Genomic DNA, 56,793 nt, shown 5'->3' with positions numbered 1-56,793 from the left:
GCTTGAACGCACCGTTCCACCGGGTATCGCCGAAGTTGGCGCCGCACAGATTCACCACCGCGTCCGCGTCGGTGAAGGCGCGCTCGTCCAGCTCGCCGCGCTCGGGGACCCACCGGTACTCGTCCGGACCCGCGGCAGGCCGCCGCACCAGCCGCCGGATCTCGTGGCCGTCCGCCCGCAGCGAAGCCACAAGGGATGACCCGATCAAGCCGGACGAGCCGGCGATTGTCACTCGCATCGTGCTGCCTCCTGACGCCGTCGGGGGCACCACCGGTGATCCGGTGGTGCCCCCGACGGGCGTGTCCGTGCTGCCGATCTACAGGTCGAGCTAGAGCCCCAGGTCCGCCTCGAACGAGGCTTCCTCGAGCCGCTGCTTGATCGTGGTGAGGAACCGACCCGCGTCGGCGCCGTCGATCAGGCGGTGATCGTAGGTGAGCGGCAGGTAGCACATCGATCGGACGCCGATGGACTCGTTGCCGTTCTCGTCGGTGATCACCATCGGGCGCTTGACGATCGCGCCCGTGCCGAGCATGGCGGCCTGCGGCGGCACCAGGATCGGGGTGTCGAACAGGGCGCCCTGGCTGCCGATGTTGGTGACCGTGAAGGTGCCACCGGCCAGCTCGTCCGGCTTGAGGCCGCCGGAGCGGGCCCGCTTGGCGATGTCCGCGATCGCGCGGGCCAGGCCGGCCAGCGACAGGTCGCCCGCGTTGTGGATCACCGGGGAGAGCAGGCCCTGCTCGGTGTCCACGGCGATGCCCAGGTGCTCGGCCGCGTGGTAGGTGATCTCCTTGGCGTCCTCGTTGTAGCTGGCGTTGACGTTCGGGTGTGCCCCGAGCGCCTCGACGACGGCCTTCGCGAAGAACGGCAGGAAGGTCAGGTTCACGCCCTCACGCTCGGCGAACCCGGCCTTGGCCTGGGCCCGCAGGGCGACGATCTTGGTGACGTCGACCTCGAAGGTCTGGGTCAGCTGCGCGGTGGTCTGCAGCGACTCCCGGGTCTTGACCGCGGTGATCTGGCGGATCCGGTTGACCTTCTGGGTGGTGCCGCGCAGGTGCGCGAGCTCGGGCCGGACACCCGCGGCCGGTGCGGCCGGGGCCGCGGCGGCGGGAGCAGCGGTTGCCGGGGCTGCGGCCGGGGCCTTCTTCGCCTCGGCTGCGGCCAGCACGTCCTGCTTGCGGATCCGTCCACCGACGCCGGTGCCGGTGACCGTCGACAGGTCGACGTTGTTGTCCGTGGCCAGCTTTCGGACCAGGGGGGTCACGTACGGGCTGCCGTCACCGGAGGGTGCGGCCGCCGGAGCGGGCGCGGCCGGAGCTGCGGGAGCCGGAGCTGCGGGAGCGGGTGCCGGTGCCGGGGGAGCTGGAGGTGCGACCGGGGGAGCCGGCGGTGCCGGGGGAGCCGGGGGAGCCGGCGGCGCGGCGGCCGGTGCCGGAGGAGCCGGCGGCGCGGCGGGCGCGGCGGCGGGGGCGCCCGAACCGATGACGGCGAGCTGGCCGCCGACCGGGACGGTGTCGTCCTCCTGGGCGCTGATCTCGAGCAGCGTGCCCGCGACGGGCGAGGGGATCTCGGTGTCCACCTTGTCGGTCGAGACCTCGAGCAGAGGCTCGTCGACGGCGACCGAATCGCCGACCGCCTTGAGCCAGCGGGTGACGGTGCCCTCGGTCACGGACTCGCCGAGTTCCGGCATGGTGATCGGGGTTCCGGACGCCGCCTCGGCGGGCGCGGGTGCGGCGGGTGCCTCTGCGGCCGGGGCGGGTGCGGCGGGTGCCTCTGCTGCGGGCGCAGGCGGTGCGGCCGGTGCGGGTGCGGCGGCGGGCTCCGGGGCGGCTGCGGGCGCGGGTGCGGCGGCTTCTCCAGCCGCGCCGATCACGGCGAGCTCTCCGCCGATCTCGACGGTCTCATCCTCGTGCGCGACGATCTTGGTCAGCACGCCTGCCACCGGGGAAGGGATCTCGGTGTCGACCTTGTCAGTGGAGACCTCGAGCAAGGGCTCGTCGACTTCGACCGTATCTCCTTCCTGCTTGAGCCACCTCGTGACAGTCCCCTCGGTAACGCTCTCACCAAGAGCTGGCATCTGGACGGAGAAGGCCATGCTTTTGACTCCTCGACAGTTGTGTTCGGGTTGTTGAGTTTTGCCGACTTGTGGTCGAAATCCATTGTGCGTGTCGTACTGGGTCCACGGGGCGTGTTGCGAACCGTGGACCTCGCGGACCCATCCTGTCATTGATCGGATTCGCCCGTCCTATGAGGGCCTGGTCACATGTTCCACATTCAGTTCTCAGCAAGCGCTGGCAAACTTGAAACTGGTCAGAACGGGCGGTCGCGCCACGGTGGGAGGAGGTAGGACGTGGGTCTTTTCAGCAGGCTCTCGAGGGGACGGGCGGGTTCCGGCCGACACGGCACGCGCGGACCCGACGCCAAGTACCTGGCGAACTGGGTGCACACGCACACCGGGGTCGAGGCCTTCGTCGAGCCGCAGACCACCGTCACGCCGGTCACGGTCGTGCTGGTCGCGAACGACGGGGAATGGACGCGACGCCCGGTGGGCGGGGTGCACGGAGCCCGCCGCCTCGGCGAGGATCTGCACATCCCCGTGTACGACGTCCACAAGACCGGGTACCCGCAGCGGATGCGCGACTACGACGCCCGGCAGAAGATCCTGCGCAACCGCGCCCGCGAGGCGTAGGCGGCCGCGCCGCCCGTGAGTCCTTCCGGCCCGCGGCGGGGCCGGAAGGACTCACAGGGTGTCAGCCCTGCTGGTCGATGTCCTCGAGGACGCTGATCATGGTTCGCACCGGGACCCCGGTGCCGCCCTTGCCGGTGAAGCCGAACGGCCCGCCGGTGTTGTAGGCCGGACCTGCCACGTCGATGTGCGCCCACTGCACGCCCTCGGCGACGAACTCCTTGAGGTAGATCGCGGCGGCGAGCATGCCGCCCCAGCGATGGTTGGTGACGTTGGCCAGGTCGGCGACCTTCGAGTTGAGGTCCGCGCGCAGCTCGCCGGGCAGCGGCATCGCCCACGCGTTCTCGCCGATCTGCTGCGAGATGCGGGCGACGCGGTCGCGGAACTCGTCGGTGCCCATCACGCCGGGCGTGCGGTTGCCAAGCGCCACCATCTGCGCCCCGGTCAGGGTGGCGGTGTCGATCAGGTAGTCGGGCTTCTCCTCGCAGGCCCGCACGATCGCGTCGGCCAGGATCAGCCGTCCCTCGGCGTCGGTGTTGATGACCTCGACCGTGGTGCCGCCGTACTGGGTGAGCACGTCGCCGGGGCGCTGCGCGGTGCTGGACGGCATGTTCTCGGCCATCGGCACCCAGGCGTCGACGCCGACCCTCAGGCCGAGCTTCGCGGCCAGCACCACCGTCGCGACGACCGCCGCGGCGCCGCCCATGTCGGAGGTCATGTTCTCCATGCCCGCGGCAGGCTTGATCGAGATGCCGCCGGTGTCGAAGGTGATGCCCTTCCCGACCAGGGCCACGGACCTGCCGCCGGACCCCTTGTGGGTGAGCCGGACCAGTCGCGGCTGACGCGAGGAGCCCTTGCCGACGCCGAGGATGCCGCCGAAGCCGCCCTTCTCGAGCGCCTTCTCGTCGAGGATCTCGACCTCGAGTCCGGCCGCGGTGCCGAGCGCCTCGGCGCGGGCGGCGAACTCCTCCGGGAAGAGGTGGCTCGGCGGGGTGTTCACGAATTCACGCGCGGTGGCGACGGCCTCGGCGATCGCGGCGGACCGGGCGAGGGTGCTCGCGGACTCCTGGTCGCCGGGCTCCTCGACGAGCAGCTCCACGCGGGCGAGCGGCTTCCCGTTGTCCTTCGGCGCCGACTTGGCCGACTTGAACCGGGTGAAGGTGTAGGCGCCGAGGTAGAAGCCCTCCGCGGCCGCGCCGAGGTCGAGCGAGGACAGCGTGGTCGCCGCGACGGTGGTCCCGGCCAGTGCGCGGGCCGCGACGCCCGCGCCCTCGCGGATCCGCTGGGCGTCCACGTCGTCGGGGTCGCCGAGCCCAACCGCGAGGATGCTGGCGACGCCCGAGCCCGCGGGCGCCGGGATCCGGGTCAGTTCCTCCGCCTTGCCGGTGGCCCCGACCGCGACCAGCCCGGCCAGCACCGCCTCGGCGGTCGCGTCGTCGAGCGCATCGCCGACCGAGGCCTCCGGGCCTTCGGCGCCCTTGGTGAGGCCGATGACGAGGACCTCCACCGACTCGGCGACGGATCCGGCCAGCGCGAGCTCGGGGCCGAGGGGCGCGGTGGGGGTCTTGGCGGCACTCACTTCGATCTCCTGATCTGTTGGTGAACAACTGCGGGCCAACTCTAGTGCGGGGGCGATGCCCCGGTCGGCTAGCGTGTTCGCCCATGAGCGACGCTGAACTCTTGCAGGGCCCCCTCCGCGCGGTGCACGCCGAACTGGGTGCCACCTTCGCCCCGTTCGGCGGCTGGGAGATGCCGGTTTCCTACGCGGGTGTGGTGGCCGAGCACACCGCGGTCCGCGAGACCGTCGGCGTCTTCGACGTCAGCCACCTGGGCAAGGCGCTGGTCGCGGGACCGGGTGCGGCCGAGTTCGTGAACGCCTCTCTGACCAACGATCTGGGCAAGATCGGGCCCGGCCAGGCGCAGTACACCCTGTGCGCCACCGAGACCGGCGGCGTCACCGACGACCTGATCGTCTACTACGTCAGCGACGAGGAGGTCTTCCTCGTCCCGAACGCGGCCAACACCGCGGCCGTCGTCGCCGAGCTGGCCGCCAAGGCTCCCGCCGGGATCACGGTGACCGACCAGCATCGCGAGTTCGGCGTGCTCGCCGTGCAGGGCCCGAAGTCCGCGGAAATCCTTGCCGCGCTTGGGCTTCCGTCCGACATGGAGTACATGTCCTTCGCCGACGCCACCTTCGGGGGAGTCACCGTCCGGGTGTGCCGCACCGGGTACACCGGTGAGCACGGCTACGAGCTGCTCCCCGCGTGGGACGACTGCGAGAAGGTGTTCCGCGCGCTCGTCGCCGAGGTCCGTGCCGCCGGCGGTGAGGTCGCCGGGCTCGGTGCCCGCGACACCCTGCGCACCGAGGCGGGCTACCCGCTGCACGGTCACGAGCTGTCGACGGAGATCTCGCCGCTGCAGGCGCGCTGCGGCTGGGCGATCGGGTGGAAGAAGCCGGAGTTCTGGGGCCGCGCCGCGCTGGTTGCCGAGAAGGAGGCCGGACCGGCCCGCAAGATGTGGGGCATCAAGGCGCTCGACCGTGGCGTGCTGCGTCAGGGCCAGACCGTCATGCGTGACGGCGCCCCGATCGGGGAGACCACGTCGGGCACCTTCTCGCCGACCCTGAAGGTCGGGATCGCGCTGGCGCTCATCGATACCGATTCGGGTGTCGGGGCGGGGGATCAGATCGAGGTCGACGTGCGCGGCAGGGCGTTGCGCTGCGAGGTCGTCAACCCGCCGTTCGTCCCCGTCCACACCAAGTAAACGTCCTCACCCGGTTCGATAGGATTCCCGCCATGACTGGTGTTCTCGACTTCACGCGCATCCCGCACCCCTCGCCCGCCACAGCCGCGGAGCGCGATCGGGTGCTGGCTGCTCCCGGGTTCGGGAAGTACTTCACCGATCACATGGTGACGATCGACTACACCGAGGGACGCGGGTGGCACAGCCCGACCGTGCAGCCGTACGCCCCGCTCCAGCTCGACCCGGCGGCCATGGTGCTGCACTACGGCCAGGCGATCTTCGAGGGGCTCAAGGCCTACCGCCAGCAGGACGGGTCCATCGCCTCGTTCCGGGTGACCGCGAACGCGGACCGTTTGCGTGCCTCGGCCCGCCGCATCGCGATGCCCGAGCTGCCCGACGACCTGTTCCTCGCCTCGATCACGGAGCTGCTCGCGGTGGACCGGGACTGGGTGCCCGCCGCGGGCGGCGAGGACTCGCTGTACATGCGCCCGTTCATGATCTCGACCGAGGTCGGGCTCGGGGTGCGTCCGTCCACCGAGTACCGGTACCTGCTGATCGCCTCGCCCGCCAGTGCCTACTTCCCGCGCGGGGTGAAGCCGGTGAGCGTGTGGCTGTCCACCGAGTACGTGCGTGCGGCTCCCGGCGGCACCGGAGCGGCCAAGTTCGCAGGCAACTACGCGGCCTCGCTGGTCGCGCAGGCGCAGGCGGCCGACGAGGGCTGCGACCAGGTGGTGTGGCTCGACGCGAAGGAGCGCTGCTACGTCGAGGAGATGGGCGGGATGAACCTGTTCTTCGTCTTCGGGTCCGGCTCGTCCGCCCGACTGGTGACCCCGGAGCTGTCCGGTGCGCTGCTGCCCGGCATCACCCGCGACTCGCTGCTGACGCTGGCCGCCGATGCGGGGTTCGCGGTCGAGGAGCGCAAGATCAGCACCGACGAGTGGCGCGAGAAGGCCGCCTCCGGCGAGATCACCGAGGTGTTCGCCTGTGGCACGGCCGCGGTGATCACCCCGGTCGGCACGGTGAAGTCGGCCGCGGGTGAGTTCACCATCGGCGACGGCGGATCGGGCGAGGTGACGATGGCCCTGCGCGACACCCTCACCGGGATCCAGCGCGGCACCTTCGCGGACACCCACGGCTGGATGTCCACGCTGGCCTGAGTCCGGCAGCGGGAGGGCGCCGCAGGCGCACCTACCGGGTGCGTCAGTCGACGTCCTCGACGGCGATCCGGCCGAGCCGCCGACGGTCGGAGAGGATGTCGATCTCGGCGATCCGCCCGCGCCTGATCGTCACACCGACGACCGCGAGCACCCGGCCCCGCGCGATGGTGACCACCCCCGCGGTCCCGTTGACCAGCACCGGACGGGCGAACCGGGCCAGTCGCGAGAAGGTGATCGTTCGAGCCGCCACCGCAGGCGCCCCGGTGACCACAGCGGGTACTCCCGCCTGGGCCGCTCCTGCGTCGGTCCGCAGGACCACGTCCGGATCGAGCAGCGCCACCAGCCGGTCGAGGTCGCCGCCGCGCGCGGCGGCCAGGAAGGCGTCCACGACCTCGCGTTGGCGTGGCCGATCGGTGTCGGGAACCGGGGCGCTCCGCACGCGTCGTCGCGCGCGACTGGCGAGCTGCCGGGCGGCCTCGGGCGACCGATCCACTATGGGGGCGATGTCGTCGAACGGCACGGCGAACATGTCGTGCAACACGAACGCTAGCCGCTCCGCCGGCGGCAGCGTGTCGAGCACCACGAGCAACGCCAGCCCCACCGAATCTGCAAGGAGCGCTTCGTGTTCGGGCCCTGTGTCGTCTGGCCCGCCGACGATCGGGTCGGGTAGATGAACGCCGAGGAGGGTCTCGCGGCGCGCACCGCGGGCCCGCAGCAGGTTGAGGCACACGCGGGCGAGCACGGTGGTGAGCCACCCGCCCAGATTCCGCACGTCGTCCGTGTCGGCGCGGCTGAACCGCAACCACGTCTCCTGGACGGCGTCCTCGGCCTCGCCGACAGACCCGAGCATGCGGTAGGCCACCGCCCGCAGGTGTGCGCTGTGCGCCTCGAACTCTTCCGCCAAGAAGTCGTCGCCGTCCATCGGTCACATTCCTTTGTCGCCGTCTGTCAATTAGATGACGGACAGAACCCGGCCGGTGTGACAACGGTGAGCCGGGTGATCAGACAGGAGACCCGACATCATGAACGCAGTCACGAACACCTCCCCGATCACCGCGCGGCGATTGCGCCCCGGCGACCCGATCGAGCACCGGACCCTGACCACCATCGGAGGGGACCGGATCGCCCTGCCCGATCCCTCCGGGCTGGCCCATCTGCAGTTCCGACGCTTTGCGGGGTGTCCGATCTGCAACGTGCACCTGGCGTCGATCGCCCGGCGGCACGACGAAATCCGCGCCGCCGGGATCCGCGAGGTCGTGGTGTTCCATTCCCCGGCCGAGCACATGCGGCCGCACCAGGGCCGGCTGCCGTTCGCGGCGATCGCGGACCCCGACAAGGTCCTGTACGCCGCCTTCGGCGTCGGATCCGCGGCCAGGGCGGTGCTGCACCCGAGTGCCTGGAGCGCCCCGCTGCGCCCGCGGACCTGGGCCGTCGTCGCGAAGGGTGTTCGGGCGGGCGGGCTGCCGACCCCACACGGCCAGAGCGTCCTCGGGCTGCCTGCGGACTTCCTGATCGGCCAGGAGGGCACGGTGCGGGCCGTCAGGTACGGCAGGCACGCGGCCGATCACTGGTCGGTCGACGAGATCCTGAGCGAGGCCGCCGCCGCGTCGTCCCGGAGGTGACGCCCGCCCGCGGCCTCACCCGGCCAGAAGCGCACCGACGGCGACGACGGTGACCGTCACCTCGACCGCCGCGCCGAGCACGTCCCCGGTGACGCCGCCGAACCGGCGGACGCAGTGCCGGGTCAGCAGCGCGGTCGCGGCCAGCGCCGCGAGCACCACGACCGGTCCCTGCCACCAGCGGCCGGGTACCGCGAACAGGGCAGCCGCGGTCAGCGCCAGCGACCACAGCGCGCACGACCACCGGCCCTGGCTGTCGGCGACCAGCGCGCCGAACCCGGTCGGGCCCGCCGCGGGAACACCGCGCCTGCAGGCGAGCACGACCGCCACCCGGCCCGCCGCCACGGCGACACCGATCGCGATCCACTGCCCGGACTGGGCCAGCGAGCCGAACGAGAGGGCCTGCGCGCCGATGCAGACGATGAGGGCGACCACGCCGAAGGGGCCGATACCCCCGCCGCGCATCACCTCGAGGGCGCGCGCGGGCGGGCCGTAGCAGCCGAGCCCGTCGACGGTGTCCGCCAGCCCGTCGACGTGCATGCCGCGGGTGAGCAACGCCAGTGCCGTCACCGCGATCAGCCCGGCCAGGGCCGGATCGAGCGAGGCCGCGAGCAGCAACCAGAGTAGGCAGGCACAGGCGGCGCCGAGCAGCATCCCGACCACCGGGGTCGCGGCGATCGCCCGACGGCCGGCCGTCCGGTCGATCGCCGGGGCGTCGGGATCGTGGCGTGCGGGCAGCACCGTCAGCCAGGACAGTGCGAGCCGGATCCCGCCGAGCGCGTCGGTCACCGTCAGCGCGCCTCGGCCTCGGTCTCGTCGTCGGCCTCGGAATCGGTTGCCTGCTCATCGGATTCGGTGCTCACACCCGCGTCGGCGAAGGTTGCCATGTCGGCCAGGGTGGCGACCGCGGACTGCAGCACGGGCAGCGCCACCAGCGCACCGGACCCCTCGCCGAGTCGCATGCCCAGTTCGAGGATCGGGTCGAGCCGCAGGTGCTTGAGCGCGATCGTGTGCGCCGGCTCGGTGGAACGGTGGCCTGCGACCCACCACTCGCGGGCGCCGGGCGCCAGGTCCTCCGCGACCATGGCGGCGGCCGTCACCACGACGCCGTCGAGGATGACGGGGGTGCGGCGCAGCGCGGCCTGGGCCAGGAACCCGGCCATCGCCGCCAGGTCCGCTCCCGCGCCCACCCGCAGTAGCGCCACCGGGTCGGCGGTGACGGGCCGGACCCGGCGCATCGCGTCGCGGATGGCCGCGGTCTTGCGGCTCCAACCGGCGTCGTCGACGCCGGTGCCACGCCCGACCGCGGCGACCGGCTCGGTGTTGGTCAGCGCGGCGATCAGCACCGTCGCGGGCGTGGTGTTGCCGATGCCCATCTCGCCCGCGATGAGCAGATCGGCGCCGCTGTCGATCTCCTCATCGGCGATGGCGCGCCCCGCCGCGATGGCCTGCAGCGTCTCCGACTCGCTGAGCGCGTCCTCGCGGTCGATGGATCCGCTCGAGCGCCGGACCTTGTGCGTGGAGACGGAGGGCTCGGTGTCGGTCGCGACGGCGATGTCGACCACCCGTACCCCCGCCCCCGTGGTGGCGGCGAGCGCGTTCACGGCCGCGCCGCCCGCCTGGAAGTTGGCGACCATCTGCGCGGTCACCTCGGCGGGGTACGCGGACACGCCGTGCGCGGTCACGCCGTGGTCGCCCGCGAAGACGACGACCCGGGGGCGCGCGAACACCCGTGGCGGGCACTGGCCCTGGCAGGCCGCCGCCCATCCGCCGAGCGCCTCGAGCCGGCCGAGCGAGCCCGCGGGCTTGGTCAGCTGCTGCTGGCGGGCGTCGGCCTCGGCCGCGACGGCCGGGTCCGGGGGCGTGACGGCCTCGAAGGCCGCCTCGGAGGGGATGCCCGATTCGGTTGTCACAGTTGACCTCTCACTTCAGCGTGGTACCGCTTGAACGTGTCACTTGAAATAGGCGTCACTTGAGTCTGGTCGCCAGCCCGGCAACGACGAGGAGCACCTCGTCGCAGACCTGGGCCATCCTCGCGTTGAGGGAGCCGATCTCGTCTCGGAAGAGTCGACCGGACCGGGTCTCGGGGATCACGCCGAGGCCCACCTCCGGGCTGACCAGGACGAGTCTGCCGCGATGGTCGGCGACGGCGTCGACCAGGTCGTCGATCCGGGGGGCGAGGGTGCCTCGTGGGAGTTCCCAGGCCTGCGCCGCGTCCATCTCCGCGGTCAGCCAGGTGCCGAGATCGTCGACCATGGTCGGGGCGGCGTCGGTGCGCAGCAGCTCGGCGAGCCCGGCGCCGGTCGCGCTCTCGACGGTGGTCCACTCCCGCGGTCGGCGGCTGCGGTGCGCCTCGATCCGCTGCTCCCAGTCGGCGTCGTCGGCGTCGAGGCGGGCCGTGGCGATGTAGCGGACGGCGGTCGGCGCGGATCCGTCCATCAGTGCCTCGGCGTGGCCGGACTTGCCGGATCGTGCCCCGCCGAGCACGAGGGTGCGTAGCGGCGGCTGCGGGGCGGGGGACGGCACGGGCTAGACGGTACCAACGGCAGGGGCGCGGTCGCCGAACCGTCGGCGGTAGTCGGCGGGAGCCAGCCCGACCTGCCGGTGGAAGTGGTGGCGCAGGAGCGCGCCGGACCCGAACCCGCAGCGGCCCGCGATCTCCTCGAGCCCGTAGCCGGTCTCCTCGAGGAGCTGCTGGGCCAGCAACACCCGTTGCGTCGTCAGCCATTTGACCGGCGTGGTCCCGGTCTCGGCCGCGAACTTCCGCGCGAAGGTGCGGGTCGACATCGTCGACCGCGCCGCCAGGCTCTCGATGCTGTGGGCGGCGTCGAGGTGCTCGCTCATCCATCGCAGGGTGTCGGTGATGCTGTCGTCGGCGCAGTCGACCACGGCCCGCTCGATGAACTGGCGCTGGCCGCCGTCCCGTTGCGGCGGCACCACCATGCGACGCGCGATGGTGTTCGCGACGGCGCTGCCGAGTTCGCGCCGGACCAGGTGCAGGCAGGCGTCGATCCCGGCGGCGGTGCCCGCGCTGGTGATGAGGTTGCCCTCGTCGACGAAGAGGACGTCCGGATCGACGGTGGTGGTGGGAAAGGCGCGGGCCAGCTCGTCCGCGTGAACCCAGTGGGTGGTGCACTTGCGTCCGTCGAGCAGCCCCGCGGCGCCTGCCAGGAACGCGCCCGAGCAGACCGTGAGCACGGTGGCGCCCGCGTCGGCGGCCTCCCGCAGCGCCGCGACGACGGCGGGCGGGAAGTCGGTGCGGGTCGCGGAGGCCGGGATCGCGACCAGGTCCGCCCCGCGCAGTCCGTCGAGTCCGCGCTCGGGGGTGATGGAGATGCCGGGGGTGACGGACGTCAGGGGTACGCCCGCCTCCGGGCCGCAGACCCGGAAGTCGAAGGCGGGCAGGCCCGCCGCGGTGCGGTCGACGCCGAACACCTCGCAGACCACGCCGAACTCGAACATGGCGGCGTGGTCGACGAGGAGTACCGCGACCGAGGACAGCATGAGCACAGTATATGGCGCGATATTGACGAACTATGTCATTGCTGCCACTGTTGGCGGCAAATCCATGGCCGCAAAATTACAGCCATGACCACATTCATTGCGCTCGTCCTGCTGATGATCGCCCTACAGGGAGTCTTCCTGGCGGTCGCCCGCCGCGACCGGGACCGGGAACCCGCCGGCATCCGGCGATACCGGTTCAACCACTTTCGGTCCGATGACGCCTCGGGTTCGGTGAACGTCGTCGATCGGGACGCCGAACGGATGTTCGCCGACCTCCAGGCCGTGCGGCACCGGGCGCCGCACAGCTGAGGGGTACCGACTAGACGGCGTCGCCAGGGGAGACCCGGGGCTGCGGCGCCCGCATCTTCCGGATCTGCGAGGCCCGGACGAACGCGTACCAGCCCAGCTTCAGGCCGCCGTCCATGGTGTCGGGGAACCTCTCGCGGACCTGCCGATTGATGGTGCGGCCCATGATGTACCCCTCGGCCAGCATGAACAACATCAGCACCAACATGCCCAGCGTCACGATCGACTGGATCGCGGGGCTCAGGAACATCGCCATGATCAGCAGCAGCGCCAGCGGCATGAACAGCCCCACCAGGTGCCTGCGGGAGTCCACGAGGTCGCGGACGTAGGCGCGCACGGGGCCCTTGTCGCGCGGCAGCAGGTACTTGTCCTCACCCGCGAGCATTCGGGCGCGTCGATCGGCGGCGGTCGCCCGGCGCTCCGCGGAGGCCTGCTTGCGCTCCTCCTTGCTGCCCTGGGTCTGCTTGCGTCGAGCCCGCGCTTCCTTTGCGGTCAGCGGTGCGGGTGCGACCGGGCCGCGTCGCTTGCTCTCGGCCTCGCGGCGCTTCGGGGTCGGCCTGCCCTTGCCCTCGGTCTCAGACGTGGGGGAGGTCAGTTCGACCGCGGTCGACTCGACGACCTCATGGTCGCCGTTGTCGGGGGTGTCGGAGTTTCCTCGGCGCAGCAGCTTCACCCCTTCAGGTTACTTGCCGTGCGCGTGCATCGATTCGCACCCGTCCCGTCGGGATGGACACGGGGTCACCCCGCGCCGCGCTGCCGGGCGGCGCCGCCGGTCCTACACTCGGCCGATGCGAGTGCTGATCGCGCCGGATTCGTTCGGGGACACCCTCACCGCGGTCCAGGCCGCCGCGGCGATGGCGGCCGGCTGGTCCGCGGGCAGGCCCGACGACGAGCCGATCGAGGCGCCGCAGTCGGACGGCGGACCCGGTTTCGTCGACGTGCTGGCGGCCCGGATCGGTGAGCCGATCGCCGTGGCCGTCGACGGCCCGCTCGACGCGCCCGTGCGGGCCCACTGGCTGGCCGCCGGGGACACCGCCTACCTCGAATCGGCACAGGCGTGCGGCCTGGCGTTGCTCGGCGGGCCGCCGGATCCGCGCACCGCGGTCGCCGCGCACAGCCGCGGCGTCGGGCAGCTGATCGCCGCGGCTGTGGACGCGGGCGCCACCACGGTGGTGGTCGGGCTCGGCGGCAGCGGCTGCACCGACGGCGGCAGGGGACTGGTCGAGGCTCTCGGCGGCGGGACCGACCGCGCGGCCGTCGCCTCCGCGCGGGAGCGGCTGGCGGGGATCCGGCTGATCGCCGCCACCGACGTGCGGAACCCGCTGCTCGGCGAGCACGGCGCCGCCGTGGTGTTCGGGCCGCAGAAGGGTGCGGACGCTGCGGCGGTCGAGGTGCTGGAGCGGCGCAACGCCGAGTGGGCGCGGGTGCTGGAGTCGGCCGCTGGTAAACGGGTGGCCGACGTCGAGGGGGCGGGCGCGGCGGGCGGGATCGGGGCGGCGCTGCTGGCGCTCGGCGCGACGAGGGAATCGGGTGCCGCGGTGGTCGCGAGCCACACCGGGCAGGAGTCGCTGCTGGCGTCCGCCGACCTGGTGCTGACCGGGGAGGGGCGGTTCGACCACCAGTCGCTGCGCGGCAAGGTGGTGATCGCCCTCGCCGAGGCGGCGGCCGGGCACGGGGTGCCGACCGTGGTGATCGCGGGTCAGGTGCAGCTGGATGCGGGCGAGGCCGAGGCCGCGGGCCTGCGCGCGGTGTACTCGGTGACAGATCACGCCGGCTCGGTGCGCCTGGCGATGTCCGATGCGGCTGGTCAGCTGCGCGCGCTCACCGAGAAGGTGGCCCGGCAGTGGCCGCAGGAGGGGCGATGACACGGCCGCTGGTGGCGCGGTAGGGGCGCGGCGCGGCACACTGGAGGCAGTCCGACCCGGAACATTGTCGACGGCGCCGTCACCGTCGTCGGCCCCGTCAGGAATACTGCACGGCAGAGTACCGTTGAAGCGTTCACGGGTTTGGTACGAGCGAACAGGGAGAGCCCATGACTGTGCAGAACGAGACGACAGCTCCGGTCGAGACGGAGGCGCACAAGGTCACCATGACCGACGCCGCCGCGTCGAAGGCCAAGGCGCTGCTCGACCAGGAAGGTCGCGACGACCTCGCGCTGCGCATCGCCGTGCAGCCGGGCGGCTGCGCCGGACTGCGTTACCAGCTCTTCTTCGACGACCGGAACCTCGACGGTGACCTGGTCGTCGACTTCGGTGGCGTCAGCCTCGCGGTCGATCGGATGAGCGCGCCGTACGTCGAGGGCGCCTCGATCGACTTCGTCGACACCATCGAGAAGCAGGGCTTCACGATCGACAACCCGAACGCCACCGGCTCCTGCGCCTGTGGAGACTCGTTCAACTGATCCGCCCCCGCGACGTCCGCGTCGCGTGAGTCCGTCGACACCTCTGACGCGGTGCCCCACGTGGGCCCGCGTCAGAGTCGTATTCGGGGTACCGCCAGGGTGCTCTGGTCGCCGCGGCGCCGACGTGCCGGTACCGTGGCAGTTTTGCGGCACATCAGCGCCGCGGCCGACGGACATGGCCGCGGTATCGACGAACTACTGAGAGGTCTCTGCGCGTGACAATTGCGGTCACCGGCTCCATCGCCACCGATCATCTGATGCGGTTCCCCGGGCGCTTCGCCGACCAGCTCCTCGCCGACCAGCTCAGCCACATCTCGCTGAGCTTCCTGGTCGACGACCTGGTGGTGCGTCGCGGCGGCGTCGGCGGCAACATCGCGTACGCCATGGGCGTGCTCGGTGGCACCCCGCTGCTCGTCGGCGCGGTCGGTGCCGACTTCGCCGAGTACCGCGCCTGGCTCGAGTCCGCCGGTGTCGACTGCGACTCGGTGCACGTCTCCGAGACCGCCCACACCGCGCGCTTCGTGTGCACCACCGACGAGGACATGGCGCAGATCGCGTCGTTCTACCCCGGCGCCATGAGCGAGGCGAGGGAGATCTCCCTCGAGCGCCTGGCCGAGGGCGTCGATCTGGTCCTGATCGGCGCGAACGACCCCGCGGCGATGATCCGGCACACCGAGCAGTGCCGCGAGCTGGGGCTGCCGTTCGCGGCCGACCCCTCGCAGCAGCTCGCACGGCTGTCCGGCGCGGAGGCGAAGGAACTGATCGGCGGCGCGAAGTACCTGTTCACGAACGAGTACGAGTGGGGCCTGCTGCTGCAGAAGACCGAGCTCACCGAGTCCGAGGTCGCGGAGCAGGTGGGACTGCGGGTCACCACGCTCGGCGCCAAGGGAGTCGAGATGGTGGACCGCGAGGGCAACTTCGTCCGCGTCGGCGTCGTGCCAGAGAAGGCGAAGGTGGATCCCACCGGCGTCGGCGACGCCTTCCGCGCCGGATTCCTGGTCGGACAGAGCGCCGGCCTCGGCCTGGAGCGGTCCGCTCAGCTCGGCTCGCTGGTGGCGGTGTTGGTGCTCGAGACCACCGGCACCCAGGAATGGACCCTGGACCGAGACGACGCCGTCAAGCGCCTGGCCGAGGCCTACGGCACCGACGCCGCGGACGAGATCGGCGCCCTGCTGAAGTAACTGGCGGCTACGCCGCCTGTGCGCGGTTGACGAGTCCTGAGACTCGTCAACCGCGCACAGGCGCGAAGCGCCTAGACGTGGACCGGGTAGACCGGTTCCTGGATCTGCGGCACGATCCGCTTCTCCACGAAGATGCCGTGCCACACCATGAAGCACAGCACCGTCCACAGTCGGCGGCTGTGATCCGACGCGCCGTCGCGATGCTCGTTCAGCATCGCCGTGACCGCCGCCTTGTCGAAGATGTGGTCGGTCTGCGAGTCCGCGATCTGCTGGTGTGCCCAGTCGAACAGCTCGGTGCCGCGCAGCCAGTGCCGCAGCGGAACGGGGAACCCGAGCTTGGCGCGGTGCAGCACGTGCGGCGGGACGATGCCCTCCAGTGCCTGGCGCAGCGCGTACTTGGTGGTGTGCGGCGCAGATGCGGCTCTCTTCGTTCGCCTGGTGGTGATCTTCTGCTCCAGCGGCACCCGCGAGGCCACCTCGAAGACCTCGGTGTCGAGGAAGGGCACCCGCAGCTCGAGCGAGTTCGCCATCGTCATCTTGTCGGCCTTGACCAGGATGTCGCCGCGCATCCAGGTGAACAGGTCCAGGTGCTGCATCCGGGCCACCGGGTCCCAGTCCCGCGACTGCGCGTAGATCGGCGCCGTCACGTCCTGGTGCGTCCACTCCGGTCGGAAGTCGCGCAGCACGGCCCGCAGCTGGGCGTCGCTGAAGCTGCGCGCGTTGCCGTAGTAGCGATCCTCCAGCGTCATCGAGCCGCGGTGCAGCAGGCTCTTGCCTCGGGTGCCCTCCGGGATCCGGTCGGAGAGCTTGCCCGCGGCCCGGCGCAGCGGGGCGGGCAGGTATTCGAACGGCTTGAGCGAGAGCGGCTCGCGGTAGATGGTGTAGCCGCCGAACAGCTCGTCCGCGCCCTCGCCCGAGAGCACCACCTTGACGTGCTTGCGGGCCTCCTTCGCGACGAACCACAGCGGCACAAGGGCCGGGTCGGCGACCGGGTCGTCGAGGTACCAGATGATCTCCGGGATCGAGGCCGCGAACTCGGCCGGGCTGACGACCTTGACCACGTGCTTCGCACCGATCGCGGCGGCCGACTCGGCGGCGACGTCGACCTCGGAGTAGCCCTCGCGCTCGAACCCGGTGGTGAAGGTGATCAGGTTCGGGTTGTGCCGGATGGCCAGGGCCGCGATCGCGGTGGAGTCGATGCCGCCCGACAGGAACGACCCGACGGTCACGTCCGCCCGCATGTGCTTGGCGACGGAGTCCTCGAGGGCCTCGGCGATCTCCTGGTAGCGGGCCTGCTCGGAACCAGGGGTGAACGGCTTGGCCGGGAACTTCGGGGTGAAGTAGCGGGTGATCCGCGGCGCCTCGCCTGCCCGCACCCAGGCATAGGAGCCGGACTCGAGGCGGCGGATGTCGGCGTGCAGCGTCTCCGGTTCGGGCACGTACTGCAGCACCGTGTAGTGCTCGGTGGCGCGGGGATCGAGGTCCGTGCCGATGCCGATCAGCTCGGTCAGCTCCAGCAGGCTCTTCTTCTCGCTGCCGAAGGCGGTGCCCCCGGTGCCCGTCGCCAGGAACAGCGGCTTGATCCCGAACGGGTCCCTGGCCAGGAACAGGTCCTTGGTCTCGGTGTCCCAGATCGCGAACGCGAACATGCCGCGCAACCGGCGCACCGCGTCGGCTCCCCAGTGGTGGTACGCCGCGACGATGGCCTCGCTGTCGCCCTCGGTGCTGAACTCGGCACCGTGATCCCGGGCCAGCTCGGCCCGCAGTTCGAGGTAGTTGTAGATCTCACCGTTGAAGGTCAGCGCGTATCGGGTCGGGTTCTCCGGCGGGCCCCAGCGCAGCGGCTGATGCGAGTGTTCGATGTCGATGATCGAGAGCCGGTTGAAGCCGAAGATCAGGTCGTCGTCGTTCCAGGTTCCGTGCTCGTCCGGCCCGCGGTGCCGCAGGCAGTGCATCGCCGAGTCGACGCGCGAAACCGCGTCTTCGGTGGTGCCGGAGGAGGTCAGTAGCCCGAGCAGTCCGCACACGGCGTCCAATACCTCTATTCGCTCTTGGGGAAGGCTCCACACTGGTATGCAGCGGATTGCCGAATAACTCTGCCGAGTATGCCGCAGACTCGCGGAACTGATGTTGTGACCCGACGGTGGAGAGGCGCCAGCTTTGGTCTACGCTGCGTAGTATTCGGGCGTCCGGCTGGGGCTGCCCTTATTCATTGCGGCGATCAGGAAGGCGTGAACGTGGCGCAGAGTCGGATCCTTCGACGAGCAGGGCTCGCAGCATCTTTGGGCCTTGCTGCCATGCTGCTGTCGGGATGTTCGATCGACAATTCGGTGCTTCGGTTCGGATGGCCGTCGGGCATTACCCCGCAGGCTGAGCGGATGCGTGAACTGTGGACCTGGTCGGTCATCGCCGCCCTGTTCATGGGCGTGATTGTGTGGGGCCTGACCTTCTGGGTGGTCATCTTCCACCGGAAGAAGAAGGACTCTCCGGAGTTCCCCAGGCAGACGGCCTACAACGTCCCGCTGGAGCTCTTTTACACAGCGGTGCCGTTCGTCATCATCGCCGTGCTGTTCTACTTCACCGTGGTCGTGCAGAACTACGTCCACGAGAAGAAGGACGACCCGAACGTGGTGGTCGACGTGACCGCGTACCAGTGGAACTGGAAGTTCGGTTACCGCAGCATCGACCTGCGTGAGGGCGGTGCCAAGTACGACGGCGTCGACGTCGCAGCGCAGGCGTACGCCGAGGAGCCGGCAGGCGAGCAGGTGCTCCGCGGCGAAGAGGTTCCGCCGCCGAACGCGGGCAAGTCCGCGAACGACATCTCCTACCTGCGATTCGACAAGATCGAGACCGTCGGATCCAGCCAGGAGATCCCGATCCTCGTGCTGCCCACCGGCAAGCGCATCGAGTTCGTGCTCAACGCCGCGGACGTCATCCACGCGTTCTGGGTGCCGGAGTTCCTGTTCAAGCGCGACGTCATGCCGAACCCGGAGCAGAACCACTCCGACAACGTCTTCCAGATCAGCGAGATCACCAAGGAAGGCGCGTTCGTCGGCCGCTGCGCCGAGATGTGCGGCACGTACCACGCGATGATGAACTTCGAGGTCCGCGCGGTCAGCCCGGAGAAGTTCGCCGAGTACATCGAGCTGCGCAAGCCGCTCGACGAGGGTGGGCAGGCGCTGACCACCGCCGAGGCGCTCGCGAAGATCGGCGAGTCTCCGGTCGCCACGTCCACGCAGCCGTTCAACACGGAGCGGACGTACCGGCAGGCCACCACCGTCCTCGAGGGCGAATACCAGTAGCAGTGCCGACGGCACCCAGACCCATCAACCGCTGAAGGACTTGCTGAAATGAAGATCGAAGCCAAGCTCTTTGAGATCTTGACGGTGTTTTTCATCCTCGTCGCGATCGTCTACGGCGTCTTCACCGCCGCATCGCGTACCGGAGTCGAGTGGGCCGGCCTGACCGCGATCGTGCTGTCCGCCGGACTTACCCTGATCGTGGGCACGTACTTCCGGTTCGTGGCACGGCGACTCGACACCCGCCCCGAGGACTACGACGACGCCGAGATCTCGGACGGCGCGGGCGACCTGGGCTTCTTCAGCCCGGGCAGCTACTGGCCCGTCCTGCTCGCCTTCGCGGCGGCATTCACCGCGGTCGCGCTGGCCTTCTTCCAGCCGTGGCTGATCGCGGTCGGCGTGGCGCTGATCCTGGCCACCGCCGTGGGTCTGGTCTTCGAGTACCACGTCGGACCCGAGAAGCACTGAGCCGCATCACACCTGAGCACGGCGAGGGCGCCGAATCCCACACGGGGTTCGGCGCCCTCGCCGTTTAGGCTCGGCGATCCGCCCATTCGATTCGTCGTCGGGTTCCGTGTTGCCCGGGCTATGGTCGGACGGCAAGGCGCTGTCGGCGGTTCCGACGTGGGGCCGGCGGGCGTTCCGATGGGTGACGACGGAATGTGAGTGGCCATGGTGGATCGAGCGGGCGAGTACCGAGGGGTTCTTCCGATTCCGGACCGGCAGCACATCGGTCTGACGACCTACGACGCGAAGGATCCGGACACCGCGTTCCCGCCGATCGAGCCGCTGCTTCCGCCGGAGGGCGCACCGAACGTTCTCGTGATCCTGCTCGACGACGTGGGATACGGTGCCAGCAGCGCCTTCGGGGGACCGGCGCACACGCCGACCGCCGAACGCCTGCAGCGCGGCGGACTCACCTACACCCGGTTCCACACGACCGCGCTGTGCGCGCCGACCCGCGCCGCGCTGCTCAGCGGCCGTAACCACCATTCGGTCGGGATGGGCATGATCACCGAGACCGCGACCTCGGCGCCCGGCTCGTCCGGGCTCCGCCCCAACACCAAGGCCGCACTGCCGATGACCTTGAAACTCAACGGCTATTCCACCGCACAGTTCGGCAAGTGCCACGAGGTACCACCGTGGCAGACCTCGCCCGTCGGCCCGTTCGACGCCTGGCCGACCGGCGGTGGCGGATTCGAGCACTTCTACGGGTTCATCGGCGGCGAGAACAACCAGTACTACCCGGCGCTGTACGAGGGCGTCGCCCCTGTCGAGCCGGACAAGTCGCCCGAGGAGGGCTACCACCTCACCGAGGACCTGGCCGACCGGGCCATCGACTGGGTGCGCACCCAGAAGGCGCTCGCGCCCGACAAGCCGTTCTTCGTCTACTTCGCCCCCGGCGCCACTCACGCCCCGCATCACGTGCCCGCCGAGTGGGCCGACAAGTACGCGGGCCGGTTCGCGGGCGGCTGGGACGCCCAGCGTGAATCGATCCTCGATCGGCAGAAACAGCGCCAGGTCGTGCCCGATGACGCCGAACTGACCGCCCGTCCCGACGCGATCCCGACATGGGACGACATGGACGAGGCACTCAAGCCGGTGCTGGAACGCCAGATGGAGGTGTATGCGGGCTTCCTCGAGCACACCGACTTCCACGTCGGCCGCGTCGTCGACGCGATCGACGCGATGGGGGCGCTCGAGAACACCCTGATCTACTACATCGTCGGCGACAACGGGGCCTCCGCCGAGGGAACGCTGAACGGGGCCTTCAACGAGATGGCGAACTTCAACGGCCTCGCCGCGATCGAGACCCCGGAGTTCATGGCGGAGGTCAAGGACAAGCTCGGCACCGTGGAGGCCTACAACCACTATTCGGTTGGCTGGGCCTGGGCGATGTGCTCACCCTTCCAGTGGACCAAGCAGGTCGCCTCGCACTGGGGCGGTACCCGCAACGGGACGATCGTGCACTGGCCGAACGGCATCACCGCCAAGGGCGAGATCCGTTCGCAGTTCACCCACGTCATCGACGTCGCGGCCACCGTGCTCGAGGCCGCCGGGCTGCCCGAGCCCACATTCGTCAACGGAGTGCAGCAGGCGCCGATCGAGGGCACCAGCATGCTGTACAGCTTCGACGACGCTTCCGCGCCGGAGCGGCACGACCTGCAGTACTTCGAGATGGCAGGCAATCGGGGCATCTACCACAAGGGCTGGAGCGCGGTCACCCGGCACAGCACCCCCTGGCTGCCGAACGAGGTACTGCCGGCGCTCGACGACGACGTGTGGGAACTCTACGACGGCACCACCGACTGGACCCAGGCCCACGACCTGGCCGCCGAGATGCCCGAGAAGCTCGCCGAGTTGCAGCGCCTGTGGCTGATCGAGGCCGTGAAGTACAACGTGCTGCCGATCGACGATCGCCGGTTCGAACGAATCAACCCGACCATCGCCGGTCGCCCCCAACTGATCTCGGGCAACACGCAGCTGCTGTTCCCGGGGATGAAGCGGCTCAGCGAGCACAGCGTCATCGACATCAAGAACCGATCCTTCTCGGTGACCGCCGCGGTCGAGACGCCGACGAACGTCGCCACCAACGGCGTGGTCATCGCGCAGGGCGGTCGCTTCGGCGGATGGGCGCTCTACGTGAAGAAGGGGCGAACCGCGTTCGTCTACAACCTGCTCGGCATGAGGGAGTTCACGATCGAGGCGACCGAGGACATCCCCGCGGGCAGTCACCAGATCCGCGCCGAGTTCGCATACGACGGGGGCGGCCTCGCGAAGGGCGGCGATGTCACCCTGTTTCACGATGGCCGCCCCGTCGGTACCGGGCGGGTGGAGCAGACGCAGCCGATGATCTTCTCCGCGGACGAGACGACGGACATCGGCGACGACTACGGGATGCCGGTCAGCGTCGGGTATCTGGGAGAGACCAGGTTCAACGGCCGCATCGACGTCGTGCAGATCGAGGTCGGCGACGACGACCACTCCCATCTCATCGACCCGGAGGAGGCCATCCGGGTCGCTACCTCCCGTCAGTGACGGAGGGCAGGCTCCGGTTTCCGCCGTTGCCGTTGCCGATCTGTTCGGCCGGGTACATCCACGTGGGACGAACCTCGGGGGCGGCAGCTGCGGGGGCCGCAGCCGCGGCGGTCGGTTGCGCCTGCGGTGCCGTCTCCCGCCCGTGCACCACCAGGGCGTAGGCGAGTGCCGCGAAGGCGGCGGTACTGACGACCGCCCGCACGATGTTCCAGGTGACCCAACGGGATTCGAACTGTTCGCGTACCACGTCGGGGTTCGCGATGACGTCGCCCGCCCGTGCGAGTTCGTCGTTGAGTGGCACGTTGACGGCAGCGGTGATGACGAGCATCGCGACATAGAAGACCAGCGCGGCGATGATCCAGGGGAGCGCGCCGCGTGCCGAACGCAGGTGCAGGAGCAGCGTCACGACGGTGAGGACGAGCCCACCGAGGAAGCAGATCATGAACCAGCCGTTGAGGATTGCGACGTTGATCTTCTGCATCGCCGAGATGAAGGTCTGGTCGTCGGTGCGGCCCAGACCCGGCATCACCGCGTAGGCGAACGCGGCGAACAGTCCCGCCATCAGTCCGGCGGTGACACCGGCGCCGAGCAACGTGATCGTCTGGAGGAGTTTGGTGTTCATCACGGTCACCCCACGTTCCAGATGCCGGTGGCGGCAGCGGCGGAGGCGTACTCGGCGAAGTCGCGCGGCGCGCGGCCCAGTGCTCGCCGGACCCCGTCGCCCGGCTCCGCGTTCCGTCCGTCGAGGACGGTGGTGAACAGATACATCAGCAACTCGACGACGTCGGCGGGTACCTGCTCGGCGGCGAGTCCCTCGGCGAAGTCCTCGGCGGGCACCTGCACGTAGTCGATGGTCCGACCGGCGGCGGTGGCGATCGTGCCGACGGCCTCCGCGAAGGTGATCGCGCGGGGCCCGGTGAGCTCGTAGATCTCTCCGGTGTGCCCGTGCTGGGTGAGCGCGGCGAGGGCGACGTCCGCGATGTCCTCGACGTCGACGAACGGTTCGGGGATGTCCCCGGCCGGCAGGTACACCTGGCCGGCGAGGATCGGATCGAGCAGGTAGCCCTCGCTGAAGTTCTGGGCGAACCAGCTCGCCCGCAGGATCGTGGTGTCCGCGCCCGAATCCGTCAGTGCCTTCTCGCAGGCCTGCGCCTCGACCTCGCCCCGGCCCGACAGCAACACCAGGCGCTGCACACCGCGGTCCACCGCCAACTCGGAGAACGAGGCGATGGCCTCCACCGCGCCGGGGGCCGCCAGGTCCGGGTAGTAGGAGATGTACGCCGCCGTCATGCCCTCCAGTGCCGGCTCCCAGGTCGCGGTGTCCTCCCAGTCGAACGGGACCCCACCCGAGCGGGTGCCGATACGTACCGGCAGGTCGAGACCGGTCAACCGCTGCGCGACGCGGCGGCCGGTCTTGCCGGTGCCGCCGAGGACGAGGGTTGCGGGGTTCGGTGTGTGGCCGTTCATGGGGATCTCCTTGCCGCTCGAATGTTGTTGTCCCCATTACGATCGCTCAGGGGAAGGTCGCCAACAACGGCAGTTTGCGCAAGAATCGTTAACCTGTGGCTAAACAAAGGGGGTTGCCGCATGGAGCGGCGCGACATCGAGATCTTCCTGACCCTGGCCGAGGAGCTGCACTTCGGCCGCACGGCGGAGCGACTGCACGTCTCCACCGCCCGGGTCAGTCAGACCATCAAGGCGCTCGAGCGCCGCGTCGGCGCCCCGCTGTTCGAGCGGACCAGCCGCCGGGTGACACCCACCCCGATCGGCCGACGGCTCGAGGAGGACCTCAGGCCCGCGGACGAGCAGATCCGGGCGGCCATCGCCAGGGCGATCGCCGCCGGGCGGGGGCTCGACGGTGTGCTGCGGGTGGGATTCGTCGGGACCGCGCTCGGACAGTTCGTACTCGAGGTCGCGACCACCTTCCAGGAGCGGCACCCCGGGTGTCGGGTCCAGATCCGGGAGAGTCACTACAGCGACGGGGTCGGGCTGCTGTTGAGCGACGAGATCGACGGCCTGGTCGCGGCGGCCGATGTCGGGCACGTCCGGGAGCTCGAACAGAGCCCGGTGCTGCTGCGCGAGCAGACGTCACTCGCGGTCTCGGCCCGGCACCCGTTCGCGCGCCTGGAATCGGTGACGATCGAGGACCTCGCCCGGGCGAAGGTGTTGCGGCCCCGCGGAATTCCGGACGATCTCGACGAGGCCACGGTGCCGCGGAGCACGCCGAGCGGCAGGGTCATCGAACGCGGACCCGACTTCGGGACGGTTCAGGAGATGCTGGCGCTGGTCGGGGCCGGGCAGGGGGTGTTCCCGGTGCCCACCCACGCCAGTCGATACGACGCGCGCCCGGATGTGACGTACGTGCCGGTGGTCGACGGCACCGCCCTCGAGTGGCGACTGATCTGGCGGGCGGCGGGTCAGACGAGCCGGATCCGCGCCTTCGCGGAGGCGGCACAGGATTTCGTGGCGGCCAGGGGAAACCCACTGCTGGAGGGGTGAGCGGCGGCGTCGGCCGTGCCTTGGGGGAGGGGAGCGGTGCGAGCGCCGGGCCACCGGAACGACGAAGGCCCCGAACCCAATGGGTTCGGGGCCTTCGCCTGGTTCTAACCGGGTCAGTGGCCGCCGTCCGTGGACGGCTTCTCGCCGTCCGTGAGCGGCTTCTGGCCGTCGGCGTACGCGCCGTGACCGTGGGCCTTGTCCTGGTAATCCTTGAGGATCGCCATCTGGTCGTGCTCGTTCTTGTGCTCGGCCGCGAGCAGTGCCGCGGCCTCGTCGGCCGGATCCGCGACGAGCAGCGATCCGGAGCCGGGCTTGCCGGCCGAACCGAGCTTGTTCATCTTCTTCGGGATCGCGGCGCCCTGGTACTCCAGCGGGATCGGGTGGCCGTGGTCGTCCACGGGTCCGAGCGGCTGGTGGACCTCGACGTACTCACCGTGCGGCAGACGCTTGATCACGCCCGTCTCGATGCCGTGCTCGAGCACCTGGCGGTCGCTGCGCTGGAGGCCGAGGCAGAACCGGTAGGTGAAGAAGTACGCCAGCGGCGGCAGCACGATGATGCCGATGCGGCCCATCCACGTCGTCGCGTTGATCGAGATGTCGAACTTGTACGCGATGATGTCGTTGATGCACATGATCGTCAGGATGGCGTAGAACATCAGGGCCATCGCGCCGAGCGAGGTGCGAACCGGAACGTCACGCGGACGCTGCAGCAGGTTGTGGTGAGCGTCGTCCTTGGTGAACTTCTTCTCGATCCACGGGTATGCGATCAGCACCGTGAACACCAGGCCCATGATGAGCGCGACCGCGAACACCGCCGGGATCGTGTAGGTGCCCCACAGGTAGATCTCCCACGCCGGCCACAGACGCGCCATGCCGTCGGTCCACATCATGTAGATGTCGGGCTGGACGCCCGCGGACACCTGGGACGGGTTGTACGGGCCGAGGTTCCAGATCGGGTTGATCTGCAGCAGGCCACCCATCAGCGCGAGGATGCCGAAGGTGAAGGCGAAGAACGCGCCGCCCTTCATCGCGAAGACGGGGAGGATGCGGACGCCGACGACGTTCTGCTCCGTGCGGCCGGGGCCGGGGAACTGCGTGTGCTTCTGGTACCAGACCAGCGCCAGGTGCGCGCCGATCAGCGCCAGGATGATGCCCGGCAGCAGCAGCACGTGTGCCACGTACAGACGCGGGATGATCAGCTGACCGGGGAAGTCGCCGTCGAAGATCAGCCACTGCAGCCAGGTACCGACGACCGGGACACTCAGCGTGATGCCGGACAGGGCGGCGCGGAGGCCGGTGCCGGACAGCAGGTCGTCGGGGAGCGAGTAGCCGAAGAAGCCCTCGAACATCGCCAGGATCAGCAGCAGGCAGCCGATGACCCAGTTCGCCTCACGCGGGCGACGGAACGCGCCGGTGAAGAAGATGCGCAGCAGGTGCACGATGATCGACGCGGCGAACATCAGCGCGGCCCAGTGGTGGATCTGCCGGACGAACAGGCCGCCGCGAACCTCGAACGAGATGTCGAGTGTCGTGGCGTACGCCCGCGACATCTCGACGCCGCGCAGCGGCTGGTAGGCGCCGTCGTAGACGACCTCCGCCATCGACGGATCGAAGAACAGCGTCAGGTAGACACCCGAGATCAGCAGGATCACGAAGCTGTAGAGCGCGATCTCGCCGAGCATGAAGGACCAATGGGTCGGGAAGACCTTGTTGATCTGCCTGCGCATGCCCGCGGCCAGGTGGTACCGAGAGTCCATGCCCTCGGCCGCCTTGGCGGCGTGAGCGGAGACCTTGGACTGGTTGTCTGTCACTGTCATGAAGGACGCTCCCAAAATCCCGGGCCGAGAGCTTCGACGAAGTCGCCGTTGGCGACCAGGAAGCCCTCTTCATTCACTGTAATCGGCAGCTGCGGCAGTGCGCGAGCAGCGGGACCGAAAATCGGCTTTCCGTACTGGAGAGCGTCGAACTGCGACTGGTGGCACGGGCACAGGATCCGGTTGGTCTGCTGCTCGTAGAGCGACGTCGGGCAGCCGAGGTGCGTGCACAGCTTGGAGTACGCGAAGTAGTCGCCGAAGTTGAAGCTCTCCTGGCCCTTGCGCTTGACGGCCTTGTTGGCATCCTCGGTCCGCAGGCGGATGAGCATGACCGGGTTGTCGGCGCGCTTGAGGGCGTGTGCCAGGGCGCGCTCGCTGCCGCGCTCGGACTCACGGAACGGGAAGACCGTCTCCATGGCGCCCGCGTCGAGATCCTCCGGGCGGACAAGGACGACGTCGTCGGTGCGACCAGTGTAGCGACGCAGGTAGATGGTCTCGCCGGGGAACGTCGGGGTCCAGCCCGAGGTCCACAGGTCGGACTTGTCGCCCTTCGCCCACGGGTTCTTGATCAGACCGCCGAGGGGCATGATCGCCATGATGCCGAGGGCGCCCGCACCGAAGCCGAGGCTGCGGGTGATCAGCTTGCGACGACCGATGGTCGAGGTGTCGAGCGTGTCGCTCAGCTCCGCGACGATCGTCCTGCGGTCCTGCTCCGGCGAGCCGCCGTCGTGGCGGTCCTGGATGGAGACCTCTTCGGGGATGAACTTCTTCGTGAACTGCACCGCGCCGATACCGACACCGAGGATCGCGAGACCCATGGTGAGGCCGATCAGCGGCGTGTACAGGTTGTACGCGTTGTAGCCCTCCTCGCCCATGCCCTTGTACTCCCAGGGCCAGAAGAGGTAGATCCCGATGAACGCGAGGGCAGAGATGCCGGCGATCGTGAACCAGATGGCCACGCTCCGCTCGGCACGCTTCTCCGCCTTGGTGTCCTTGACGGGCCACCGCTCGCGGCGGAATGCGATGTCGACGCCATCGAGGTTGGTACCGAGTTCGACGAGCTCGTCGCGACTCATCGCGGCGAGTTCTTCCTCGGTGTGCTTCTTAGGCGTATCGCCGTGACCGGCGTCGCTCATGACTTTGCTCCGATCCAGAGTGCTGCGCCAACAACCGCAACGATTCCGATGGCCCACATGGCCATGCCCTCGGGGCCGGTGCCGAACCCGCCGAGGCCGTAGCCGCCGGGGTTCTTGGACTCGGTCGCGGACTTGACGTAGGCGATGATGTCCCGCTTCTCGTCCGGGCTCAGCTGCCGGTCGGAGAACTTGGGCATGTTCTGCGGACCGGTGGCCATCGCCTGCCAGATCTGCTGCTCGCTCGCCGGCTCCAGCGGCGGGGCGAACTTGCCGGAGGACAGCGCGCCGCCCTTACCGGTGAAGTTGTGGCACGAGGCGCAGTTCAGGCGGAACAGCTCGCTGCCGCGGGCCACATCGTCGCCGCGCAGCGACGACTGGGCGATCTCGCCGTTCTCGTCCCGGACCACGGTCGGACCGCCGCCGTTGGCCTGGATGTAGGCGCCGAGGGCGTCGGTCTGCTTGGTGTCGAACTTCGGCGGCTTGCGAAGGGCCTGGGCCTCGTTGCGCACCGCAGGCATGCGGCCGGAGGACACCTGGAAGTAGACGGCGGCCTCGCCGACGCCGATGAGGCTCGGTCCACGGTCCTGGACACCCTGCAGGTTCGCACCATGGCAGGTGATGCAGGACGTGTCGTAGAGCTGCTTACCCTCGCGGATCAGCGCTGCCGAATCGTCGGACGCGGTGGCCACCTGCGGAGTCGGCGTCAGCGCCGCGGCGAGGAAACCGGCACCGACAAGGCCCATCATCAGGACCATGGCGCCGGTGACGCGCCGCCGGAACTTTCGCTGCCGACGGGCTTTCGTGGCAGACGCGCTACCGGCGGCTGCTGAAGGGGGGGATGAACTCATCTGTATCCCTTTGGTCTCGCGGGACGGACTGAACGGGCTTGGGCTGTGAACTGCGTTCAGCTTCTTAACGGATGAAATAGATGGTGGCGAACAGGCCGATCCACACGATGTCGACGAAGTGCCAGTAGTACGAGACAACGATCGCAGCCGTTGCCTGTGCCGGGGTGAACTTGCTGACCTTGGTACGCGCGATCAGGAAGACGAAGGCGACCAGACCACCGATCACGTGCAGGCCGTGGAAGCCGGTCGTCATGTAGAAGACCGAGCCGTACGCGCTGCTCGAGAGCGTGGTGCCCTCGTGAACCAGGTGGTAGTACTCGTACGCCTGGCCGAGCACGAAGATCGTGCCCATGATGAGGGTGATCGTGTACCAGCGGCGCAGCCCGAAGACGTCACCACGCTCAGCGGCGAAGACGCCCATCTGGCAGGTGAAGGAAGAAGCCACCAGCACCGCGGTGACGGGCACCGCGAGGCCGAGGTTCAGCTCGGTGGGCTCCGGCGGCCAGTGTCCGTCCGCCTGCGCGCGCGCGACAAAGTACATCGCGAACAGGCCGGCGAAGAACATCAGCTCGCTGGACAGCCAGACAATGGTGCCGACGCTGACCATGTTCGGCCGGTTCAGCGAGTGCACGCGCTGGGTGATTGCGGATCCTTGGGTCCCTACTGCGCTCGTCACAGACAGAAGTATGACGCTTCGTCGTAAGCGAGTACTACCCGGGTCCGTTCTTGGCGCGTCGCGGCCTACGACCAGTATGCCGTGGTCTGTGATTGTGCAGGTAGTCGGGCATGCGAGGCTGGCGTCATGGAACGAGTGCGGTGGTGGCGCAAGCGGTTCGGGCGGCGTAAGGCGGTGCCGCTCGACGCGACGCGGACCGATCTTGTGGTGGTGGCGTCGAGCTTCGACGACGCGGAGGCATGCAGCCGGGCGCTGGAGCGGGCTGCGGGGTCGGAGCCTGGGTGGATCGAGGAGGCGGACGCCGTCCTGCGGCACCACCTGTGGGTGCCTGCGGATCAGGTGCACGGGGCGGTCGAGCTCGCGGGTCAGGACCGCTACACCGTCGCGGCGCCGGACGCGCCCGCGCCGCAGGAGGTCGACCCGGCGGGGGCGGAACCGGGGGCCGAGGAACTGGTGGCGTTGGTGCTGCAGCGGGTGCAGGTCCTCGACGCGCTGCACTGTTCGCAGGAGCGCTCCCGGATGGCGGGGTTGGCGCAGCGCGCGGGTGGTCGTGTCCTCGGATGGGATGCGCTGCAGCCGCCGCGGAATCCGGTTGCCCGTACTGACTAAGCTTCGTCTTCGATTGTGCTGACGGCGACGGGAAGAGGCGGTTGCGATGGGGAGTTGGCCAGAGGTGCTCGGTGCGCTGACGGACGGACGCGATCTCGATCCGGGGACCGCATCGTGGGCGATGGACGAGATCATGTCGGACAACGCCACCTCCGCGCAGATCGCGGCGTTCGGCATCGCACTGAAGATGAAGGGCCCGACCCCGTCCGAGGTGAGCGGCATCGCCGACGCGATGCTCGCGCATGCGCGCACGATCGATGTCGACGGTGACGCGGTGGATGTCGTCGGCACCGGCGGTGACCGGCAGCAGACCGTCAACATCTCCACGATGGCCTCGGTCGTGGTCGCCGCCGCGGGCATCCGGGTGGTCAAGCACGGAAACCGGGCCGCGTCCTCGAAGAGCGGCGGCGCCGACGTGCTCGAGGCGCTCGGAGTCCGGATCAACCTGAGCCCGGACGCCGTCGCGCGGTGCGTGCGCGAGGTGGGGATCGGGTTCTGCTTCGCGCCGACCTTTCATCCCGCGTTCCGGTTCACCGCTGGTCCGCGCAAGGAGATCGGCATCCCGACGGTGTTCAACGTGCTTGGGCCGCTGACCAACCCCGCGCGGCCGCGAGCCGGCCTGATCGGTTGTGCCTTCGCGGACCTGCAGCCCGTGGTGGCGGGGGTCCTGGCGCGCAGGGGCAGCAGCGCACTGGTGGTGCGTGGCGACGACGGACTCGACGAGATCACCACGTCGACCACGAGCACGGCGTATGTCGTGTCCGGTGGGCAGGTGCGCGAGGACAGCATCGACCCGACGGCGCTGGGGATCGAGCGGGTGCCGCTGTCGGCCCTGCGTGGCGGGGACGCCGAGGCGAACGCGGTGATCGCGCGGGCGGTGCTCGGCGGCGAGCGGGGTGCCGTGCACGACGCGGTGGTCCTGAACGCGGCGGGCGCGATCGCCGCCCACAGCGGTCTCTCGGGCGATCTCGACAGCGCCCTGCGTGCGGGCCTCGAGCGGGCCGTACGCGCGATCGACAGTGGCGACGCGGCTGCGCTGCTCGACCGCTGGGTCGCGGTCTCCACCGAACTGGCGGACTGACGCCCACCGGGTGCGGGAACCGCCGTCGGTCGAACCGAACGGCGGTGCCCGCCCCGGATCACTCGCCGATGGAGAAGGCGGCCTCGACGTCTGCGCTGGCGTAGGAGCGGAAGGCGATGTGGGTCGTCGTCTGCTCGACGCCGTCCACCTTGTTGATCGCGCCGGTGACCACCTCGGCGATCTGGGCGTGGTCTCGGACCTTCACGATGGCGATCAGGTCGACGTCGCCCGCGCACGAATAGACCTCGGACACCCCGGCGATGTCGGCCACCGCTTGCGCGGTCTCCGGGATCCGGTTCGCTTTGGCGTGAATGAGGACGATGGCGTTGATCATCTCGCTCCTTGGCTGCGGTGGCGTCCTATCTATAGGAAGGGCCGTGTGGGTCCTTGTCCATAGACGGGCGTCCGACTCTGTTCTTTCCTCTGTCACCCTAGGCGGTGCCTGCCGCCGCGGCGGCTCCCCGCGCCACCGCGCACCATTGCAGCCAGCCGCCACCGCCGCGCGCGGGTTCGGCGTATCCGTGGCTCGCGCGCACGATCCGGACCCCCGGCGTCTCGAGCCAGCCGGCGATGAGCCCGGCCTCGCCCGCCATCGCGCCCCGCAGCGGTGACGGCTCCTCGATCACGGTCTCGGCCGACAGGGTCAGTGCTTCGACGACCGGCATCGGAGGCACGCCGCGTTCGGCCACCCCTGCGGAGGCGAGCCTGCCTGCCCGGATCACCGCCAGCTCCCAGCCGCCGGAGGGCGAGGGGCGCGCGGCGACCAGTTCGTCGACGGCGGCGAGGCTCGCGAGGCGCTGAGCCCGGCGGAGCGCGAGCGCCAGGGCCGTGGTGCGGTCACGGAGCCGCGCGGCACTCTCGAACAGCTCGGCCGCGGCGAGTTCTTCGATCCGGGCACGGAGCCCGTGCAGCGGCGCATCGTCGGTTCCCCGGAAGAGCGCGTGCGCGGTGTCCGGTGCACGGCTGTACTCGGCCGCGCTCTGTGGCGTGCCCCCGGCGGGGCAACCGCCGACCGCACTGTCCGGACAGTCGGGCCCATGGGGCTGGTCATCGCGAATTCTCTTGGTGCACGTCCTGATTCGGCAGATGTCGGCGATCGTCGCGGCGACCTCCGCCGCGTCCGTGCGGGAACCGAACGGGCCGAGGGCGTCGGAGGTCGCGCTACGCGAGATCGCGAGCCGGGGGAACGGCTCGGCGGTCCGGGTGATCCACCACGCCCGGCGGGGGAACTTCGAGCGCCGGTTATAGGGAGGGGCGTGCGCGCCCAGCAGCCGGAGTTCGCGCACCGACGCCTCGAGGGCGTGCGCGCACTCGACGTGGTCCACCCTGGTGGCCAGCGCCACCATCTCCTTCATCCGTGCGCGGGTCTCTGATCCCGTGAAGTAGCCGCGCACCCGGCGCTGCAGGTTGACCGCGGTGCCGACGTAGAGCACTTCGTCGGACGGGCCGCGGAACAGGTAGACGCCCGGGGTGCGGGGGAGGTGCGCGGCGAGCCCGCGCTTGCCCCGCTGCGCGGCGGAGACGTTGGGGAGGTAGTCGACCAGTTCCGGGTAACTGTGTACGCCCAGGTTGCCGACCCGTTCGATGAGCCCGTGCAGCACCTCCACCGTCGCCCTGGCGTCGTCGAGGGCCCGGTGGGTGGGCTTGGTGCTGACGTCGAAGAGGGCGGCGAGGGCCGAGAGCTTCACCGAGGGCGCCTCGTCCCGACCGAGCACCCGGCGGGCCAGCTTGACGGTGCACAGCACCTGGAACGGTGGCCAGGGCAGCTCGCAGCGGGCAGTGGCGGCCTTGAGGAAGCCGATGTCGAAGGGCGCGTTGTGGGCCACCAGGACGGCGCCGCGTGCGAACTCGAGGAAGCTCGGGAGCACCCGCTCGATTCGCGGCGCCCCGATCAGCATGGCGGAGGTGATACCGGTCAGCTCGACGATGTACGGGGGCATCGAGCGGCCGGGATCGACGAGGGTGGACAGCTCGCCGATGATCTCGCCGCCACGGATCTTGACCGCACCGATCTCGGTGATCGCGTCCTCGCCGGGCGCGCTGCCGGTGGTCTCGAGGTCAACGACGACGAAGGTGGTGTCCCGCAGTGGGGTGTCGAGCTCGTCGAAGCTCAGCTGGGCGTTTGGCGGACTCTGCGGACTCACCCGGCTGAGGCTAGGGGCGGCCACCGACAGGGCCCACCTGTCGCGGCCGTCGCGCGGTCCGTGTCGGACCGCGCCGCTAGTTTCCGTCGCAGAGGCCTGCGAAACGCCGCGAGGCCACCGGCAGAGACGAGGATCACAGTGATTGTCGATTGCAACGACTGCGAGGTTCGCAATACCGCGTGCGGCGACTGTGTGGTGACGGTGCTGCTCGGTCCGCCCGGTGTCCGGCCGGGGGTGCGGGCCGTGGACTCTGCGGGGTCGGCCCGTATCAGTATTGAGCAGGACGAACGGGTCGCTCTTGACGTGCTCGCCGATGTCGGGCTGGTGCCGAGGCTTCGGTTGGTGCGCGCTGCGGATACCACGCAGACCGGTCGGTCGTTATCTGTCCGTGACCCGGGAGTGGCCTAGCGCCCATTTATGGGCGATATGTCCGAATCGGCCGATTGGTCGGGCGTGTTGGGTCGACAGGGGCTCGACGCTTTCGTAATCTTCCTGAGACCTAGCGGAGTCTTGCCACACCATCCGGTGCGGCATCGCCAGGTACCGCCTAATCGATCACTCGTGAGAGCGATCGTGCCGGGAACCCAAGTTTCTCTGGGGTGAATCCCGTCGGAGCGCGAATGCGTGCCGCCGGGTAGGGCTGATCTTCCCAGCCCGAACCCGTCAGCTAACTCGGTCGGCGGATGAACGGAAGAAACGGAGTACCCCTTCTCGTGGCTTCATCCACTACCCAGCGTTCGGTGCGACGCATTGCCGTTGCCAGCGCGCTGACCTTCGGTGCCATCGCAGTCTCTGCCGGCCCGGCCCTCGCCGAGCCCGTCACGATCTCTGGCATCGGAACCTTCGACATCCCGGGTGTGCCTGCCCAGACCATCCAGGTCCCCGGCCTCCCGGCCTTGCCCGGCGCGCCGGCCCCCGCGCCGCTGGTCTCCGCAGGTGACAAGGCCGTTCAGGCCGCCGCGAGCAAGATCGGTTCGCCCTACGTGTACGGCGCCTCGGGCCCGGACTCCTTCGACTGCTCGGGCCTCGTGCAGTGGGCCTTCAAGCAGGCGGGCATCAACCTGCCGCGCACCAGCTACGACCAGGCTTCGGCTGGTACGCCGGTCTCCACCTCCGCCCTCAAGCCGGGCGACGTGGTCTCCTTCTACGGTGGCTCGCACTCGGGCATCTACGCGGGCAACGGCGAGGTCATCCACGCCGCGACCTCCGGTACCCCCGTCAAGCGCGCACCGCTGTCGTCCATGCCGATGGACGGCGCCCGCCGCTACTGAGCGCCGCGCACGAACCCTCGTGGTGGGCCCGAACCGTCTCTGACGGTTCGGGCCCACCACGTTTTCGTCGGCGGGTCTGCGCCTGTCGCACGGCCCTCGGGGTGAGCGGAAAATGTCTCGGCAGTTTGGGTGGACATCGTCGTATGCCATTCCGTAACCTGTCTGAGACCTTCCGAAATCTTGCCGCGTCACCCGGCGTGGCATCGGGGGTCACCACCACACAGGATCCGGGCGCCGCAGGCGCAGGTCCGGTACCGGGGACGGAGTCGCCGGGGTGAATCTCCCGCTCGGACCTCGGTTCGTGGGGCAGGGCTGATCTTCCCAGCCCGACCCGTCCGCCAATCCGGCCGACGGGAAGTGGAAGAACGGAGTACCAGCTTTCGTGGCGTCACAGAGACTGAAGCGATCTACCAGCGCAGTGCTGGCAACGGGCCTGCTGTCCCTCGGAGCAGTCGTGGTCCCCGCGGGCACCGCAGCCGCGGATCCCGCGCTGGAGAATCCGACAGCCGCGCTCGAGAAGCTCTCCGAACTCTCCCGGACGTCCGAGCAGACCAGCGAGGCGTTGCACAACGCCCAGATCGACCTCGAGTCCAAGACCGCCGTCCAGCGCGACGCCGAGTCCAGGCACGCCGCCGACGAGAACCTGTTGACCGAGGCGAAGACCAGGATCGCGCAGTTCCAGCCCGCGGTCGACAAGCTCACGACGGCCAGCTACCAGGGCGCTCGCGTCAATCGACTGTTCGCGGTGATGGTCTCGGATTCCCCGCAGCAACTCCTCGACCAGATGTCCACGCTCAGCGTGCTCTCCGAGGACACCGCGGCCCAGGTCGGCCACTTCAAGCAGGCCACCGACGAGGCCGCCACCGCGGCCGAGGCCTCGCGCCAGTCCGCCGACGCGGCGCGCACCGCCACCGAGCAGGCCAGGTCGATCAGCGACGACCTGCAGAACAAGCAGAGCGACCTGCAGGCCCAGATCGCGCAGGTCACCCAGGCGTTCGGCGCGCTCAGCGGTTCGGAGCGGGCCGCCCTCGCCGGTAGCCCGTTCCCTCCCGGATTCGATCCGCAGACCCTGCTCAAGGGGCTCGTGCCCGGGTCGAACTCCGGCGCGCTGCAGGCAGGCCTGACGAAGGTCGGCAAGCCGTATGTCTGGGGCGCCACCGGTCCGGATTCCTTCGACTGCTCCGGCCTGATGGTGTGGGCCTACAAGCAGGTCGGTAAGACGCTGCCGCGTTCGAGCCAGGCCCAGGCCGCGGGCGGGATCCCGGTCTCGCGCTCCGAGCTGCAGCCGGGCGACCTGGTGCTGTTCTACCCCGACATCTCGCACGTCGGCATGTACGCGGGCAACGGCAACATCCTGCACGCGTCCACCTTCGGTGTTCCGGTCAAGGTCGCGCCGATGGACGCGTACCCGTTCTACGGCGCCAGAAGGTACTGAACGGCGTACCGGACGTCCCGCCGCGGCAGCCACGGCGTCGGATCCGGAATTGGGAGGCGGCTGCGCTCGCGGGGTTGCTGCTCGCCGTCGTCGTGGTCGGCGCACTGACGGCCCGGTCGCAGCTGACGGAATCGGAACCGCGTGGCGCCGAGGGCGCCGCCGCCGTCAATCCGTACGAACAGGCGCGCCGCGCGGGGGTTCAGGACCTCCTGAACCGCTGGGCGGGCGCCGTCAGGGCCGGTGACACCGACGCGCTCGCCGCGCTGTTCGACCGCGCCGCTGCGCCCGAGTTCCTCGCCTCCGAGATCCGCCGCAGCGAGCATCTCGCCGCGGTGCCGTTGGCGGACTGGGGCTACGAGATCGGATCCGACCCCGAGACCCCGGTCCCGACGGACCTGGCCGAGCAGCTCGACGCCACCGACGTGTGGGCGGTGCCCGCCTACCTGCGCTACGCCGTCCAGGGCGCCGATGCCGGTCCCACGCGCAAGCCCGTCTCACTGATCGTCGCCAGGCGGGGGGAGAACTGGACCCTGGTTTCCGACCGGTCACTCCCCGAGTACGGACGCGATACCTGGCGGGGCCCTTGGGATTTCGGCCCGGTCGTCGTGCGAGAGGTGGAGACCGGTTCGCACTCGTCGGTGGTGCTCGGTCACTCCGACCAGGAGGAGCTGATCGACGCGATCGCGGCGGACCTCGCGGACGCGGTGTCCTCGGTGACCGAACTGTGGGGCCCCGACTGGTCGCAGCGGGCGCTGGTGGTCGTCAGTTCCTCTCAGGAGGAGTTCATGGAGCAGGTCGGAGCGGACCACAGCGGCTCCGATATCGCCGCGGTCGCGGTCTCGGACGTCGTCGAGCCCGGGTCCGACTCTGCGACGGGCCAGCGCGTCGTGTTCAGCCCGGCCGCGTCGGAGCGACTCGACGAGGACACCCGGCATTCGGTGCTGCGACACGAGCTCACCCACGTGGCCGCCCGCGCCGCGACCACCGACGGATCGCCGATGTGGATGCTGGAGGGGTTCGCCGACTACGCCGGTCACCGCGATGCCGATGCTCCCGTCGGTCGGGCCGCGCCGATTCTGGCGGCGGCGGTCGTCGCGCACGGGCCCCCGACGCGGCTGCCCGTCGACGCGGACTTCATGGCAGGCGGGGAGCGCGCCCAGGCGGCATACGAGCTGGCCTGGTCCGTCTCGGCGTTTGTCGCCGACCGGTTCGACGAGCCGACGCTGCGCGAGCTGTACGTGGACCTGGCGACCGGACCCGTCGACAGCCACGAGCTCGATGTGAAGCTGCACGAGGCCGTCGGGCTCTCCGCGTCCGAGTTCGTGACCGACTGGGGCCGCTGGGTCGCCGAGGGCCTCGACTGAGAGCCGGTCGACCCGACCCTGCGCAGCGGCCCCCCGTGTCCGGCAATTACGGTGAACATATGCGCCGAACCCTGTTGGTGACGAATGACTTTCCGCCCCGACCGGGAGGCATCCAGTCCTACCTCCAGTCCTTTGCGAACGCGCTGCCTGCCGACGAGTTGGTGGTGTACGCCCCGCGCTGGCGGGGTGACAGCCACAAGAAGTTCGACGCGCGTCAGCCGTTCGAGGTGGTCCGCCACCCCACGACGCTGATGCTGCCAACGCCGCTCGTGGCCCGCCGGGCGGCCAAGCTGGTGCGGTCGCGCGAATGCGACAGCGTGTGGTTCGGCGCGGCGGCCCCGCTGGCACTGCTCGCCCCCGGGCTGCGCCGGGCAGGCGCGGAGCGGGTGGTGGCGAGCACGCACGGCCACGAGGTCGGCTGGTCGATGCTGCCGGGCGCCCGGCAGGCGCTGCGCCGGATCGGGAACACCACGGACACGGTCACCTTCGTCAGCAAGTACACGCGCGGCCGGTTCGCGTCCGCGTTCGGAGCAGACGCCGCGCTCGAGCACCTGCCGCCCGGTGTCGACACCGAGGTGTTCCGACCCGACCCGGCGGCAAGGGCGGAGCTGCGGGCGCGATACGGGCTTGGCGATCGCCCGACCGTGCTGTGTCTGTCGCGGCTGGTCCCGCGCAAGGGCCAGGACGTGCTGATCCGGGCGCTGCCGCGGATCCGTGAGTCCATCGACGGCGCGGTGCTCGTCGTCGTCGGCGGCGGCCCGTACCAGGGTCGACTCCACGCGCTGGCCAAGGAGACCGGGATGGCCGAGCACGTGGTGTTCACGGGCACCGTGCCGTCCGCCGAGCTCGCGGCGCACCACACGATCGCCGACGTGTTCGCGATGCCGTGCCGGACCAGGGGAGCGGGCCTCGACGTCGAGGGGCTGGGCATCGTGTTCCTCGAGGCCTCGGCCTCGGGCGTTCCGGTCATCGCGGGTCGATCCGGTGGCGCGCCGGAAACGGTGCGGGAGAACGAGACCGGGCACGTCGTAGACGGGCGGTCGGTCCGGCAGGTGGCCGACTCGGTGATCTCGGTGCTCGCCGATCGCGACCGCGCGGCGGCCATGGGCGCAGCCGGCCGCACGTGGGTGACCGAGCAGTGGCGCTGGGATGCGCTGGCAGCCAAGCTCAGCGGCCTGCTGCACTAGGTGCTGCGCACCCGTGCGTGGTTGACGAGTGCTGGCACTCGTCAACCACGCACAGGCGGCGGAGCCGCCTACTTGGCGTAGATGGCCTCGATGTCGTTCGCGAAGCTCTGGTGGATGACGTTCCGCTTGAGCTTGAGCGTCGGCGTGAGCTCGCCGGTCTCCTCGGTGAAGTCCACCGGCAGGATCCGGTACTTCTTGATCGACTCCGCGTGCGAGACCAACTTGTTGGCCTCCGCGATGGCCGCATCGACCTCCGCGATCAGGTCGGCATCGGCGATCAGATCGGCGACGGTGGCCTCGGCAGGCTTGCTGTTGCGCGCCTTCCAGCCCGTCCACGCGTCGGGGTCGACCGTGATCAGGGCGCCGATGAAGGGCTTCTGGTCGCCGACCACGAGCGCCTGGCTGATCAGCGGGTGCGCGCGGAGCTGGTCCTCGAGCTGCGCGGGCGCGACGTTCTTGCCGCCCGCGGTGACGATGATCTCCTTCTTGCGCCCGGTGATCGTGATGTAGCCCTCGGAGTCGACCGAGCCGAGGTCGCCGGTGTGGAACCAGCCGTCCTCGAGCGCCTCGGCGCTGGCGGCCTCGTTGCGCCAATAGCCACCGAAGACCACCGGCCCGGAGAGCAGGATCTCGCCGTCCTCGGCGATGCGAACCGCGTTGCCGGCCAACGGCCTTCCGACGCTGCCCACCTTCTGGCCGCCCGGCGTGTTCACCGCCACCGCCGCGGTCGTCTCGGTCAGGCCGTAGCCCTCGAAGATCGTCACGCCGATGCCACGGAAGAAGTGGCCGAGGCGGGCACCGAGCGGGGCGCCGCCGGAGATGGCGAGCTGGCACTGACCGCCGAGCGCGGCACGCAGCTTGGAGTACACCAGCTTGTCGAACGCCGCGTGCTTGACCTTGAGGCCGAAGCCGGCACCGCCGGTGTCCTTGGCCTCGCTCCACTCGACCGCGGTCTCGGCGGCCTTGTCGAAGATCTTGCCCTTGCCCTCGGCGTGCGCCTTCTGGCGGGCGGTGTTGAAGACCTTCTCGAACACGCGGGGCACCGACAGGATGAAGTCGGGCTTGAACGTGCCGAAGGTCGGGACCAGGTTCGGGATGTCGGAGGTGTGGCCGACGGTGGCGCCCGCGTCGAAGGCCGCGAGGGAGACCGCGCGGGCGAGCACGTGCGCCAGCGGCAGGAACATCAGGGTGCGACGGCCCGGGCGCAGCAGCTCGCCGAATCCGGAGGTGCTGATGCCGCGCGACTCGGCGATGAGGTTGGAGTGGGTGAGCTGGCAGCCCTTCGGGCGACCGGTGGTGCCGGAGGTGTAGATCAGGGTCGCGGGGTCGGTCGCCTTGAGCGCGTCGGCGCGGGACCGGACCTCGTCGTCGCTGACATCGGCGCCGAGCGCGATCAGTTCCGCCACCGCTCCCGGCGTGCCCTCGATCTGCAGCATCTTGCGCAGGGCCGGTGACTCGGCCGCGACCTGCTCGAGTGCCTTCGTGTGGCCGTCGTTCTCGACGAACAGCGCGACCGCGGCGGAATCCTCGAGGATCCACCGCACCTGCTCGGCCGCGGAGGTCTCGTAGACCGGCACGGTGACGCCGCCCGAGGCCCAGATCGCGAAGTCGATCAGCTGCCACTCGAACCGGGTCGAGGACATCAGGGCGACCCGATCGCCTGGCTGCACGCCGAATGCGATCAGGCCCTTGGCGAGGGCGGTGACCTGGTCCGCGAACTCGGCCGCGGACACATCGGTCCACGTGCCGCCGGTCAGCCGGGTGAAGACGGCCAGGTCGGGTGTGTTCGCCGCATGGGTGAACACCGAGTCGACGGCGGACGCGTCCTCAGGGATGGTGAATGTTGACGGAACGCTGAATTCACGCACGAAGACCTCCGGCACTGCGGTGTACTGACGAGTAGGTTTTGCTGCGGTTCCACTTTAACCCGTGCTGATCGGCCCTGGCCCGCACCCGCCGCGCGGAGTGTGTGAAGCTAATCCGGTGAGCAGCATTCAGGTCTCGGACCAGACCTTCATCGCGGCGCCGCCGGCATCGGTCGCGGAGTCGATCGGCGTGGTGTCGAAATGGCGCCGCTGGTGGCCGGATCTCCAGATCAGCGTGCGGGAGGACCGAGGCGAGAAGGGGATTCGCTGGACGGTCACGGGCGCGCTGACCGGAACCATGGAGGTCTGGCTGGAGCCGGAGCTCGACGGCACGATCGTGCACTACTTCCTGCACGCCGAGCCGACCGGCGCCGGTCCAGCGGAACTGGCCGAGCTCGATCTCGGGGCCCTCACCCGGGCGCGCCGCGTGGCGGGCAAGGTGATGGCCTTCGGCACCAAGCGCGAGCTCGAGGCCGGTCGGCCTGCCGGAGAGTCGCCGACCCCCAGGTGATCGCCCGCCGACGGTGTCGCGCGGTGCGGCCGGTCGTTGTGCGCGCACATCTGTTTCCTGTGTGATGGGTTCGAGTGCCTTCGTGGCTGTCCTGGAGTGAAAGGAAGCGTTGGTCGTATGGCCGACAAGACCAAGAGGTCGATCAGCATCGCCGCTCCGTCGGGTCGGGTGATGGACGTGATCGCCGATTACGACGCGTACCCCGAGTGGGTGGCTGCGGCGAAGTCAGTCGAGGTGCTCGCCCGCGGGGCGAACGGTCGCGCGCGGCGGGTCCGGTTCGTGCTGGATGCCGGGATGGTCAAGGACACCTACGAACTCGACTTCGACTGGGCGCCGGACGGAAAGTCCGTGCGCTGGTCGCTGGCCTCCGCCGAGATCCAGAAGTCGCAGGACGGCTCGTACACCCTCGAGGACCAGCCGGACGGGACCACCACGGTCACCTACGAGCTGACCGTCGACCTGAACATCCCGATGATCGGGCTGTTCAAACGCAAGGCCGAGAAGGCGATCACCGACACCGCCCTCAAGGAATTGAAGAAGAGGGTCGAAGGCTGACCGGGCGCGGCTCCGATGCGAACACCCAGGTCCGGTTCTTCATAGGAAAGGGTGGCGTCGGGAAGACGACACTGGCGGCCGCGACCGCGATTGCGCTGGCGCGCACCGGAGACCGCGTCCTGCTCATCTCGCTCGATCGCGCGCACTCGCTGACCGAGGTGCTCGCGCTGGAGGGCGCGGCCGCAGCGGCGGGTACCGGTGTCCTCGCCGTGGCCGACGGCTTCGACGCGCTCGAGCTCGACACCCTGACCCTGCTCGAGGATCGACTGGTCGCGCTGTCGGCCCTGATCCCCAGCGGCACCGATCACGAGCACGGTTCTGCGCTGTCGCTGCCCGACCCGCAGGAACTGACCGGACTGCCCGGTGCCGAGGAGTTGCTCGGGCTGGCCGAGGTGGCCCGGCTCGCGCAGGGAGGGGACTGGGACGCCGTGCTGGTCGACTGCCCGCCGACCGGGGAACTGCTGCGCCTGCTGACGGTTCCGGACATGGTGCACGACTATCTCGAGCGGATCTGGCCCCGATACCTCAGGGCCACGGTGCCGGGAGCGCAGCGCTGGCAGGCGATTGCCGCGCTGCTGGTCGACCGTCTCAGTGACTTCACGCTGCCGGTCCGGGCGATGCTCACCGACCGGCAGAACACCTGTGCGCGAATGGTGCTCACCGCGGATGCGGTCGGCGTGGCCGAGGCGCGGCGAACCGCGGCGGCGATGTCCGTGCTCGGCGTGCGAGTCGACGGCTTGATCGTGAACAGGATTCTGCCGCAACATGATCCGGTCCCGGCCAAGGGCGTGGACCATCCGGCTCTGCGCTGGTATGCGGAGCGAGCGGAGCGTGAGCGTGTGCAGCTGGATTCGCTGGCGGGCTCGCTCGGCGGGCTGCCGGTCCGCACGGCCGACGAGAACGCCCTCGAGCCGGTAGGGTTTGACTCTCTCGCCGCGCTCGCCGATGCGCTGTATCCGGCCGGGGTCGATCCGCTGACCGCCGCGGACGACGATTCGGCGGGGGCGAGGGTGGAACTGGAGTCAGGGTCGGGGGTGGAATCGGTGTACGCGCTGCGACTGCGCATGCCCCTGGTAGACCCGTCCACGCTGACCCTCGGCAGGGTCGAGGACGACCTGGTGGTCGGCGCGGCAGGGGTCCGGCGCAGGGTCAGGCTGGCGTCCGTGCTCCGGCGCTGCACCACGGTCGGCGCCCAGTTCGAGGACGGCGATCTCGTCGTCCGGTTCCGCCCCGATCCGCAGGTCTGGCCGCTGTGAGCGACGATCACGCGGACCTGGTCGCCGAGCTGCGGGCGCTCACACATGCGGCGTTCGATCGGCTGGAACCGCTGCTGCAGAAGGCGTCCGAGGCCGCCGCTGCCGCCGCGAACCCCGACGGCGGCGAGCCGGGGCCATACGGGTGCAGTTGGTGCCCGGTGTGTGCGCTTGCGGCGCTGGCCCGAGGCGAGCAGCACGACCTGATCACGCTGCTCGGTTCGCAGGCGGCGGTGCTGCTCGCACTGCTCCGGCAGATCCTGGACGAGCACGGGGCGCATCCCGACCCCGACGGTGGGCCCGACGGATCGACGGCCGCTCCTGGCGCGCAGGCGCAGGGTGCTCGCCCGAAGTTCGTCCCGATCTCGGTTCAGGTCGAGCACAATCGTTGACCATGGGCACGCGCACCGGCGGTCGGACCGCACTCACGATCGGTATCGACGTCGGCGGAACCAGCATCAGGGCGGCGGTCGTCGATGCCGACGGTCAGGTGCTCGACTCGACGTTCGCGCCGACTCCGCGGTCTGCGCAGGCGCTGGAGGACGGGCTCGACCGCGCGGTCCGGGAGCTCTGCGGGCGGCACGAGATCGTCGGCGTCGGCCTCGCGGTGGCGGGCTTCATCACCCCGGACCGGTCCACGGTGCGCTTCGCGCCGCACCTGCCGTGGGTGGACGCACCGGTCGCGCGCGACCTCAGCGATCGCCTCGGCATGCCGGTGATCCTCGAGCACGACGCCAATGCGGCTGCCTGGGCGGAGTACCGGTTCGGCGCCGCGGCAGGCGGGCAGAACGTGTTGATGATGTCGATCGGGACCGGGATCGGTGCGGGACTGCTGATCGGCGGCGAGCTCTACCGGGGTAGCCACGGGGTGGCACCCGAGCTCGGGCACGTACAGGTGATGTCCGGCGGCCGCCCCTGCGCCTGCGGCAAGCGCGGCTGTTGGGAGCGGTATTGCAGCGGCACCGCCCTCGTCGACACCGCGATCGAGTTGCTGGCCGCCAATCCGGCCGAGTCGACGGTCCTGGCGCGCGAGGTGGCGGGGAACCCGGGGGGCCTGACCGGTCGCCGGGTGGCGGGCGCGGCACAGGACGGCGACAAGGTCGCGATGGCGACGATGGCGGAGTTCGCGCGCTGGTTGGGCGTCGGGCTCGCGATGGTGAGCGATGTCTACGACCCCGACCTCGTGGTGATCGCCGGTGGCGTCGCCAGTTCGGCGCCGCTCTTCCTCGACGACGCGCGTGAGCACTACGCCACCCTCATCACCGGGTCCGGACATCGTCCACTGGCCCGGATCAGGCCGACCCAGCTCGGCGAGGCGGCGGGGATGATCGGTGCGGCCGAACTCGCTCGCACGGAACTGGAATCCTGACCGGCTCGCGCGGGCACCGGTGGCCGGGGTGCCCCTCCGGTGGACCACATGCACCGGCCGTGAGTACAGTCATCACACGAGAAACATAGCGTGAGCACGGATGACTTCGGGAAGGGTGCCATGTGGTACTGGCTGGTCAAATACATTTTTCTCGGACCGATCCTGCTGGTGCTCGGGCGCCCGACTATCGAAGGCGCCGAACACATTCCGAGTGATGGTCCGGCGATTCTCGCCAGCAATCACCAGGCCGTGATGGACTCGTTCTACCTGCCACTGCGCTCGCCGCGCCGGATCACTTTCCTGGCCAAGAGCGAGTACTTCACCGGCACCGGACTCAAGGGCCGATTCCAGCGGTGGTTCTTCTCCGCGGTCGGCCAGGTGCCGATCGACCGGACCGGCGCCGATGCTGCGCAGGACGCGCTCAATGCGGGCATGAAGGTGCTCGGCGACGGCAAGCTGCTTGGGATCTACCCCGAGGGCACCCGTTCCCCGGACGGCCGGTTGTACAAGGGCAAGACCGGCATGGCGCGGATGGCGCTGCAGTCCGGCGTCCCGGTCATCCCGGTCGCGATGATCGGTACCGACAAGCTCAACCCGATCGGCTCGCGCTTTCCACGTTTCGCGAAGATCGTGATCAAGGTCGGCGAGCCGATCGACTTCTCGCGCTTCAACGGCATGGGTGGGAACCGCTTCGTCGAGCGCGCGGTCACCGACGAGGTCATGTACAAGCTGATGGCGCTCTCCGGTCAGGAGTACGTCGACATCTACGCGGCCACGCTCAAGAACAAGCCCGCCGAGACGGCGGCGCCCGCACCCGCGCCCGCCGCCGACCGGATCCCGGACACCCGGGCGAGCTAGATCAGGTCCAGCGGCTCCCCGAACCGGTGAAAGTAGACCTCGTAGGCGAGCCCGCCGAGGTTGGCTGGATCACCGACGTCGACGTGTGCCGGCATCCGGCTACGCCCTGCGAGGACCGCTTCGTATGTCACGCGCCCCTGGCTGACGACCCAGTGCGCCGCGTCTTCGAGGCCGTCTTCAGACTCGTCGGGCCCGAGATCCGACCGATATGGCTCGTCCTGTAGCTCGGCGGCGAAGTCCAAGAACAGGTCTTGAAACTTGTGGACGGCGCCCTTCGGCAGTCGTCCGAGAATTTCGCGAAGGTGATCACGGCTCCGTGAGGCCTCCTCTATGACGTTCCAGAACCAGTCGACGTCCGAATCCCCGTCGTGGCGATCATCGTCGGCCATGGCCTCTCCCAATCTTCCAGACGAGCGGGCTACGCGACCGGGGCAGGCACCCGCGACAGCTCGTCCGCGGCGATCCGTTTCGGCCTCCCCGTGACGCCGGCCGCGGCGACCAGCACCAGCGTCGCCAGGCCCCACCACACGTACGACGACGCCAGGAACTGATCCCACAGCGGCCAGCCGAGGCCGCTGGACCGTCCGGGGGACAGTCGCCAGTGCGGGGCCACCACGAACAGCGCCGTTCCGGTCGCGACCCAGAGCGCCCAGCCGAGGCTGCGGCGCGTGTATGCCAGGTGTCCCAGGATCAGCAGCGTCGGGACCACCCACACCCAGTGGTGTGACCACGACACCGGCGAGACCAGGAGGCCGAACAGCGCCGTCACGGTGAGCGCGAGCGCGGGCATGTCCGCGGCCAGCGCCTTGCGCGCGGCCAGCACGGTGACGACCAGAACCGCCGCGCTCGCCAGGATCCACAGCGGGGTGCGCAGCGAGGGGTCGAGGCCGAGCCGAGCCAGCATGCCGGTGATCGACTGGTTGGCCGCATAGGCGGGCCTGCCGATCCGGTTGGAGTCGATGAGGGTGTCGGTCCAATACTGCTTGGAATCGGTGAACGAGACCGCGAAGCCGATTGCGCTGCCTGCGACGAAACTCACGGCGGTGACCACCGCGGCCCGGAAGTCCTTGCGCAGCAGGAAGTAGAGCACGAACACCGCGGGCGTGAGTTTGACCGCAGCGACGAGACCGACCAGCGCGCCGCGCGGCCACGGCGTCTTCTTGAGCAGGCAGTCGGCGGCGACCAGGGCCATCAGCACGATGTTGATCTGGCCGTAGTTGAGGGTGGAGTACACCGGCTCGAGCAGCAGCGCCCCGGCGAACGCCGCCCCGGCGATCCACAGCATGGTGCGTTCCGGCAGGACGCCGATGGAGGTGAGGGTCACGACCACGGTCGCGAAGAGCAGCAGCAGGGAGAGCACTGTCAGGGCGATGCTGGCCTCGCCGAGGCTGATCGCGGACATCGGACTGAACACGATCGCGGCGAGCGGGGGATAGGTGAACGGCAGCGACTTGCCGAGTGCGGTCGGCGGCATCGGACCGTAGAGCGCGACGCCGTTCGCCAGCGCGGTGCCGCCGATGCGGTACACGTCGAGGTCGATCCGGTAGTAGCTGCCGATCTGCCGCAGGCCGGGGAACCCGACGAGGTTGTAGATCACGCCGATGGCAGCGGCGATCAGGATGCACACGCGGGCCGCGGGGGCGGCGACGATGCGCCGGATACCCGCGCCCCGGCCGACCGGCCCTCGATCGGCGTCGTCCGCCGCTGGTGCCGCCGTTGTGTCGGCTTCTGGTGTGTCGGTGCTCACGTGGTCGCTGGGAGCGGTCTGATCCTGGCCAGGCACCAATTGTCCTTCGGGTCGGGGGCGGTGGTCGTGGGGAAGTGCCGGGCGGCATAGTCTGCCCGGGTGCGCTACTTCTACGACTGCGAGTTCATCGAGGATGGTCGCACAATCGACCTGGTTTCGATCGGCGTGGCCGCCGAGGACGGTAGAGAGTTCTATGCCGTCTCCACCGAGTTCGACCCCACGAAGGCGGGGAAGTGGGTGCGAGCCAACGTCCTGCCGAAGCTCCCGCAGCCGTCCTCGCCGTTGTGGCGCTCGCGCGCGCAGATCCGCGACGACCTTCTCAAGTTCCTCGTTCCGCGCCCCGGGGTCACGCCGGAGCTGTGGGCCTGGATCGCGGCATACGACCACGTCGCGCTCTGCCAGTTGTGGGGGGACATGACCGCGCTGCCGCGCTCGCTGCCGCGGTTCACCCGTGAGTTGCGCCAGTACTGGGAGGACAGCGGGTCGCCCGCGTTGCCGTCCGCTCCGGCCGACGCGCACGACGCGCTGGCCGACGCCAGGCACAACCTGGTCAAGTACGAGGCGATCCGCGCGGCACTCGCGATTCGCTGACTTATCGGCCCCTTTGCGTGTCGCGTTCGACAGAGCGAATATCCTGTACTGGTGAACTGGACTGTCGACGTTCCGATCGACCGCTTGCCCGAACTCCCGCCGCTGCCCGCTGCGATGCGCCAGAAGCTCGATGAGGCGCTGAGCAAGCCCGCCGCCCAGCAGCCGAACTGGCCCGAGGACCGGGCCGCCGCGATGCGTACCGTGCTCGAGAGCGTGCCGCCGATCACGGTCGCGAGCGAGGTGGAGGCGCTGCAGAACAACCTCGCCGAGGTCGCCCGCGGCGAGGCGTTCCTGCTCCAGGGCGGTGACTGCGCGGAGACGTTCGCGGACAACACCGAGCCGCACATCAAGGGCAACATCCGCACCCTGCTGCAGATGGCCGTCGTGCTCACCTACGGGGCGAGCCTTCCGGTCGTCAAGGTCGCGCGGATCGCGGGCCAGTACGCCAAGCCGCGTTCGTCGAACATCGACTCGCTCGGGCTGCAGTCCTACCGGGGCGACATGGTGAACTCGCTCGTCGCCGAGGAATCGGTGCGGGTCCACGACCCGTCCCGCCTGGTCCGCGCGTACGCGAACGCGAGCGCGGCGATGAACCTCGTCCGCGCGCTCACCGGTGCCGGCATGGCGGACCTGCACAAGGTGCACGACTGGAACCGGGAGTTCGTCGCGTCGTCGCCCGCCGGCGCCCGGTACGAGGCGCTCGCCGCCGAGATCGACCGAGGCCTGCAGTTCATGAACGCATGCCGGGTCACGGATCCGAGCCTGCACCAGGCGCAGATCTTCGCCAGCCACGAGGCGCTCGTCCTCGACTACGAGCGGGCGATGCTGCGGCTCGACAACGACGACGACCACCCGAAGCTGTACGACCTGTCGGCGCACTTCCTGTGGATCGGCGACCGGACCCGGCAGCTCGACGGTGCGCACATCGCGTTCGCCGAGATGCTCGCGAACCCGATCGGTCTCAAGATCGGCCCGAGTACGACCCCCGAGATGGCGGTCGAGTACGTCGAGCGGCTCGACCCGACCAACAAGCCCGGCCGGCTCACCCTGATCTCGCGGATGGGCAACGGCAAGGTGCGCGACCTGCTGCCCGCGATCATCGAGAAGGTGCAGGCCACCGGTCACCAGGTGATCTGGCAGTGCGACCCGATGCACGGCAACACCCATGAGGCGTCCACCGGCTACAAGACCCGCCACTTCGACCGGATCGTCGACGAGGTGCAGGGCTTCTTCGAGGTGCACAACGGACTGGGCACCCACCCGGGCGGCATCCACGTCGAACTGACCGGCGAGAACGTCACCGAGTGCCTCGGCGGCGCGCAGGACATTTCCGACCTGGACCTGTCGGGCCGCTACGAGACCGCGTGCGACCCGCGACTCAACACCCAGCAGTCCCTCGAACTGGCCTTCCTCGTGGCGGAGATGCTTCGCGGCTGAGCCGTCGGATTCCGCAGAGCGGCCCGTACCCTGCCCGGGTGCGGGCCGCTCCGCGTCTGGCGACGGTGTCGGTGGCCGGCGATACGGTTGGTGCGATCGAATCGAGTACCCAACCATCGCAGTGAGGGACACATCATGAAGATCACCGAACCGACGCTGGGGACCCCGTGTTGGGCCGAACTCGGCACGACCGATGTCGCGGCGGCCGGACAGTTCTATGGCGGCCTGCTCGGCTGGAAGCCGGAGACGGATCCGAACCCGGAAGCGGGCGGCTACACGATGATGCTGCTCGATCAGGACCCGGTGGCCGCTGCCAGCCCGCTCTATCAGGAGGGCCAGCCCGTCGCGTGGACGGCCTCGATCGCGGTGGCCGACGTGGATGCGACCGCGCGAGCGGCCACGGAGGCAGGAGGTTCGGTGATCGCCGAGCCGATGGATGTGTTCGATCTGGGCCGTTTCGCGGTGCTCGCCGACCCGGCGGGTGCGGTCATCTCGATCTGGCAGGGCCGCAAGTTCCAGGGCGCGGCCAGGCTGAACGAGACCGGGGCGCTGTGCTGGATCGAGCTGCGTACCCGGGACACCGCGGGGGCGATCGAGTTCTACCGCACCGTGTTCGGCTGGACGGTCACCGCGGGTGACGGTTACACCCAGTGGGGCCTCGGCGGCACCGACTTCGGCGGCATGATGGCGATGGGTGAGGACTTCCCGGAGGGCATTCCGCCGCACTGGGCGCTGTACTTCGGCGTGGACGATGTCGACGCCGCGGTCGAGAGGGCGACGGGTCTCGGCGGCGCCGTGCACGTGCCGGGCACCGACATCCCCGAGACCGGCCGGTTCGCGGTCCTGACGGACCCACAGGGCGGCGCGTTCGCGGTCTTCCGCCCGCAGGACTGAGCTGGGCGCGGCAGGCCCGATGGGCGGGCCTGCCGCGCGCGGGCTGCGGCTGGCATCATGGCGGAAGTGACTCGTATTCGACTCGTCGCCACCGATCTCGACGGCACCCTGCTGCGGTCGGACCGCACGATCTCACGCCGGACGGCCGCGGCGATGGCGGCGGCGGGGGAGTCCGGGATCGAGATCGTGTGGGCGACCGCGCGAGCCCGCCATTCCGTCCACGAACTCGCGCTCGACTGCGGCTTTCGCGGCAGGGCGATCTGTGCCAACGGCGCGGTCGTTCTCGACCTCGCGGACGGCAGTGCCCTCGTCACCGCGACGACGTCGATCACGACGGATGCGGCGACGACGGCGATGGTTCGGGTGCGGTCGCTCATGCCGGGGGTGGTGTTCGCGAATGTCGGACCGACGAGTTTCGTCGCCGAACCCGAGTACGCCGCGCTGTGCGAATTCGCCGATCATCACCGGCACCCGCACGAGATGGCACTCTCGGAGCTATTGCCCGCGCTGGACGAGCCGATGGTGAAGATCGTGGTGCGGCACCCCGAGGTGTCCAGCGCGGAGTTGTACCGCGCCGCTGTGGCGGCAGGGGTCGACGGCGTCGAACTGACCCATTCGGGCGCGCCCTACCTCGAGATGGCCCCGTCGGGGGTGTCGAAGGCCAGTGCCCTCGCGGAGCTGTGCTCGGCAGGTGGGATCGAGGCGCACGAGGTCGCCGTCGCGGGCGACGGGATCAACGACGTCCCGATGCTGGCGTGGGCGGGGACCGCCCTGTGCCCGTCGAACGCGCTGCCGGAGGTGAGGGCGCTGGCCGACCGCGTCCTGGCCGGCAACGACGAGGACGGCGTCGCCCGCTACCTCGAGGAACTCGTGGGGGCGCCCGGTCGGTGAGCGGCCGGGTCAGGGCACCGCGACCAGCGACACCGTGGTGCCCGCCTCGACCCGTGTTCCGGGTCCGGGGCTCTGGGTGAGGACCAGCGACCGGTCGGAGTCGGTGACCTGCCTGATCTGTGGCACCAGGCCGAGGCCGGTCAGCTCATCGCGGGCCGAGCCCACCGTGCGCCCGAGCATCGAGGGCAGCCGGACCGCGGTCGAGACGATCAGCGTGACGCTCGATCCCGCTCCGACCTGCGTGCCGGTCGACGGGTCGGTACCGATCACATCGCCGCCGTCGACGCCGCTGTCGAACTCTTCGCGGGTCTCGCCGACGGTGATCCCGACGGCGTCAAGGGCGGCCCTGGCCTCATCGGCGGATTTGCCGCGCACGTCCGGCATCCGGACCGGCGGCGAACCCTTGCTCCGGATCATCTGGACCTGTGACCCGACGTCGAGCACCGTGCCCGGACCCGGCTTCAGCGCCGCCACACCGCCATTGGGCACCTTGGTGCTGAAGGCCTCACCGCCCTCGACGGGCACGAAGGTGCGCTCGCGCAGCACCCGGTCCACCTGATCCGGGTCGCCGCCCGCGGGCAGCTCGGGGACCGCGGGCCTGCCGAGCGACACCAGCAGGGCCACCACCGACTCCTTCGGCACCCGGGACCCGGCGGCGGGATCGGTGCCGAGCAGGGTGTCGACCGGGGCGCTGTTCGAGTACTCGCCGCGGATCTCGGCGCTCAGCCCGGCGGCCTCGATCGTCGACGTCGCCGAGGCGCGGTCAAGGCCGTCGATGGCGGGCACCGCCGCGTACCGGCCGGACCCCATCCACCACCCGCCGAATCCGACCGCGACCCCGAGCAGCAGGATCACCAGCAGCCACACCATGATCGTGCGGCGCGAGCGCTGACGCTCGGCCGCGAAATCGGGGAACTCGTACTGGGCCGGGTCGCGACGGTGCTGCCGTGTCGCGCCGGGGTCCACCTCCGACTGCGGGAACTCCGGCTGGCGCGCGGTCAGGTCGGTGACCACCTTGGTCGGCTGCGGGCCTGCGTGCTGGATGCCGGGGTGCACCGCGGTCGGGGCGGCCGACGCCAGTGCCGTCGTCGCGTCGTTCGGTCCGGCCGTGGTCGCCGCGGGCGGTGGCAGCGCGCCCGCGACCTGCATGGCCGCGCTGAGGTGCTGCGCGGATCGTCTCGGGGCGGGTACCCGGTAGGCGGGCAACTGCAGTTGCCGGCTCACCGAACGCAGCGCCGCCGACATCTCGCCCGCGTTCGTGAATCGTTCCTCGGGGTCACGGGCGGTGGCCTCGAGCACCAGCTGGTCGAACTCCGGCGGCACCCCCTGGATCTGGGAACCCGGGCTGGGTACGTCGGCGTTGATCCGCTGATAGGCGATCGAGAGCGAGGTGTCGCCGGTGAACGGCGTTCGGCCGGTGAGCATTTCGAACAGCAACACGCCGGTCGCGTACACGTCGCTGCGGGCGTCGGCGTTGCCGGTGGTGACCTGCTCGGGGGAGAGGTAGGCGGCGGTACCGAGGATCACGCTGCTGGAGGTGGCGTTGGATCCGGCGACCGCGCGAACCAGACCGAAGTCGGCGATCTTGACCTCGCCCGAGTCGGAGATCAGCACGTTCTCCGGCTTGATGTCGCGGTGCACCAGGCCGGCGCGGTGCGCGACCGCGAGCGCGTCGAGCACCGGTCCGGTGACCGCGGCCGCGGCATGCGGCGGCATCGGGCCGCGCTCGCGCAGCAGCTCGCGCAGCGTCCCGCCCGCGACCAGCTCCATCACCAGGAACGCGTGTTCGCCGTCGACGCCCTGGTCGTACACGGCGACCAGCCCGGGATGGGTCAACCGGGCCACCGCGCGGGCCTCGAACTCGAAGCGGGCGACGAACTGGGGGTCCTGTGCGAACTTCGGGTCCATGACCTTGATCGCGACCGGCCGGTCGAGCCGCATGTCGAGGCCGCGGTAGACCATCGACATCCCGCCGCGCGCGATCGGGGAGTCCACCCGATAGCGGCGGTCGAGCAGTGTGCCGATCAGCGCCTGATCTCCTGGCCCCACCCGCGCTTACCCCGTTTCTCTTCTACTCGGTGATCCACCGCAGCAGTTTCGACAATGTCCGCATCGATGGTAGCCAGCGGGCCGCCCGCCCGGTGCCGACGGCGCGGCGGTCGCGATCGCGCGGACCGCCCATGAGGTACCGCGCACCGACCCGATACCGTTACCCATGTGAGTGCAATCCCTTATAGCGACGACGTCCTCGATCCCTCGGTAGAGCTGCTGCAGCTCGCGGATGTGGCCAAACTGCTCGGAATCGTCGTCACCCGGGTGCACCAGATGCTCCGCGACGGCGAGCTGGTCGCCGTGCGCCGCGACGGCGTCATCGGCGTGCCCGCAACCTTCTTCACCGCGGACGGCGAGGTGGTCCGGCTGCTGTCCGGTCTGCTCGTGGTCCTGCGCGACGGCGGTTACAGCGAGGAGGAGATCCTGCGCTGGCTGTTCACCGAGGACGAGACCCTGCCGGGCGCCCCGGCGGACGCGCTGCACACCGACCTCGCCCGCGAGGTGGTTCGCCGCGCCCAGGCGATGGCCTTCTAGGCGCGTCGATTCGATGAGCCCGCCGCCGGGGCTCCCGGGACTACGCTTTCCGCCATGACATCCATGAACGGCAAGGTTGTCCTCATCACCGGCGGCGCGCGTGGTGTCGGAGCGGAGGTCGCCCGTCGGCTGCACGCCAAGGGTGCGAGGCTCGTGCTGATCGACCTGGACGCGGAGCCGCTGCGCGCGCTGGCCGAGGAACTCGGTGGTCCCGATCGCGCGCTGACCGTCGTCGCGGACGTGTGCGACCTCCCGTCGATGGAATCGGCTGTCGCGCAAGGGGTCGAGAAGTTCGGTGGCATCGACGTCGTGATGGCGAACGCGGGCATCGCGAGCTATGGATCCGTCCTGGCGGTCGATCCGGCGACCTTCAGGCGCGTCGTCGACGTGAACCTCGTCGGCGTCTTCCACACGGTGCGCGCCGCCCTGCCCTCGATCATCGAGCGCAGGGGATACGTCCTGGTCGTCTCGTCGCTCGCGGCGTACACCGCCTCACCCGGGCTGGCTGCGTATCACGCGTCCAAGGCGGGGGCCGAGTACTTCGCCAACACCCTGCGGCTCGAGGTCGCCCACCTGGGGGTCGACGTCGGCTCCGCCCACATGGCCTGGATCGACACCCCGCTGGTCCAGGACGCCAAGGCCGACCTGCCCGCGTTCACCAAGATGCTCGCCGCGCTGCCCGGCCCGCTCGGGAAGACGACGTCGGTGCAGGCGTGTGGCAGCCGCTTCGTGGCGGGGATCGAGAAGCGATCGAGCCGGATCAACGTGCCGGGCTGGGTCGGCGCGTTGCGCTGGCTGCGCCCGCTGGTGCAGACCCCGATCGCCGAACGCGACATCCGCAGGCTCGCGCCGGTGCTGGTGCCCCAGATGGACGCCGAGGTCGCCGGCCTTGGGCGGTCGCTGAGTGCCCGCACGCAGGCGCTCGAGCAGGAGTAGCCGCTCAGCTACGGGCCGCCGCGACCGCGGACTCGAGCAGTCGCGGCGCGACCAGCGTCAGCCGCCGCCGCCTCGGCACCACCGCCCGCCGGTCGAGCACCCGGTAACCGCTCGCCTCGATCTCGTCGAGGATCGCGGAGTACAGGTCGAACGCTGCGGTGATCGCGGGCCGCGCCCTCGGCTCGAGCATCGCCAGTCCCGGCCGGGCATCGCGGTAGCCGGACCGGTTCAGTGCGACGACATGGGCGAGGGCCCGCCCGACACGGGGGTCCGTGGCCCCGGTGGACTGGCAGTGGCGCAGCAGGTCGCCGTCCACGCCGAATGCGGACAGCTCCTCCGTCGGCAGGTAGATGCGTCCGCGCCGCAGGTCTTCGCCCACGTCGCGGATGAAGTTGGTGAGCTGGAAGGCCTCGCCGAGCGCGGCGGCCGCGGGCTCGGCCTGGGCGAGCGGCGTCACCGTGCCCAGGATCGGCAGCATCTGCTTCCCGATCGCCGCGGCCGAGCCGTGCATGTAGCCGCGGAGCTCGTCCATCGAGGCGTAGACGGCACGAAATCCGGGCGCACCGGGCAGGTCCATACGCATGGACCCGAGGAACGCGGTGAAGTGATCGAGCGGGATGGCGTACCGGCCGATGGTGTCGGCTACCGCCAGCACGACCGGTCGGACGTCGTCGGTGGGGCTGCCCGCGACGGCGGCCGTCAGCTCGGATTCGATCCTGTCGAGTTCGGCCAGGCAATCGGAGGCGGGACGGCCGGCAGGGGCGTCGATGTCGACGAGGTCGTCCACGGTGCGGGCGAATCCGTACAGCGCGTACACGGCCGGCCTGCGGTGTTCGGGTAGCAGCCGGGTGGCGAGTGCATAGCTGCGGCCGTGCTCGGCCGCCAGCCGCTCGCAGTACCGGTAGGCGGCTCCGAGATCGCTCGCCGCCGCACGATCGTCCAGCGTCGTCATCTCAGTCCCGGCCGGGGGCCGCCCCGGCGCCGGAACGGGTGTCCGCGGCGTCGGCGACGGCGGGCGTGGAGCGCAGGCGCAGCGGATCGACGGTCACCAGCGACTTGGCCGCGACGAGCGCCGCAAAGGTCGCGAGCAGCACGTGCACGAGGGTGTACAGCCCGGGATTGCCGTCCGGCTGGAAGACCAGCATCAGCCACGTGGACAGGCCGACCAGGATCATCAAGGTCGTGGTCGACAGGGCGAAGCCCGCGGCGACGGCGAGCGGCCACGAGTAGTACCAGGGCAGCGCGGCGGGGGAGAGCACCACGATCGCGACCAACGCGATCAGGATGCCCATGACGGCCTCCCGCGGCGTCCGGCGGAAGCGCCACCACACCGCAACGAGGATCACCACCAGCGCGACCGCGGAGATGGCGCGGGTCACCTCCAGCACCGGGCCCAACCGCAGCCCGGTGAACCAGGAGGTGCTGACGGTGACGATGTGCGCCATGATCGTCGGCAGCGAGAGCCAGTTGATGATCTTCGCCGATCCCGACAGCGCGGTGAGCCACCCGATGCCGACGCCCGCGATGGCCGAGGCCGCGGCGAACACGGCGGCGAACACGGCGAGCCCCGCGCCCGCGGTCTTGGCGAACAGGGCCAGCGGCGACGGCGGGGTGCGGCCTTCTGCCACCGCGCGGTCGCGTTCGTGGATCATCCAGATCCAGACCAGGAACGGCAGCGCGACGCCGGCGGTGGCCTTGATGGCGACACCGACCGCGACCACCGCGATGCCCGCGACGTGGCGCCGCTCGAGCACGAGCGCGATGCCGGCCGTCATCAGGCCAACCATCAGCATCTCGTTGTGCACGCCGCCGATCAGGTGGATCAGGACCAGCGGGTTGAGCACCGCGAGCCACAGCGCGGTCGCCTGGTTGCCGCCGAGCTGGCGGGCCAGGTGCGGTACCGCCCACATGGTCAACGCGAGACCGGGCAGCATGGTCAGCCGCAGCAGCATCGTCCCGGCGATCACGTTGTCGCCGGTGATCGAGGTGATGCCCTGGCCGAGCAGTAGGAAGATCGGTCCGTACGGAGCGGTGGTGGTGGTCCAGACGATGCTCACGTTGTCGAGCAGGATGCCGGGATTGGCCACCGGGCCGACCGCGTACGGGTCGAAGCCGTCCCGCAGCAGCGCGCCCTGCGCCAGGTACGAGTACGCATCCCGGCTGAACATGGGCACAGCCAGCAGCAGCGGGGCCGTCCACACCGGGACCACCCAGCGCAGCTCGTGCAGCGTGGTCGTGCCGCGCAGCGTGCAGCGGCCGAGGCGGACCCACGCCGCGATCATCAACAGCACGCCGACCCACACGAGGATCGTCGACAGGATCAGGCCGTGCCCGAAGCGCAGCCAGGACAGGTGCAGCGCCTCGAGGAGCGGATCCTCGCGCCGAACGCTGCCCGAGCCGAAACCGCCGAAGGTGATCATCGACGCGCCGACCAGCCCGAGGATCGCGGCGTGTCCCGCCTCGCTGCGCGCGAACCCGGCGACGGCGCGGAGACGCCCGGCACTCGGGGCCTGGCCGTTACTGTCGCCGGTGTGCGTGTCAGCAGCGGAAAGTGGGGACGTCATCGGTGCGGCTCTTCCCCCATGGCTGTGCGTTGACTGCGGTCCGGCCGGGCAGGACCCGTCGACGGAATGCGTGGACAGCTGGTTAGTTTAGTGGTTCGGTGTTCCGCAGCGGGAAACGCCTATCGCGCGTGGTGCGTCTGTGACCTGGCACGCAGTTCGCCCGCGATCCGCTGGGCGGCGAGCTTCCCGGAGACAAGCACGGTCGGCACCCCGACCCCCGGGGTGGTGCCGGACCCGGCGAGCACCACGTTCTCGGCTCCGGTGTCGAGGTTTCCGCGCCGGAACGGTCCGGTCTGCGCGAAGGTGTGTGCGGCGGCGAACGGGGTGCCTGCGGACATTCCGCGGTCGGCCCAGGTCTGCGGGGTGTCGATCAGGTCAACAAGGAACCCCTCGGCGATCCCGGTGTAGCCGCGCCGCTCGAGCTCGACGAGCAGCTCGCGGACGTACGGCCGCCCGAGGGCGGCCCAGTCCAGCGGGGCGCTGTGCAGGTTCGGGCACGGCGCCAGCACCGACAGTGGCTCGTGCGGCACACCGTCACGGTCGATCAGCAGTCCCGGGTCGGTGACCGCGGGGCGGGTGAGCAGCAGCGACGGGTCGCTCATCAGCCTGCCGCGACCGCGGCGCGCGGTGATCTCGGCGAACGTCTGCTCCCAGGCCGCCCCGAAGTCGATGGTGTGGTGGCCCGAGTCGGTCCAGCGCGCGGCGACGGAGGCGGGGATGGTGCCGTGTGCCACGACAGCG

At 70.0% G+C, this 56,793-nt stretch carries 56 protein-coding genes and 1 riboswitch (2 of these 57 running past the window's edge); of the genes, 31 read left to right on the top strand and 25 right to left on the bottom strand.

The genetic code is table 11. From position 1 onward, the window contains the following. Together C8K38_RS15265 and sucB are read right to left on the bottom strand one after the other, a co-directional pair. Positions 1-238, bottom strand: the 5' portion of a protein-coding gene (locus tag C8K38_RS15265; RefSeq protein ID WP_097212121.1) for a TIGR01777 family oxidoreductase. It extends 653 nt beyond the left edge of the window; 238 of the gene's 891 nt are visible here — the first part of the coding sequence; its start codon is at positions 236-238; its stop codon lies off the left edge, out of view. A 90-nt stretch (positions 239-328) separates the two neighbouring features. Beyond that, positions 329-2,092, bottom strand: a complete 1,764-nt coding sequence (gene sucB, locus C8K38_RS15260) for a 2-oxoglutarate dehydrogenase, E2 component, dihydrolipoamide succinyltransferase (protein WP_097212122.1) — start codon at positions 2,090-2,092, stop codon at positions 329-331. 255 nt (positions 2,093-2,347) lie between these two features. Between sucB and C8K38_RS15255 the strand changes: the two genes are divergently transcribed. Then, positions 2,348-2,686: an oxidoreductase gene (locus C8K38_RS15255; RefSeq protein ID WP_097212123.1), complete on the top strand. Its 339-nt coding sequence runs from the start codon at positions 2,348-2,350 to the stop codon at positions 2,684-2,686. A 61-nt stretch (positions 2,687-2,747) separates the two neighbouring features. On the opposite strand, the gene C8K38_RS15250 is transcribed toward C8K38_RS15255, so the two are convergent. After that, positions 2,748-4,262, bottom strand: coding sequence for a leucyl aminopeptidase (locus C8K38_RS15250; RefSeq protein ID WP_097212124.1), 1,515 nt, complete (start codon positions 4,260-4,262; stop codon positions 2,748-2,750). Between the two features lie 83 nt (positions 4,263-4,345). On the opposite strand from C8K38_RS15250, the gene gcvT reads away from it, so the two are divergent. Further along, positions 4,346-5,446: a glycine cleavage system aminomethyltransferase GcvT gene (gcvT, locus tag C8K38_RS15245; protein WP_097212125.1), complete on the top strand. Its 1,101-nt coding sequence runs from the start codon at positions 4,346-4,348 to the stop codon at positions 5,444-5,446. Positions 5,447-5,478: 32 nt separating this feature from the next. Next, a complete protein-coding gene (locus tag C8K38_RS15240; RefSeq protein WP_097212126.1) occupies positions 5,479-6,582 on the top strand; it encodes a branched-chain amino acid aminotransferase in 1,104 nt (367 codons plus the stop codon). Positions 6,583-6,625: 43 nt separating this feature from the next. On the opposite strand, the gene C8K38_RS15235 is transcribed toward C8K38_RS15240, so the two are convergent. After that, positions 6,626-7,504, bottom strand: a complete 879-nt coding sequence (locus C8K38_RS15235; RefSeq protein WP_097212127.1) for a sigma-70 family RNA polymerase sigma factor — start codon at positions 7,502-7,504, stop codon at positions 6,626-6,628. A gap of 100 nt (positions 7,505-7,604) precedes the next feature. Here C8K38_RS15235 and C8K38_RS15230 point away from each other — a divergent pair, with 100 nt between their 5' ends. Further along, positions 7,605-8,204, top strand: a complete 600-nt coding sequence (locus C8K38_RS15230; RefSeq protein WP_097212128.1) for a peroxiredoxin-like family protein — start codon at positions 7,605-7,607, stop codon at positions 8,202-8,204. 15 nt (positions 8,205-8,219) lie between these two features. Here the strand turns inward: C8K38_RS15230 and C8K38_RS15225 are convergent, their stop codons facing one another. Genes C8K38_RS15225 through C8K38_RS15210 form a run of 4 tightly spaced genes read right to left on the bottom strand, consistent with a single transcriptional unit; the run spans position 8,220 to position 11,705 of the window. Beyond that, positions 8,220-8,990, bottom strand: coding sequence for an adenosylcobinamide-GDP ribazoletransferase (locus tag C8K38_RS15225; protein WP_097212129.1), 771 nt, complete (start codon positions 8,988-8,990; stop codon positions 8,220-8,222). A gap of 2 nt (positions 8,991-8,992) precedes the next feature. Next, positions 8,993-10,114: a nicotinate-nucleotide--dimethylbenzimidazole phosphoribosyltransferase gene (gene cobT, locus C8K38_RS15220; RefSeq protein ID WP_097212130.1), complete on the bottom strand. Its 1,122-nt coding sequence runs from the start codon at positions 10,112-10,114 to the stop codon at positions 8,993-8,995. Positions 10,115-10,169: 55 nt separating this feature from the next. Then, on the bottom strand, positions 10,170-10,727 hold the full coding sequence (locus tag C8K38_RS15215; RefSeq protein ID WP_257017494.1) for a bifunctional adenosylcobinamide kinase/adenosylcobinamide-phosphate guanylyltransferase: 558 nt from the start codon (positions 10,725-10,727) through the stop codon (positions 10,170-10,172). A 3-nt stretch (positions 10,728-10,730) separates the two neighbouring features. Next, a complete protein-coding gene (locus C8K38_RS15210) occupies positions 10,731-11,705 on the bottom strand; it encodes a GlxA family transcriptional regulator (protein WP_097212215.1) in 975 nt (324 codons plus the stop codon). An 84-nt stretch (positions 11,706-11,789) separates the two neighbouring features. On the opposite strand from C8K38_RS15210, the gene C8K38_RS15205 reads away from it, so the two are divergent. After that, on the top strand, positions 11,790-12,014 hold the full coding sequence (locus C8K38_RS15205; RefSeq protein WP_097212132.1) for a hypothetical protein: 225 nt from the start codon (positions 11,790-11,792) through the stop codon (positions 12,012-12,014). A 10-nt stretch (positions 12,015-12,024) separates the two neighbouring features. Here C8K38_RS15205 and C8K38_RS15200 read toward each other — a convergent pair whose 3' ends face one another. Continuing rightward, positions 12,025-12,684, bottom strand: a complete 660-nt coding sequence (locus C8K38_RS15200; protein WP_097212133.1) for a DUF3043 domain-containing protein — start codon at positions 12,682-12,684, stop codon at positions 12,025-12,027. A 115-nt stretch (positions 12,685-12,799) separates the two neighbouring features. Between C8K38_RS15200 and C8K38_RS15195 the strand changes: the two genes are divergently transcribed. The 3 genes from C8K38_RS15195 to C8K38_RS15185 all read left to right on the top strand — a co-directional run bounded on the left by C8K38_RS15195 (position 12,800) and on the right by C8K38_RS15185 (position 15,593). Next, a complete protein-coding gene (locus tag C8K38_RS15195) occupies positions 12,800-13,876 on the top strand; it encodes a glycerate kinase family protein (RefSeq protein ID WP_097212134.1) in 1,077 nt (358 codons plus the stop codon). Between the two features lie 167 nt (positions 13,877-14,043). Continuing rightward, on the top strand, positions 14,044-14,412 hold the full coding sequence (locus C8K38_RS15190) for a HesB/IscA family protein (RefSeq protein WP_027500065.1): 369 nt from the start codon (positions 14,044-14,046) through the stop codon (positions 14,410-14,412). Positions 14,413-14,627: 215 nt separating this feature from the next. After that, a complete protein-coding gene (locus tag C8K38_RS15185; protein WP_097212135.1) occupies positions 14,628-15,593 on the top strand; it encodes a carbohydrate kinase family protein in 966 nt (321 codons plus the stop codon). Positions 15,594-15,664: 71 nt separating this feature from the next. On the opposite strand, the gene asnB is transcribed toward C8K38_RS15185, so the two are convergent. After that, positions 15,665-17,620 carry an asparagine synthase (glutamine-hydrolyzing) gene (gene asnB, locus C8K38_RS15180; RefSeq protein ID WP_097212216.1) on the bottom strand — a complete coding sequence of 652 codons (1,956 nt, stop codon included), beginning with the start codon at positions 17,618-17,620 and terminating at the stop codon, positions 15,665-15,667. Between the two features lie 204 nt (positions 17,621-17,824). On the opposite strand from asnB, the gene ctaC reads away from it, so the two are divergent. The 3 genes from ctaC (at position 17,825) to C8K38_RS15165 (ending at position 21,931) form a co-directional block, all read left to right on the top strand. Then, a complete protein-coding gene (ctaC, locus tag C8K38_RS15175; RefSeq protein WP_027500068.1) occupies positions 17,825-18,895 on the top strand; it encodes an aa3-type cytochrome oxidase subunit II in 1,071 nt (356 codons plus the stop codon). Between the two features lie 48 nt (positions 18,896-18,943). Next, the gene (locus C8K38_RS15170) at positions 18,944-19,360 is read left to right on the top strand and encodes a cytochrome c oxidase subunit 4 (protein WP_097212136.1); all 417 of its coding nucleotides are present in this window, start codon (positions 18,944-18,946) and stop codon (positions 19,358-19,360) included. A 204-nt stretch (positions 19,361-19,564) separates the two neighbouring features. After that, positions 19,565-21,931 carry an arylsulfatase gene (locus C8K38_RS15165; protein ID WP_097212137.1) on the top strand — a complete coding sequence of 789 codons (2,367 nt, stop codon included), beginning with the start codon at positions 19,565-19,567 and terminating at the stop codon, positions 21,929-21,931. On the opposite strand, the gene C8K38_RS15160 is transcribed toward C8K38_RS15165, so the two are convergent. Beyond that, entirely contained in the window at positions 21,915-22,553 is a 639-nt protein-coding gene (locus C8K38_RS15160) for an anthrone oxygenase family protein (RefSeq protein WP_097212217.1), read from the bottom strand. The genes C8K38_RS15165 and C8K38_RS15160 overlap by 17 nt on opposite strands. A 5-nt stretch (positions 22,554-22,558) precedes the next feature. Next, positions 22,559-23,398 carry an NmrA family transcriptional regulator gene (locus tag C8K38_RS15155; RefSeq protein ID WP_097212138.1) on the bottom strand — a complete coding sequence of 280 codons (840 nt, stop codon included), beginning with the start codon at positions 23,396-23,398 and terminating at the stop codon, positions 22,559-22,561. 120 nt (positions 23,399-23,518) lie between these two features. On the opposite strand from C8K38_RS15155, the gene C8K38_RS15150 reads away from it, so the two are divergent. Continuing rightward, a complete protein-coding gene (locus C8K38_RS15150; RefSeq protein WP_097212139.1) occupies positions 23,519-24,430 on the top strand; it encodes a LysR family transcriptional regulator in 912 nt (303 codons plus the stop codon). Between the two features lie 113 nt (positions 24,431-24,543). Here the strand turns inward: C8K38_RS15150 and qcrB are convergent, their stop codons facing one another. The 4 genes from qcrB to ctaE form a co-directional block, all read right to left on the bottom strand. Then, positions 24,544-26,247 (bottom strand): cytochrome bc1 complex cytochrome b subunit, encoded by a 1,704-nt coding sequence (gene qcrB / locus C8K38_RS15145; RefSeq protein WP_097212140.1) that lies wholly within the window; start codon positions 26,245-26,247, stop codon positions 24,544-24,546. After that, complete coding sequence (qcrA, locus tag C8K38_RS15140; protein ID WP_097212141.1) at positions 26,244-27,380, bottom strand: cytochrome bc1 complex Rieske iron-sulfur subunit; 1,137 nt, start codon at positions 27,378-27,380, stop codon at positions 26,244-26,246. Before qcrA ends, qcrB begins: the two co-directional genes overlap by 4 nt. Continuing rightward, the gene (qcrC, locus tag C8K38_RS15135) at positions 27,377-28,228 is read right to left on the bottom strand and encodes a cytochrome bc1 complex diheme cytochrome c subunit (protein ID WP_097212142.1); all 852 of its coding nucleotides are present in this window, start codon (positions 28,226-28,228) and stop codon (positions 27,377-27,379) included. Before qcrC ends, qcrA begins: the two co-directional genes overlap by 4 nt. Before the next feature lie 64 nt (positions 28,229-28,292). Further along, a complete protein-coding gene (gene ctaE, locus C8K38_RS15130; protein ID WP_097212143.1) occupies positions 28,293-28,904 on the bottom strand; it encodes an aa3-type cytochrome oxidase subunit III in 612 nt (203 codons plus the stop codon). Between the two features lie 126 nt (positions 28,905-29,030). Here ctaE and C8K38_RS15125 point away from each other — a divergent pair, with 126 nt between their 5' ends. Both C8K38_RS15125 and trpD read left to right on the top strand, forming a co-directional pair. After that, entirely contained in the window at positions 29,031-29,513 is a 483-nt protein-coding gene (locus C8K38_RS15125) for a hypothetical protein (protein WP_097212144.1), read from the top strand. 46 nt (positions 29,514-29,559) lie between these two features. Then, on the top strand, positions 29,560-30,594 hold the full coding sequence (gene trpD / locus C8K38_RS15120) for an anthranilate phosphoribosyltransferase (RefSeq protein ID WP_097212145.1): 1,035 nt from the start codon (positions 29,560-29,562) through the stop codon (positions 30,592-30,594). 58 nt (positions 30,595-30,652) lie between these two features. Here the strand turns inward: trpD and C8K38_RS15115 are convergent, their stop codons facing one another. Together C8K38_RS15115 and C8K38_RS15110 are read right to left on the bottom strand one after the other, a co-directional pair. After that, a complete protein-coding gene (locus tag C8K38_RS15115; RefSeq protein ID WP_077041953.1) occupies positions 30,653-30,928 on the bottom strand; it encodes an Lrp/AsnC family transcriptional regulator in 276 nt (91 codons plus the stop codon). A 97-nt stretch (positions 30,929-31,025) separates the two neighbouring features. Continuing rightward, positions 31,026-32,738 carry a DEDD exonuclease domain-containing protein gene (locus C8K38_RS15110; RefSeq protein ID WP_179800570.1) on the bottom strand — a complete coding sequence of 571 codons (1,713 nt, stop codon included), beginning with the start codon at positions 32,736-32,738 and terminating at the stop codon, positions 31,026-31,028. Positions 32,739-32,876: 138 nt separating this feature from the next. On the opposite strand from C8K38_RS15110, the gene C8K38_RS27710 reads away from it, so the two are divergent. From C8K38_RS27710 to C8K38_RS15085, 5 genes are all read left to right on the top strand, one after another. Further along, positions 32,877-33,146 (top strand): hypothetical protein, encoded by a 270-nt coding sequence (locus C8K38_RS27710; protein WP_097212147.1) that lies wholly within the window; start codon positions 32,877-32,879, stop codon positions 33,144-33,146. Between the two features lie 126 nt (positions 33,147-33,272). Next, a riboswitch (cyclic di-AMP (ydaO/yuaA leader) is annotated at positions 33,273-33,436 on the top strand. 15 nt (positions 33,437-33,451) lie between these two features. Beyond that, positions 33,452-34,009 carry an NlpC/P60 family protein gene (locus C8K38_RS15100; protein ID WP_179800571.1) on the top strand — a complete coding sequence of 186 codons (558 nt, stop codon included), beginning with the start codon at positions 33,452-33,454 and terminating at the stop codon, positions 34,007-34,009. Between the two features lie 382 nt (positions 34,010-34,391). Next, the gene (locus C8K38_RS15095) at positions 34,392-35,444 is read left to right on the top strand and encodes a C40 family peptidase (RefSeq protein ID WP_097212149.1); all 1,053 of its coding nucleotides are present in this window, start codon (positions 34,392-34,394) and stop codon (positions 35,442-35,444) included. A 77-nt stretch (positions 35,445-35,521) separates the two neighbouring features. After that, the gene (locus C8K38_RS15090; RefSeq protein WP_373560258.1) at positions 35,522-36,808 is read left to right on the top strand and encodes a hypothetical protein; all 1,287 of its coding nucleotides are present in this window, start codon (positions 35,522-35,524) and stop codon (positions 36,806-36,808) included. 59 nt (positions 36,809-36,867) lie between these two features. Next, positions 36,868-37,995 (top strand): glycosyltransferase family 4 protein, encoded by a 1,128-nt coding sequence (locus tag C8K38_RS15085; protein WP_097212151.1) that lies wholly within the window; start codon positions 36,868-36,870, stop codon positions 37,993-37,995. Between the two features lie 68 nt (positions 37,996-38,063). On the opposite strand, the gene C8K38_RS15080 is transcribed toward C8K38_RS15085, so the two are convergent. Continuing rightward, positions 38,064-39,863, bottom strand: a complete 1,800-nt coding sequence (locus tag C8K38_RS15080; protein ID WP_097212218.1) for an AMP-dependent synthetase/ligase — start codon at positions 39,861-39,863, stop codon at positions 38,064-38,066. Positions 39,864-39,978: 115 nt separating this feature from the next. Between C8K38_RS15080 and C8K38_RS15075 the strand changes: the two genes are divergently transcribed. The 6 genes from C8K38_RS15075 (at position 39,979) to C8K38_RS15050 (ending at position 44,406) form a co-directional block, all read left to right on the top strand. After that, entirely contained in the window at positions 39,979-40,371 is a 393-nt protein-coding gene (locus C8K38_RS15075) for a polyketide cyclase / dehydrase and lipid transport (protein WP_097212152.1), read from the top strand. 117 nt (positions 40,372-40,488) lie between these two features. Beyond that, positions 40,489-40,926, top strand: coding sequence for an SRPBCC family protein (locus tag C8K38_RS15070; RefSeq protein ID WP_097212153.1), 438 nt, complete (start codon positions 40,489-40,491; stop codon positions 40,924-40,926). Beyond that, a complete protein-coding gene (locus tag C8K38_RS15065; protein WP_307861344.1) occupies positions 40,902-42,182 on the top strand; it encodes an ArsA family ATPase in 1,281 nt (426 codons plus the stop codon). The genes C8K38_RS15070 and C8K38_RS15065 overlap by 25 nt, the downstream gene beginning before the upstream one ends. After that, on the top strand, positions 42,179-42,571 hold the full coding sequence (locus C8K38_RS15060) for a hypothetical protein (protein WP_097212154.1): 393 nt from the start codon (positions 42,179-42,181) through the stop codon (positions 42,569-42,571). The genes C8K38_RS15065 and C8K38_RS15060 overlap by 4 nt, the downstream gene beginning before the upstream one ends. 2 nt (positions 42,572-42,573) lie before the next feature. Further along, on the top strand, positions 42,574-43,548 hold the full coding sequence (locus C8K38_RS15055) for an ROK family protein (protein ID WP_097212155.1): 975 nt from the start codon (positions 42,574-42,576) through the stop codon (positions 43,546-43,548). A gap of 120 nt (positions 43,549-43,668) precedes the next feature. Continuing rightward, positions 43,669-44,406: a lysophospholipid acyltransferase family protein gene (locus C8K38_RS15050; protein ID WP_097212156.1), complete on the top strand. Its 738-nt coding sequence runs from the start codon at positions 43,669-43,671 to the stop codon at positions 44,404-44,406. On the opposite strand, the gene C8K38_RS15045 is transcribed toward C8K38_RS15050, so the two are convergent. After that, positions 44,403-44,795: a DUF4240 domain-containing protein gene (locus C8K38_RS15045; RefSeq protein WP_097212157.1), complete on the bottom strand. Its 393-nt coding sequence runs from the start codon at positions 44,793-44,795 to the stop codon at positions 44,403-44,405. The two genes, C8K38_RS15050 and C8K38_RS15045, sit on opposite strands and share 4 nt — an antisense overlap. 29 nt (positions 44,796-44,824) lie before the next feature. Then, on the bottom strand, positions 44,825-46,189 hold the full coding sequence (locus C8K38_RS15040; protein WP_373560255.1) for a glycosyltransferase 87 family protein: 1,365 nt from the start codon (positions 46,187-46,189) through the stop codon (positions 44,825-44,827). 63 nt (positions 46,190-46,252) lie between these two features. Here C8K38_RS15040 and C8K38_RS15035 point away from each other — a divergent pair, with 63 nt between their 5' ends. The 4 genes from C8K38_RS15035 (at position 46,253) to C8K38_RS15020 (ending at position 49,966) form a co-directional block, all read left to right on the top strand. After that, on the top strand, positions 46,253-46,744 hold the full coding sequence (locus C8K38_RS15035; protein WP_097212158.1) for a polyadenylate-specific 3'-exoribonuclease AS: 492 nt from the start codon (positions 46,253-46,255) through the stop codon (positions 46,742-46,744). Between the two features lie 51 nt (positions 46,745-46,795). After that, positions 46,796-48,181, top strand: a complete 1,386-nt coding sequence (locus C8K38_RS15030) for a class II 3-deoxy-7-phosphoheptulonate synthase (RefSeq protein WP_077041945.1) — start codon at positions 46,796-46,798, stop codon at positions 48,179-48,181. 135 nt (positions 48,182-48,316) lie between these two features. Beyond that, a complete protein-coding gene (locus C8K38_RS15025; RefSeq protein ID WP_097212159.1) occupies positions 48,317-49,075 on the top strand; it encodes a VOC family protein in 759 nt (252 codons plus the stop codon). Positions 49,076-49,141: 66 nt separating this feature from the next. Beyond that, complete coding sequence (locus C8K38_RS15020; protein ID WP_097212160.1) at positions 49,142-49,966, top strand: HAD family hydrolase; 825 nt, start codon at positions 49,142-49,144, stop codon at positions 49,964-49,966. A 9-nt stretch (positions 49,967-49,975) separates the two neighbouring features. Here the strand turns inward: C8K38_RS15020 and pknB are convergent, their stop codons facing one another. Beyond that, the gene (gene pknB, locus C8K38_RS15015) at positions 49,976-52,015 is read right to left on the bottom strand and encodes a Stk1 family PASTA domain-containing Ser/Thr kinase (RefSeq protein WP_097212161.1); all 2,040 of its coding nucleotides are present in this window, start codon (positions 52,013-52,015) and stop codon (positions 49,976-49,978) included. A gap of 168 nt (positions 52,016-52,183) precedes the next feature. Between pknB and C8K38_RS15010 the strand changes: the two genes are divergently transcribed. Beyond that, positions 52,184-52,552: an Rv2175c family DNA-binding protein gene (locus C8K38_RS15010; RefSeq protein WP_077041941.1), complete on the top strand. Its 369-nt coding sequence runs from the start codon at positions 52,184-52,186 to the stop codon at positions 52,550-52,552. A gap of 54 nt (positions 52,553-52,606) precedes the next feature. After that, positions 52,607-53,488, top strand: a complete 882-nt coding sequence (locus C8K38_RS15005) for an SDR family oxidoreductase (RefSeq protein WP_097212162.1) — start codon at positions 52,607-52,609, stop codon at positions 53,486-53,488. Between the two features lie 4 nt (positions 53,489-53,492). On the opposite strand, the gene C8K38_RS15000 is transcribed toward C8K38_RS15005, so the two are convergent. From C8K38_RS15000 to crtI, 3 genes are all read right to left on the bottom strand, one after another. Next, complete coding sequence (locus C8K38_RS15000; RefSeq protein WP_097212163.1) at positions 53,493-54,440, bottom strand: phytoene/squalene synthase family protein; 948 nt, start codon at positions 54,438-54,440, stop codon at positions 53,493-53,495. A gap of 1 nt (position 54,441) precedes the next feature. After that, positions 54,442-56,052: an alpha-(1->6)-mannopyranosyltransferase A gene (locus C8K38_RS14995; RefSeq protein ID WP_097212164.1), complete on the bottom strand. Its 1,611-nt coding sequence runs from the start codon at positions 56,050-56,052 to the stop codon at positions 54,442-54,444. 119 nt (positions 56,053-56,171) lie between these two features. Continuing rightward, positions 56,172-56,793, bottom strand: the 3' portion of a protein-coding gene (gene crtI, locus C8K38_RS14990) for a phytoene desaturase family protein (RefSeq protein ID WP_097212165.1). 956 nt of this gene lie beyond the right edge of the window; only the last 622 of its 1,578 coding nucleotides appear in the window; its start codon lies beyond the right edge, outside the window; its stop codon occupies positions 56,172-56,174.

Origin of the sequence: Rhodococcus sp. OK611 (assembly GCF_003050885.1) — a bacterium.
Classification (GTDB): domain Bacteria; phylum Actinomycetota; class Actinomycetes; order Mycobacteriales; family Mycobacteriaceae; genus Rhodococcus_G; species Rhodococcus_G oryzae.
This window is presented reverse-complemented; position numbering and strand designations above follow the sequence as displayed.

Coding starts and splice junctions, on each gene's coding strand:
- C8K38_RS14995 (WP_097212164.1), bottom strand. CDS start 56,052: ATGACGTCCCCACTTTCCGCTGCTGACACGCACACCGGCGACAGTAAC.
- C8K38_RS15165 (WP_097212137.1), top strand. CDS start 19,565: ATGGTGGATCGAGCGGGCGAGTACCGAGGGGTTCTTCCGATTCCGGAC.
- qcrA (WP_097212141.1), bottom strand. CDS start 27,380: ATGAGCGACGCCGGTCACGGCGATACGCCTAAGAAGCACACCGAGGAA.
- C8K38_RS15050 (WP_097212156.1), top strand. CDS start 43,669: ATGTGGTACTGGCTGGTCAAATACATTTTTCTCGGACCGATCCTGCTG.
- C8K38_RS15205 (WP_097212132.1), top strand. CDS start 11,790: ATGACCACATTCATTGCGCTCGTCCTGCTGATGATCGCCCTACAGGGA.
- C8K38_RS15085 (WP_097212151.1), top strand. CDS start 36,868: ATGCGCCGAACCCTGTTGGTGACGAATGACTTTCCGCCCCGACCGGGA.
- C8K38_RS15210 (WP_097212215.1), bottom strand. CDS start 11,705: ATGCTGTCCTCGGTCGCGGTACTCCTCGTCGACCACGCCGCCATGTTC.
- C8K38_RS15155 (WP_097212138.1), bottom strand. CDS start 23,398: ATGAACGGCCACACACCGAACCCCGCAACCCTCGTCCTCGGCGGCACC.
- C8K38_RS15045 (WP_097212157.1), bottom strand. CDS start 44,795: ATGGCCGACGATGATCGCCACGACGGGGATTCGGACGTCGACTGGTTC.
- C8K38_RS15005 (WP_097212162.1), top strand. CDS start 52,607: ATGACATCCATGAACGGCAAGGTTGTCCTCATCACCGGCGGCGCGCGT.
- C8K38_RS15190 (WP_027500065.1), top strand. CDS start 14,044: ATGACTGTGCAGAACGAGACGACAGCTCCGGTCGAGACGGAGGCGCAC.
- C8K38_RS15160 (WP_097212217.1), bottom strand. CDS start 22,553: ATGAACACCAAACTCCTCCAGACGATCACGTTGCTCGGCGCCGGTGTC.
- C8K38_RS15025 (WP_097212159.1), top strand. CDS start 48,317: ATGAAGATCACCGAACCGACGCTGGGGACCCCGTGTTGGGCCGAACTC.
- gcvT (WP_097212125.1), top strand. CDS start 4,346: ATGAGCGACGCTGAACTCTTGCAGGGCCCCCTCCGCGCGGTGCACGCC.
- C8K38_RS15055 (WP_097212155.1), top strand. CDS start 42,574: ATGGGCACGCGCACCGGCGGTCGGACCGCACTCACGATCGGTATCGAC.
- C8K38_RS15235 (WP_097212127.1), bottom strand. CDS start 7,504: ATGGACGGCGACGACTTCTTGGCGGAAGAGTTCGAGGCGCACAGCGCA.
- C8K38_RS15000 (WP_097212163.1), bottom strand. CDS start 54,440: ATGACGACGCTGGACGATCGTGCGGCGGCGAGCGATCTCGGAGCCGCC.
- C8K38_RS15195 (WP_097212134.1), top strand. CDS start 12,800: ATGCGAGTGCTGATCGCGCCGGATTCGTTCGGGGACACCCTCACCGCG.
- qcrB (WP_097212140.1), bottom strand. CDS start 26,247: ATGACAGTGACAGACAACCAGTCCAAGGTCTCCGCTCACGCCGCCAAG.
- C8K38_RS15240 (WP_097212126.1), top strand. CDS start 5,479: ATGACTGGTGTTCTCGACTTCACGCGCATCCCGCACCCCTCGCCCGCC.
- C8K38_RS15115 (WP_077041953.1), bottom strand. CDS start 30,928: ATGATCAACGCCATCGTCCTCATTCACGCCAAAGCGAACCGGATCCCG.
- C8K38_RS15125 (WP_097212144.1), top strand. CDS start 29,031: ATGGAACGAGTGCGGTGGTGGCGCAAGCGGTTCGGGCGGCGTAAGGCG.
- sucB (WP_097212122.1), bottom strand. CDS start 2,092: ATGGCCTTCTCCGTCCAGATGCCAGCTCTTGGTGAGAGCGTTACCGAG.
- C8K38_RS15170 (WP_097212136.1), top strand. CDS start 18,944: ATGAAGATCGAAGCCAAGCTCTTTGAGATCTTGACGGTGTTTTTCATC.
- C8K38_RS15070 (WP_097212153.1), top strand. CDS start 40,489: ATGGCCGACAAGACCAAGAGGTCGATCAGCATCGCCGCTCCGTCGGGT.
- trpD (WP_097212145.1), top strand. CDS start 29,560: ATGGGGAGTTGGCCAGAGGTGCTCGGTGCGCTGACGGACGGACGCGAT.
- C8K38_RS15230 (WP_097212128.1), top strand. CDS start 7,605: ATGAACGCAGTCACGAACACCTCCCCGATCACCGCGCGGCGATTGCGC.
- qcrC (WP_097212142.1), bottom strand. CDS start 28,228: ATGAGTTCATCCCCCCCTTCAGCAGCCGCCGGTAGCGCGTCTGCCACG.
- C8K38_RS15150 (WP_097212139.1), top strand. CDS start 23,519: ATGGAGCGGCGCGACATCGAGATCTTCCTGACCCTGGCCGAGGAGCTG.